Here is a 57,354-nt window from a genome sequence, read left to right on the forward strand (position 1 = left end):
GTGGACCACGGCCGGCGCCCGCGACAACGCCCTGGTCCGCGCCATGCTCACCGGCTGCTGGGGCGAACGCCTGCCCACGCCCGCCCTGCCGCCGGTGCCGTCCGGCTCCACCGCCCCCGCCCAGCGCCGCGCCGACGGGCCGCCGGCCGGCGGTGCGGTGCGGCCGTGGGCCAGGGGTCCACTTTCGTGAGGCGTGGCGTGCGGGCCGGAGCCGGCCGCGAGGGTGCGGCGTGGGGCCGGCGGCGGGTGTGACGTGCGACGACGGGCCCGGAACGGCGGGGTGTCGTCGTGCGTCACGGGTGACGGCCGGCCCAAGCCTTGGTGAAGGGTCGGCGAACGCGGTGGCGGGAACCCGGTCCCTTTTTGTACCGTGGGTGAACAAAGTGGCTCCCGCCCGTTCTCCCTGACCGGCGGGCGGGGCCGCCTTGGTCCCGCTTCGAGGACACCGCCCCAGGCGTTCCCCCTCCCTTTCTGGAGTTGCCGATGACGGCCACTGCCGTACTCACCGCCCGCGCCCTCCTTCTGGACATGGACGGCACCCTCGTCAACTCCGACGCCTCGGTGGAGCGCGTGTGGCGGCGCTGGGCCGACCGGCACGGGCTCGACGGCGACGAGGTCATGAAGGTCGTGCACGGCCGCCAGGGGTACGCCTCGATGGCACTGCTGCTGCCCGGCCGCCCCATGGAGCAGAACCACGCCGACAACGCCCGCATGCTCGCCGAGGAGACCGCCGACACCGAGGGTGTCGTCCAGGTACCCGGCGCCCGCGAGTTCCTGGCCTCCCTCGAGGGCCTGCCGCACGCCCTCGTGACGTCCGCCGATGTCGCCCTGTCGACGGCGAGGATGGCCGCCGCCGGGCTGCGGCAGCCCGATGTGCGGGTGACGGCGGAGTCCGTCGGCGCGAGCAAGCCCGACCCCGAGGGGTTCCTGAAGGGTGCGGCCGAACTGGGTGTCGCCCCGGCCGACTGTGTGGTCCTCGAGGACTCCGGCGCCGGCATCGCGGCAGGCCGCGCGGCCGGTATGCGCGTCGTGGGCATCGGCCCCCGCGCCGGCTTCCACGCCCCCGACGCGGTCGTGGAGGACCTGACCCGGGTACGGGTGGAATCCGCTCCGGACGGCACGATCCGCCTGCACATCACGAGGTAGGCGGGGAGAGGGGGACCTGTGGCCCCCGTTGTCCCGTGATCCCCGGCCCTCAGGTCTCCGCTTCCAGGCGGGCCCGGGTCAGGGGGCCGTAGACGCCCAGCTCGTCGCGGACACCACGGGACCACTGGTAGGTGCGCAGGGCCTCCTCCACGCGGTGACTGAACCGGCCGTCGATGTGGTCGTGGTACAGGTACACCTGACGCAGGCGCTGCTGGAGGTCGGCGACCTCCGGGCCGCGGTCGCCCCGGCGCAGCACCGGGGCGGTGTCGTCGTCGCCCTCGTCCGTGTCCCCGGGGGTGTCCGCGGCGGGGGAGGAGGCCTCCGGGGCCGGGGACGGCTCGGCCGGCGCCGACGGGCTCGGTGAGGTGCCGGCGGACGCCGACGCCGACGCCGGGGGCGAAGGCGAGGCCGGTGCGCTCGCGCTCGCGGACGGGGACTCCGACACGGGGGCGGACGACGTCGGCGGGGCGGAGGGCGACGCACCGTCCGCCGGCTCCGCGGACGGCGCGTAGGACGACGGGTCCGGGACGCTCGCCCGTACGTCCTCCGGCGCCGCGTCGTCGCGGGACGGAGTCTCGTAGGAGAACATCCCGCTCGCCCACCCGGCCGCCCCCACCACCGTGATGACGGCCCCCGCGACCGCGAGCAGCACCCCACGGCGGCGCCGGCGGGGCGGTGCCTCCTCGAAGCCGTCCGGACCACGACCGTCCGGACCACGACCGTCCGGACCACGACCGTCCGGACCGTGACCGTCCGGACCGTGACCGTCCGGGCCGTGCCCCTCGGGTCCGTGCCCCTCGGCTCCCTGGGCGCCAGGGACGCGCCCGATCGGCTGTGTCGCGTCGAACAGGTTCAGGTCCGTGGCGCTCGGCCGGGTCGCCGCGGCGCCCAGGGGCGCCGGCAGTACGGACGTCGCGTCCGCTGCGCCGGGTGCCGCCTCCGGCGGGAGGGTGCGCAACCGCATCGTCTCGCCGGGCGCTCCCGAGGCGTCCGGCGGGGTGTTGGGAGAGGTCCCTGACGGAGCGCCGGGCGGGGTGCCCGGCTTCTCCGCGGACGGGCCGGCGTCCGGGGGCGTGACCGTGCCCGGCCGCCCGGCCGCCCCATCCGGCGTACCGCGTGTGCTCTCCCCGTCGAGCTCGACATACGGCCGGATGCGCAGCGGGTCGAAGTCCTCCGCCGCCGCGGCCTGAGCCGTGCGGGCGTCGCGGAGGGCGTCGGACGCACGCAGCGTGCAGGCGCAGGAAGGGGTGTTGTCCCTGTGCCTGGGCGCACCGCACTCCGGGCACGGGTTTCCGTTCGGCTGTTCCACGTGTGGTCCCTCCCCTCACGAACTCCAGAGATTATGCAGATCTCCTTCACAGCCTGGTCCGCGCGCCCCCGGAATGCGAACTTCCGCGAGGACTCAACAGGCCATAACGGGTCACACAGATCACGATGGAGGTGGCAACGAGAACCTGTGGAGGTCTTCATGGCCGGCGACGCGCACGGTACGGCGCCGAAGGCGAGCGACGCGCAGCCCGCACCCCGCACCGGGCCGCCGACCCCCGGCGCACCGGAACAGGTGTCCGGCAACGTCCGTTTCTCGATCGGCGCCCTGCTGCTCGGTCTGCTGCTCGCCGCCCTCGACCAGACCATCGTGTCCACCGCCCTGCCCACCATCGTCAGCGACCTGGGCGGCCTGGAGCACCTCTCCTGGGTGGTCACCGCGTACCTGCTGGCCTCCACCGCCGCGACCCCCCTGTGGGGCAAACTCGGCGACCAGTACGGACGAAAGCGCCTCTTCCAGCTCGCTATCGTCATCTTCCTGGTGGGGTCCGCGCTGTGCGGCGCCGCCCAGGACATGCCGCAGCTGATCGGGTTCCGCGCCCTTCAGGGGCTGGGCGGCGGCGGGCTGATCGTGCTGTCGATGGCGATCGTCGGCGACCTCGTGCCGCCCCGTGAACGCGGCCGCTACCAGGGCCTGTTCGGGGCCGTGTTCGGCACGACCAGCGTGCTCGGGCCGCTGCTCGGCGGAGTGTTCACCCAGCACTGGAGCTGGCGCTGGGTGTTCTACATCAACGTGCCCGTCGGCATCGTCGCGCTCGCCGTGATCGCGGCCGTGCTGCACATCCCGCGCAGGTCGGCCAAGCACGTCATCGACTACCTCGGCACCTTCCTCATCGCCTCCGTCGCCACCTCCCTGGTGCTGGTCGCCTCCCTCGGCGGTACCACCTGGGCCTGGAGCTCGCCGCTGATCATCGGGCTCGTGGTGCTCGGCGCCGTCCTCATCGTCGCCTTCGTGGCCGTGGAACGCCGGGCCGCCGAGCCCGTACTGCCGCTGAAGCTGTTCGGGGTGCGCACCTTCTCGCTCGCCGCCGTGATCAGCTTCATCGTCGGCTTCGCCATGTTCGGCGCGCTGACGTACCTGCCGACCTTCCTCCAGGTGGTGCACGGCATCACCCCCACCATGTCCGGCGTGCACATGCTGCCGATGGTGGCCGGCATGCTGCTGGCCTCCACCGGCTCCGGACAGATCGTCAGCCGTACCGGCCGCTGGAAGGTCTTCCCGATCCTGGGCACCGGCATCACCGCCGTCGGGCTGCTGCTGCTCCATCAGCTCGACGCGCACAGCTCCACCGGGGTGATGAGCGCCTTCTTCTTCGTCTTCGGCCTCGGACTCGGTCTGGTGATGCAGGTCCTCGTGCTCATCGTGCAGAACGCCGTCTCCTACGAGGATCTCGGCGTCGCCACCTCCGGCGCGACCTTCTTCCGGTCCATCGGCGCGTCGTTCGGCGTCGCCATCTTCGGAGCGATCTTCGCGAGCCGCCTCGGCGGCGAACTCACGGCCGCCTTCCGGGAAGCGCCGCTCCCGCCCGGCGTCTCCACCGAGACACTGGAGGCCGACCCGCGCGGCATCGCCGCCCTGCCGCCCCCGCTGCGCCCTCCGGCCCTCGACGCCTACTCCACCGCCATCACCGACGTCTTCCTGTACGCCGTGCCCGTCGCCCTCGTCGGCTTCCTGCTGGCGTGGTTCCTCAAGGAGGACCGGCTGCGCGCCTCGGTCACCGCCCCCGACGTGACCGAGACCCTCGCCAGCAACCCTGTGGAGCGGTCCTCGTACGACGAGGTGTGCCGCGCGCTGTCGGTGCTCGGCACCCGCGAGGGGCGGCGCGAGATCTACCGGAAGATCACCGATCGCGCGGGCTACGACCTGCTGCCCGCGGCGAGCTGGCTGCTGCTGCGGATGAGGAGGCACGGCTCGGTGGAACCGGCCCGGCTCGCCGAGCGCAACCCGGTCCCGCTGAGCGTCGTCCTGGAGGCCACCCGCCAGGTCGAGATCAGGCACCTCGCCGTGCGCAGGGGCCTCGACATGGTGCTGACCGACGAGGGCCGCGAGGTGAGCGAACGCCTCGCGCGGGCCCGTGAGGAGTCCCTGGCCGAGCTGCTCGGCGACTGGTGGGGACCGGACCGCCCCACCGATCTGGTGCGACTGGTCCACGAACTGAACGACGAACTGTGCGGCTCACGCGGCGAACGCCCGCAGAGCGAACGGACGGTGACGCCGACGGGCTGAGGCGGGTGAGCGTGCTGGGGCGGTTCGGGGCGGGTGACCCGGCGTGTCAGCCGAGCCGCCGGGCGAACCAGTGCTCGGCGTACGGCTCCGCGTTGTGCGGCTCGGTCTCCGCGTACCCCAGCCGGGCGTACAGGGCGCGCGCCTCGACGAGGTCACCGCGGGTGTCGAGGACCATCCGGGCCGCGCCCGCCCGGCGGGCCGTGTCCTCCGCCTCCCGCACCAGCAGCCCCGCACCGCCCCTGCCCCGCATCCCCTCGTACAGGAACACCCGGGTCAGTTCGGCGGTCGTGCCGTCCAGCAGCCGGTAACCCGCGCTCCCGGCCGGCTCACCCGCGTACCGCGCGACCAGCAGCCCTCCGCGCGGCGCCGCCAGGCCGCCCTCCGCCCCGGCGGCGATCTCCCGCTCCAGCTCCTCCGGCGGGGTCCGGCGTCCCTCGTGCAGCAGGTACCAGCGGTCGCTGACTTCCGTGTAGTACGCCCGCCAGAGCGCGGCGGCGGCGGGCGAGTCGTACGGTTCGGGGGCAACAGTCCATGTCATGGCCGCATTCTGGAAGGCCCGTACGGCCGGCCGCACGCGCATTTCGGCGGCCGCGGAACCGGCGCGGGGGCCCCGGAGTCTGTGTCGCGCAGTTTGTGCGCCGGGCATCGGGCAACCCGGGAGGGACGAACCGGCTCGCGAGGAGTGCCGGTTGGGCCGAGACCCCGGAAGGCATCCATGTCCACTGGCCTGATCATTGCGTTGATCGTGATTGTCGCGGTCGTTGTCGCCGTCGCGGCCGTGCTGACCCTGCGTACCCGTGGCCCGAGGCACGGCACGGGCCTGAAGCGCCGCTTCGGGCCCGAGTACGACCGTGCTGTCGCCCGTCACGACGGCGACACCAAGGCCGCCGAGCGGGAACTCGCCGAGCGCGTGGAGCGCCACGGCGACCTGCGCTCACGGCCGTTGGAGTCCGCCGAGCGTGAGCACTTCGAGGCGCGCTGGACGGCCGCCCAGGAGCGGTTCGTCGAATCCCCGCGCGATGCCGTCGCCGAGGCGGACCGGCTGATCGCCGAACTCGCCGGCGCCCGCGGCTTCCCCGCCGGCGGACACTACGAGGACCAGCTCTCCGCGCTGTCCGTGCACCACGCCCACCACGTCGAGGGCTACCGGCGCGTGCACCGCGTGGCCCAGGCGCGCGCGAACGGCGCGCAGGACGGCGGCGCGGGCACCGAGGAGATGCGCGAGGCCATGGTCGAGGCCCGCGCCCTGTTCGAGGAGCTGATCCGTCCGTCCCGGCGCGACGGCGGACGCCACCGCCCCGACGCCGGTCACCACGGCGCCGACGCCGACCGTACGTCCCCGGCCGCCCGCCGCGGCCACCGCACGCCGTCCCTGCTGCACCGGCGCCAGGCCAAGGAGAGCTGAACGACATGACCGACGTGACCCGACGCCCCGGTGGCACCCCGCTGACCGGGGACACCCCCCGCCCCACCCCCGACACCGCCCGCGGTGCCGAGAGCCCGCCGGCCGCCGCGCACCCGCGGCCCGGCGACACCGCGTCCCGCACGGACGTGGAGAAGTCCGCCCCGACGGCGGGCGGTACGCCTCCCCACCACGGCGGCGCTCACCACCGTCTCCTCCCGCACGACGACACCGACCAGCTCGCCGCACAGTTGCAGCACGCCGTCGCCGGGTTCGTCGACGCCCCGCACGACGCCGTACGGGAGGCCGACGACGTACTGCGGGAGCTGACCGAGCGCTTCACGGACGCCATGACCGAGCGTCGCCGCACCCTGCGCCGGTCCTGGGGGACCGACACGGCGGGCACCGCGGGTCCCGGCGACGGTCAGGCCGCCGCGGCGACCGATACCGAGCAGCTGCGCCTCGCCCTGCGCGACTACCGCGAGCTGGCGGAACGGCTGCTACACGTCTGAGGGGTCCGCCCCGCCCGCCGCCGCCCGGCGCTCCCGCCACTGGCGTACGACGTCCTCGACGTCGTACGGCTTCCTACCCAGCGGGGGGCCGGGCGGCGGCTTGAGCATCATGTCGCTGATCCGGGCGTTGATCTCCGTGATGACCTTCCGGACGATCCGCTCCGAGGGAGCCGCGAGGGCCGCCTCCAGCGCGTCCTCGGCCTCCTTGCGCAGGGCCAGCGCAGGCGGCAGCACCGAGAAGCCCTCGCGGGCCATCTTCCGCTTCACCCATCACAGTTCGTCGTAGGTGCTCTCGACCTCGCTGGGGAGCGGCTTGCCCACCCCCGCCAGCTGCTGGAAGTCCCCGCGTGCTTCGGCATCGCGGATCTGCTTGTCGACCCAGCTTTCGAAGTCGACGCCGGGTGGCTTTCGCTCGGTCATGACTTCATTGTGCCGGACGCCACCCGGCCGGGCGTTTTATCATTCGGCGGCGGCAGGCCGTTCCGGCCGCCGTGCGAAGCCGTTCCGGCCACCGCCGGGCCCGGGCCCTCCTCGGCCCGCAGGACGTCTCAGGAGGACCACAGGTGCTCGAACTCACCATGGCCGCGGTGTCCGCGGCGGAAGCGGGTGCCACGGCGGGCATGCTCATGGCCGACGCGCCCAGCGAGCCGGGCGCCCTGCTGCGGGTGGGCCGGGACACGTCGCTGTGCCGGCTCTCGACGCCGGACGACTGGCTGTTCGTCTCGCGGGTCCACCTGGAGTTCGGCTGTACGCAGGACGGCACCTGGCAGCTGACCTGGCTGCGCGGCTCCCTGCCCGAGCCGTCCTCCGAGGTCCGGCTGACCGTCGGAGGCCACGCCCAGCCGGTCACCTACGGCGGCACCGTCGCGCTGACCCGGGGCGGCAGCGGCGAGGTCGTCATCCAGGACCGCACCGCCCCGCGCAGCGTCAACGTGGGGTTCTACCACGAGGTGTGAAGCGCGGGACTCACGCGCAAGGCGGTGACGGCCGGGGCGCGGGCGCCGTCCGAGGTCCCCGGATCACGCCAGGACGCGCGCCAGCGCGAAGCCGTCGTAGCCCTTGGTGCCGACGGTCTGGATCGCCGTACCCGTCAGCCTGGGGTGCGAGCCGATGATGTCGAGGGCGGCGCGGGTGCCCACCACGTCCGGATCGGTGTTGTCCGGATCGGCCACCCGCCCGCCCCGGACGACGTTGTCCAGCACGATCAGACTCCCCGCGCTGGTCAGCCGGAGAGCCCACTCCATGTACCGCGGGTTGTTCACCTTGTCGGCGTCGATGAAGACCAGGTCGAACGGGGACGGGTTCTCGTCGGCCAGTGCGGGCAGCGAGTCCAGCGCGGCGCCCACCCGCACCTCGACACGCTGGTCGAGACCCGCGCGGGCGATGTTGCGGACCGCGACCTCGGCGTGCCGGGGGTCGTACTCCAGGGTGACCAGCCGCCCGTCGGGCGGCAGGGCGCGGCCCAGCCAGATGGTGCTGTAGCCGCCCAGGGTGCCGATCTCCAGGATGCTGCGGGCGCCCTGCACCTGGGCGAGGAGCTGGAGCAGCTTGCCCGCCGGGGCGGAGACGGCGATCCGTGGCAGCCCGGCGGCATCGCTGTCGCGCAGGGCGGCCGCCAGAGCCTCGTCGGGGGTGTCGGTCAGGAGACGGCCGGCGAAGTAGTCGTCCACCGTGTGCCAGAGCTGCGGCTCGCCCATGCACCTGTACCTTCCGTGGGATCGGTCAGCGTCTCCGGCTGAGGTCGCCACCGAAGATACGCCGCCCCTCCGTCGCCGGCAGGCGTTTTCCGGACGTGTCCCGGAGGGTTCCGGCGCCGGCGGCGGAACCGGCAGCGGGCGGCCCTCCGCCCCGAGGCCCTCCGCCCCGAGGCACTCCGCCCCGAGTTGCCCTCCGCCCCGAGGTGCCCTCCGCCTCACCGCGAACCCGCCGCCCGCTCGTGGTGACCCCCTCCCGTGCCGTCCGCACGCGAGGTGATCACCCGCGGATTATCGTCATCGGGAAAAAGCGAGAGGGATGTCAGGTGAACCCGGGATGTCCCGCGTCCCTCTCCAGGGGCAGTGCGTACCGCATAGGGTGCGCAGGAGGAATCGGCACGCACAGGATGTGCGGGGCGGAACGGGGCGGGAGGCCGACGGGGCGTGGCGAACGCGGAGCACGGTGGGCGACCGGCGGAGGCACTCGGGACCACAGTCGCCGACGGCGGTCCCCGGGCACGGCTGCGCGTTGCGCGCCTGGGGCTGTGGCTGCTCGCGGCGGTCCTCGCCGCACGCCAGGTCGCCGCCGTCCTCACCACCCCCAGCGGGGAACGGCTGACCGCCCTGGGGACCTGGGTGGGCCCCGAGGGCGTCCTGCACGTGAGCGGCTCCCTCTACGATTCCACCCGGTTCACCGGCACCCCCTTCAGCGGACTCGTCCTCAAACCCCTCACCCGCCCCGCCGAAGAGGCCCTCGGCTGGGGGTGGACCTTCGGCACCCTGCTGCTGGTCGTCGCCCTCGGGGTGATCGCCGCCCGTGCGCTGCCGCAGCCGGTCGGCCGCCGCACCGCGCTGCTCGCCGCGCCGGTCGCCGTCAGCCTGCTCATGCTGTCCCTGCCGGTGCGCAGCACCCTCTGGCTCGGCCAGACCAGCGTCATCCCGGTGCTGCTCGTCCTGCTGGGCTGCTTCGCCGCCCACGGCCAGCGCGTCAGCGGCGCCCTCATCGGTGTCGCGGCGGCGCTCCAGCCCACCCTCCTCCTCTTCGCCCCGCTGCTGTGGTTCACCGGCCGCCGCCGCGCCGCCGCCGCCACCGGAGTCACCTTCGCCGCCACCACGGCGCTCGCCTGGGCCGCGATGCCGCGCGATTCCGCCACCTACTGGGTGCACCACCTGGCCGGCACCGGCCTCGGCGGACCCGCCGACGACCGCGCCAACCAGTCCCTGCACGGCGCCCTGCTCCGCCTCGGCCTCGAAGGCCCCCTGGAGATCGTCCTCTTCCTGCTGCTCGGCGCGGCCGTCGTGACCCTCGCCCTGCGCCGCGCCGTCCGCTACGCCCACGACGGCCAGTTGCTCCTCGCGGTCGCCGTCACCGGCTGCGCCGCCATCGTGGTCGCGCCGACCGCGTGGCAGCACCAGCTGCTGTGGGTGCTGCTCGCCGCCGTCGGCCGGGTGGGCAAGCGTGCCCGCGACCGCCTGGTGTGGCCCGTCGCCGTCGTGCTCGCGATGACGCTGCCGGCGAAGATGATGCTGCCGAACATGACGTTCCTGTACCCGGTACGGGACAACGTCGTCCTCCTCGCCGCCCTGGCCGCCGCCACCGCGGTCCCCTTCCTCTCCCGCGGCTCGCAGTACTTCCGCACCCCGATCCCCACCCGGTACGCGGACCCCGTCCCCGCCCGCTTCTCCTTCGTCCCGCTGCTGCCGTTCCTGCGCCGGGTGCTCATCCGCCCGAACCTCCTGCTCGAACTCCTCCTCATCCGCGTCACCTACGCCGCGTACGCCAAGGTCCGGCTCGCCGCGACCGGCGGCAGCAACTCGGCCGGCCGGGAGCGGGCCGAGGAGCACGGACAGCAGATCCTCGACCTGGAACGCCTGCTCCACATCGACATCGAGCACACCGTCAACCACGCGGTGGTCAAGATCGGCTGGCTGCGGAACTTCTTCGACTTCTACTACACGTCGTTCCACTTCATCGTCCCGCTGACCGTCCTCGGCCTGCTCCTGTGGCGCCGCCCCGTCGACTACCGCTGGGCCCGCTCGGCCCTCGGCTTCGCCACGATCCTCGCCCTGGTCGGCTTCTGGCTCTACCCGCTCGCCCCGCCCCGCCTCATGCCCGGTTTCGGGATCATCGACACGGTCCACGGCGTCCAGGACTTCTCCCAGCCCGACTACGGCACCCTGACCCACCTCACCAACCAGTACGCGGCGATGCCGTCCCTGCACTTCGGCTGGTCCCTGTGGTGCGGACTGGTCATCGCGATCATCGCGCCGAAGCTCTGGATGAAGGCCCTCGGCCTCCTCCATCCCCTCTTCACGGCCGCCGCGATCGTCGCCACCGGCAACCACTGGATCCTGGACGCGGCCGGCGGGGCACTCGTCGTCGGCGCCGGCTTCGGCCTCACGTACCTGCTCCAGGGACCCCGGGCCCGTACGGCGGTGGAGGCCGCCCCGGAACTCAGCAGCGCGCCGGCGGCGCCGGCCAGGGACCGTACTCCGAGCTGATCCGGTACTCACCCGCCGCCGTCACGGTCAGTCGCGTGAACTCGCCCTCCCGGCTCAGACATCCCCCGCCGTCGGTCCGCAGCCACGGCGAGTACGCGATCCGGACCGTGACCGCCCCCGGCCGTGCCATCCGCACCACCAGATCGGCGCTGGAGGCCCGCACGACCGACCCCGGCTCGTCGACCAGGGGCACGGCGTCCAGGACCCGGAACACCTGCCAGTGGGCGTCCTGCCACACGGGCAGCAGCCAGCCGGGCCGCTGGTGCCGTATCAGCCGTGCCTCCTCCTCGGCGAACCCGTCGGGCGTGCCGTCCGGCAGCACGACGAACCCGACCGCCCACCGGTCCAGCCACGCCCGGTAGGAGGCGGCGGAGAAGGACCCGTCGTAGAACAGCCGCGCCCGCTCCATGTCCAACTGCCGGTTCCAGCCGCGGGCGAGGTGCAGGTGGGGCGCGAGCGCCGTGGCCTCCCGGTGATTGCGCGCGGGCACGACCTCGACGCGGGTCCGCTCCGCCCCGAGCCCTTCGAGTGCCCGGACGACCCCCTCGGTCCGGACCGCCCAGGCCGGGACGTCCGTGGAGACACGGAGGTCGTCGACGGTCTTCTGGCCCGTCCACGCGAGCGAGCACACCAGGGCGGCGACCAGCAGTCCGCGCCGCAGCGCACGCAGCCGAGGCTGTGCGAGCAGCGCGGTGAGGAGCGCGACGGGCGCGGCGTACTCGGCGAACCGCTCGACGTTCGTGCCGATGGGGGAGGGGACGAGATACACGAGCACGGTCCCGACGGCGTAGACGATCGCGCTCCGGCGGACCACGTGCCAGGAGGGCGGGGAGAGCAGGGCGACGGCGACTCCGAGGAGGACGGGCGGCCATATCCGGCCGGCCGGCATCAACTGCTCCCCCTGGAACGGGAACAGCCGGCTGACCGCCCCGACGACGAGAGCGGGCGGCAGCAGCAGGGCGCAGGCATGCCGGGGCTGCCGGTGGAGCGCGTACCCGCCCCCGACCACGGCGAGGAACAACCCGGCGACCGGGGACGCCATGGTGGCGAGGGCGGCGTGGGCACCGGCGATGAGGAGACGTTTCTCCCGGCCCAGGAACAGACACGCGGCGAGTCCGAAGGCGACCCCGAGGGCGAAGGTGGTCCGCCCGGAGGCCACGTTGCACCAGAGCGCGAGGGCGGCGAGCAGGGCGGGCGCGAGGGGTCTTCGCCGCTGGGCCCGCCGGACGAGCACGGCCGCGATCCAGGTGGCGGCGAGCCCGGAGACGACGGTGAGACCCCTGACCCCCAGGACCGCCATCAAGTACGGCGAGACGACGCTGTAGTTGGCGGTGTGCATCCCGCCGTACCAGAACAGGTTGTACGCCGAACTCCCGTGCCGCACGGCGAAGTCGGCCCATGCCTCCTGAGCGGCGAGATCACCGCCGCCGGTGGCGAGGAGACGCCACCACAGGGCGTAGAGAGGAAGCACGGAGAGCGTCGCGAGCAGGGGTACGCGATGCTGCCGGAGAGCGGTGGACAGGGGCCGTGCAGGCTCAACGGCCGCGTGCGCGCGCGGAGTCAGGGTGAGATCGACAGGAGGCACGATCACGTAGACGTGGAACCGGGCGGGGACGTTCACTGGCGGGCCGTGCCCGGCGGCGGCATGGACCCGCGCAGGCGGATGCCCGATGATCGGGCGCATGGAGAACCGCGTATCGGCTTCCGGGACGGCTGCCCGTCCCGGACCACCTCATCTGGCCGGCCTGACCGAGCCCGCCGGGCGCCCCGGCAATGTGTCCGAGCCCTACTGGGCGGGGTTGCTGGAGGCCGGCTGGGCGGCGCGGCTGCGTGCCGAGGACGGCCGCACCCGGTTCCGGCTGCACTACTACGGGCAGCGGTGCGAAGGGCTGATCACCGGCGACGAGTTGCCCGCGCTGGTGTACGCGGTCACCGCGTCGGGGCGGCGGATCCTGCTCTTCGACGGCGCGGCACACGGCTACGACGCGATGTTCTGCGACACCTGGGACGAAGACCGGCTGCGCACGCGCCGCGCCGACCAGGTGTATGTCGACGCCGACGGGGAGGACACCTTCGAGGTGGTGATCTGGGCCGGCTACGGCATCGACTGGGAGGACGAACGGGACTCCTTCGTGGACGCCGACGACCCCGGACGGGTCACGCTCGCCGACGGTCGTCGCATCCCGTTCGACACCGCTCGCCGCGCCGCCTTCGACGCGCTGTCCATCACGGCCACCAATGCCCGCCGCCGTGCCACCGACGTGGTGTCGGAGGAACTGGCCTGAGCACGTGTTCCCCGGCGCCGTGGTGCCCGCGGGCCTGTTTCGGCTCCCTTCCCGGAACCGCCCGGCCCGTGCGGCCCAGGCTCGACGCTCCGGGGACGGCGAAGGCGGCGGCCCCGGGGATCGTGGGGCCGCCGCCTTCGGTACCGGGGTGTCCCGCGTGATCAGTACCAGTGGTTGGACTGCCAGAAGGACCAGGCGTCGCAGGCGCTGCCGTAGCGGTCGTTCATGTAGTCCAGACCCCACTTGATCTGCGTGGCGGGGTTGGTCTTCCAGTCGGAGCCTGCCGAGGCCATCTTCGAGGCGGGCAGGGCCTGGACCAGGCCGTAGGCGCCACTGGAGGCGTTGGTGGCGGTGGGGTTCCAGCCGCTCTCGTGCTGGACGATCTTCGAGAAGCACTGGAACTCGGCCGAGTTGCCGATCATCTTCTGCGCGGTCGCCCGGGCCGAGGAAGCGCTCGTGCTCGCGGCCTGGGCGGGCGCGGCGGCGATCAGGGTGCCGCAGGTGGCGGCGACCAGGGCGGCACCGGCGAGAGTCTTCTTCGGGGTGGCGACGGTGCGGAGGAAGGAAGCGGCGGACACAGGCGGCCTTTCGGTCGGAAGCAGGGGGGGCGCGCTACGCCGTACCGGATGCCGTGGTGTGCGGCGGGGGCATGCGTCGGCGCCGCGACCCCGGAAGGGGCGTTGGCGCCTGGCGACTGCTCCACAGAAGCAAATCCACGGATTGCCCGCAAAGGTCCCTTTTACTACGGGAGGTCGGAGGAGGGATGGCGCGCGGCCGATGCCTCCTGTGCGGGCCCGGGTGTGGCTACGGCTCCGGGTCGTATGTGAGGCGGGTCATGTGGGGTGCTTCACCCTCCCGGACACGGTGTGTGCGCGAGGGGCTACCCGGCGCTGTCCCCGAAGGTGACCGGGGTCTCGAAAGCCGCCCGGCGGGTGGCCCGGCGCAGGGCCTTGAGGAGGGAGGCGCCGGCGGTGAGGGTCAGGACGACGGTGATCAGGGCGCGGCCCAGGTCCCAGCCGAGGGACGTCGCCAGGCAGTAGGCCAGGAAGCGGGCCAGGTTGGCGGGGAGCGAGGCGTCGGGGTCGAAGGAGATGTTGGAAGCCAGGGCGGACATGAAGGGCCAGCCCGCCATGTTCATCACCGTGCCGTAGGCGAAGGCCGCCAGGAAGCCGTACACGGCGAGCATCCAGACCTCCGGGCGGCCGCGCAGACGGTCGGCGCCCGGGAGGAAGCCCGCGCCCATGGTGAACCAGCCCATCGCCAGCATCTGGAACGGCAGCCAGGGGCCCACGCCGCCGGTGAGCAGCGCGGACGCGAACATCGTCACCGAGCCGAGGACGAAGCCGAAGCCCGGACCGAGGACCCTGCCGCTCAGGACCATGAGGAAGAACATGGGTTCCAGACCGGCCGTACCCGCGCCGATGGGACGCAGGGCCGCGCCCGTCGCCGCCAGGACGCCGAGCATCGCCACCGCCTTCGGGCCGAGGCCCGACTCCGAGATGGTCGCCGCGACGACCGCGACCAGCAGCACCAGCAGGCCGGCGAAGAGCCACGGCGCGTCCTGCGCGTGGGCGTTCAGCGTGGAGTCGGGCGGGGCGAGGAAGGGCCAGCCGAAGCCGGCCACACCCACCGCGCTGACCAGCGCGAGGGCCAGCCAGGAGCGGGGGCCCAGGCGGATGGCCCGCGCCTGGCGGTCCGTGCGCGGCGCCGTGGCGGGTGTGGTGGGTGTGGCCGGCGAGGTGGGGAGCTTGGTCATGGGGTCAGCGCCTCTCGGACCTGGGAGACCGTGAGCCAGGGCCGCGGGGCCAGGATCTTCGCCACCTGGGGGGCGAAGGACGGGGACGCCACGACCACCTCCGCCGACGGGCCGTCCGCGATCACCTCGCCCTCGGCGAGCAGGACGACACGGTGGGCCAGCTCCGCCGCCAGTTCCACGTCGTGCGTGGCCATGACGATGGCGTGGCCTTCGGCGGCCAGCCCCCGCAGGATCGCCACCAGACGGGACTTCGCCGCGTAGTCCAGCCCCCGGGTCGGCTCGTCCAGGAGGAGGAGCGGCGGGCGGGCCGTCAGGACGACCGCGAGGGCGAGGGTCAGGCGCTGGCCCTCGGAGAGGTCACGGGGGTGCGTCCCGTCGGCCACGGACGGGAGGAGTTCGGTGAGAAGGGCGCGGCAGGTGCCGGGGGGTGCCTCCGCGTCCCGGTCGGCGGCCGCGCACTCGGCCGCGACGGTGTCCGCGTAGAGGAGGTCGCGGGGTTCCTGGGGGACGAGGCCGACCCGGCGGACCAGGTCGCGGGGGCGGGTGCGGTGCGGGACCGCGCCGCCGGTGCGGACCGAGCCGGAGGACGGGGTGACCAGGCCCACCAGCGCGCCGAGCAGCGTCGACTTCCCGGCGCCGTTGCGGCCCATCAGGGCGATCGTCTCGCCGGGGGTGACCGTCAGATCGACCCCTTGCAGGGCCTGGACACGGTCACGGCGCACCGCGAGCGAACGGACCTCGGCCACGGGCGCGGCGGTGTCGCTCGCCTTCGTGCGGCCGAACCGGCGCTTCCCGGCAGCGGAAGGCGCGGGCGCGGTGCCGGTGCCGGCAGGGGGCGGCTCGTGGCCGGCCAGGCGGTCACGCAGGCCACCCGCCCTGCGGCGGGCGTCGCGGACCGTCAGGGGAAGGGGGGACCAGCCCGCCAGGCGGCCCAGGGCGACCACCGGGGGGTGGACGGGGGAGACCGCCATCACCTCCGGCGGGGTGCCCAGCCACGGGCGTTCGCCGGGGCCCGGCAGCAGGGCCACCTGGTCGGCGTACTGGACGACGCGTTCCAGGCGGTGCTCGGCCATCAGGACCGTGGTGCCCAGGTCGTGGACCAGGCGCTGGAGGACGGCCAGGACCTCTTCGGCCGCCGCCGGATCCAGCGCGGACGTCGGCTCGTCGAGGACCAGGACCCGGGGGTGGGGGGTGAGGACCGAGCCGATGGCCACGCGCTGCTGCTGGCCGCCGGAGAGGGTGGCGATGGAGCGGTCGCGGAGGTCGGCGAGGCCGAGGAGGTCCAGGGTCTCCTCGACCCTGCGGCGCATCACGTCCGGGGGCAGGCCCAGCGACTCCATACCGTAGGCGAGTTCGTCCTCCACCGTGTCGGTCACGAAGTGGGAGAGCGGGTCCTGGCCCACCGTGCCGACGACATCGGCGAGTTCACGCGGCTTGTGGGTGCGGGTGTCACGGCCCGCGACCGTGACCCTGCCGTGCAGCGTGCCGCCGGTGAAGTGCGGGACCAGGCCGCTCACCGCGCCCAGGATCGTCGACTTGCCCACGCCGGACGGGCCGACGAGGAGCACCAGTTCGCCCTCGGGGACCTCGAAGTCGACGCCGTGGACCGCGGGTTGCGCCGTACCGTCGTAGGTCACCGACACGTTCTCGAAGCGGATCACGTCGTCGGCTCCTTGCGGGTGTCCGTGGCCGCCTCGGGGGCGGGGGTGATGAAGGCGGGGAGCAGGCCGAGGAGGACCGCCGCCGCCGGCCACAGGGGGAGGGTGGGCGCCACGAGCGGGACCACACCGGGGTTCAGGGCCGCCGGATCGCGGGAGGCGGCGAGGGTGAGCAGTGCCGCCACCGCGACTCCGGACGCGGTGACCAGCCAGGCCCGGGTGTCCCAGGCGTCCGGGCGGTAGCGGGTGCGCAGCGTGCGGCGGCCGCCGAGCCAGAGGCCGACGAGGGCGGCGGCCAGTCCGGCGAGGAGGACGGGGACGCCGTAGGTCCCGCCCTCGGCGGTGAGGAGTCCGTAGGTGCCCGCGCAGATGCCGAGCAGACCGCCGAGGGTGAGGGCGGAGGTGGTACGGCGGACGGCGGGTGGTACGTCGGCGGTACGTCCGTAGCCGCGCGCGTCCATCGCGGCGGCCAGGGCGACCGAGCGCTCCAGCGCGCCCTCCAGGACCGGGAGTCCCACGTGCAGGAGTCCGCGCACACCCTTGTCGGGACGGCCGCGCAGCCGGCGCGCGGCGCGCAGCCGCTGTACGTCGGCGATGAGGTTGGGGGCGAAGGTCAGTGCCACGACCACCGCCACGCCCATCTCGTACAGGGCGCCGGGAAGGGACTTGAGCAGCCGGGAGGGGTTGGCGAGGGCGTTCGCCGCGCCCACGCAGATGAGGAGGGTGGCCAGGCGGAGGGCGTCGTACAGCGCGAAGGTCAGGGCCTCCGCGGTGACCCTGCCGCCCAGGCGGATGCCCTGCGCCCAGTCGGGGAGGGGGACTTCGGGGAGGCTGAGGACGGTGTGGCTGCCCGGGATGGGGGAGCCGAGGACCACCGCGAAGACGAGTCGGATCACGATGACCAGGGCGGCGAGCTTGAGGAAGGCGCTGTAGGAGCGGGACCAGGGGGTGTGGGGTCGGCGGGTCGCCACGACGTAGGCGGAGGTCACGATGAGGAGAGTGAGGAGGAGGGGGTTGGTGGTACGGGTCGCGGCGGTGCCGAGGGCCAGCGCCCAGAGCCACCAGGCGCCGGGGTGGAGCTGTGCGCGCGGCGGGCGGGGCTGAGCGGGGGTGAGCTGTTCCGCCGGCGTTCGCCGCACGGGGGCACCCTCCTGGGCGGGGCTGCCCCCGTCGCTCCGGGAGCACCCCCGCCGCAGGCGGCGCGACCGTCCGTCCTCAGGCACGGCGGCGGACCTGCCAGATCGCTGCGGCTCCGAGGACGGCCACGACGGCGATTCCGGCCAGCAGGCCCACCGACGGACCGGAGTCGTCCGCCTTCGGCTCCTTCTCCGCGGGCGCCGGGTCCTTCTCCGCCGACACCTGTTCCCCGCAGCCCCGCTCCGGGTAGCCCGATATCGCGCACAGCAGGGCGTTGGCGTCATAGCGGAGAGGCTTGGCGACCGCCGCCAGGGCCTCGGCCGTGGTGGCCTTCTCCGGGACCTGGGCGCAGGCCGTGCGGCCCGCCGGCGGTGTCTCGCCGGAGGGGGCGTCGGCGGGGGTGCCGAAGTCGATGACCAGCGCCACGCGCTTCATGCCGTCCCGCGCCGGGGTCTTCGCGCAGATGGTGTCGAAACCGGCGGTGCCCCGGGGCTCGGCCGCGTCGCCGGAGTTCTCGCTGACGGAGAAGCGGAAGCCGTGGACGTCACCGTCGGCGGGGCGGGCGAGGGACGGGCCCTGCGTGGCGTACGTCCATGCCGTGCCGTCCTGCTCCCAGAAGGACCAGTAGCGGTAACCGGCGGCCTGGGCCTGGCCCGCCCCCGCCAGCAGGGGCAGGAGCGCGGCCAGGACCAGTACGGTGGCCCGGCGGATCACGGCTGCCGCTTCTTCGCGCGGCCGCGGAGCAGGAAGCCGAGACCGGTGCCGGCGATCAGGCAGACGCCGACGAGCCACCAGACGCCGGATCCCGGGCCGGAGTCGTCCTTCTTCTCCTCCTCGGACTCGGCCGCGCCGGTGGCCTTCTCGGGGGCCGGGCCCGTCGCCGCCAGCCGCTCGACCAGGTCGGTGCCTCCGAAGGCGCGCGGGTCGGTGCCGGTCGCGTGGGCCGCGAAGATCAGCTGGGCGTAGGCGGCGGGCCCGCTCTGGGCGGCCCAGCCGGTGGCGTTCTTCTCCAGCCAGGCCGCGGCCTTTCCGGCCTGCCCGGTGGAGCCCTGCGCGGCGAGGGCGACGACCGCGTCGGCGGTGTTGCCGTAGTCGGGCTGGTCCTCGGCGCCGGGGAGCGAGGAGACGAGGTGGCCGCTACCGGCGAGGGCGTCCGTGAGGTAGGCGGCGCCGTTGGCGGCGGCCTGCTCGGGGCTGTCCGCCTCCTCACAGGCGGTGCCGGCCGTCGCGGTCTCGCCGGGACCCGCGGCCAGGCCCGCGCCGAGCGAGCCGAGTATGCCCGCCGCCGTCGCGTCCGCGTTGGCGAGCAGCTCGCCCTTCTTGTCCGGCTGGAAGGCGAAGGCGCCCGCGCCGTCGGCCTCGCAGCCGAGCTCCAGTTCCAGCAGGGCGTCGTGGGCGGACTTGCCGTCCTTCGTCACCTCGGCCGGCTTCTCACCGGCGGCGGCCAGGGCGCCGACGACGACCGAGGTGGAGTTGGTGTCGCTCGCGCCGCCCGCGGTGTAGCCCCAGCCGCCGTCCTTGTTCTGTACGGACTTCAGCCAGGCGACGGCCTTGTCCGTCACGGCGTCGTGCCCGCCGAGCGCGGCGAGGGCCTGCACGGCGGCGGCGGTCTGGTTGGTGTCGACCGTCGTGGTGTCGTCGCACGCCTTCGAGGTGTCGGCGCGGTACGGGGCGAAGGAGCCGTCCGCGCACTGCTGGCCGGTCAGCCAGTCGACGGCGGCCTTCGGCGGTTCGGCGCCGGCCGTGTGCTGGGCGAGCAGGGCGAGCGACTGGCGCCAGACGCCGTCGTACTGGGGGTCGCTGTCACCGTAGAGAGCGGTGGGGAGCGCCGGCGGTGACGCGGACGGGGACGAGTCGGCTGCGGCCGGTGCGGCGGCGCCGATCACGGCGACGGCGGCCAGAACCGCTGCGCTGCGGCGGACGTTCATGATCGGCGGGTGCCTCTCCCTGAAGAGGGCCGGGCAGCGCGGGACACCCCGGGCGGCTCGGCTCCGTATACCTCGACGGTGCCCGTGCGCCGGCGGACTGCCGGGCACGTGAGCCGGTCACGATCCGTGCGGGGCAGTCCGGCTCACCGTCCCTGCGGACGGCTCACGGTTGCGGGTCAGCGCCGGAGTTGCACCGGCTTCCCCCCGTACGGGTGTGATGACGACGCCGCCACTCTACCCGCCTGCCGGGGCCGGGCCGGGGCCGGTTGCGGGAGACGGGAGCGGCGGCCGCCCCGGGGGTGACCGAGGTCACGGCGGTGGTGGGACCTGGCTCGCACCCGCACTCCCCGGGGAGGGGGTGTGCGGGCGCGGGCCGGCCCGGCCCGGCAGGGGCGGGTGAGGTCAGGACGGCGTGCGGGAGCCGGCCTGTGGTGCGGGTATGCCGATGCGCGTGCCCGTCCTCCGCCGAGGGCCCGTGATGTGCCCTCGGCGGGGACGTCGTGCTGTGCGGTCGTGCTGTGCGGTCGTGCTGTGCGGTCCTGCGGTGGCGAAACATTCGGACTCGGCTCCGAATTTCTGCGGTGACGATACGGTCGGGAGAGGTGTGGGTCAACCATGTGCGCACGGTGGATGGCGAGCTGACCGGCGGGTGGTCCGGGGTGGGGGAGCCGTCGGTGGCGCTCAAGGGAGAATCTCGAAACTTTCGGCGGGTGTCCGGCCGACTCAGGGGGCATCGCTCGGGGCCGTCAGGTCGACCAGCCGGCACGCCGTCTCGATGTCGGTTCCGACCTGTGCGACGGAGGCGCGCCCCGAGAGCCAGGTGATCAGCGCCGAGTGCCAGGTGTGCTCGATGACGCGGACGGCCGAGAGCTGGTCCGGCGTCGGATCGGTGAGCCCCATGGCGTCCAGGATGATCATCGTGGTCTGCCGGGAGACCTGGTCGACCTCCGCGCTCACACTGCGGTCCGCGAAGGTCAGGGCGCGCACCATCGCGTCGGCCAGCTGCGGCTCGCGCTGGAGTGCGCGGAAGGCCCCCATCAGGGTCTCCGCGACCCGCTCGGCGGCGGTCTCACCGGTCGGCGGCTTCTTCCGCAGCGTTCCGTGCAGGTGCTCCAGCTGGTCCTGCATCGTGGCGACCAGCAGATGGATCTTGGACGGGAAGTAGCGGTACAGCGTCCCCAGCGCCACCTGTGAGGACTCCGCGACCTCACGCATCTGCACCGCGTCGAAACCGCCCCGCCCGGCCAGTTGCGCGCACGCCTGGAGGATGCGGCGCCTGCGCGCCTCCTGGCGCTCGGTGAGGGGGGAGGCGGGGTCGGTGCGCGGGGCGCCGGCTTCCGTCCGCGCCGCCGGATCGGCCCGGTCGGCCCTCTCCGCGGTGGCTGCCCGCACGGCACCGGTCGCACCGGCCGTGCCGGCCTGATCAGCCGCGTGGGCCGCCTTGGTCGCCCTGTTCCTGTTGGCTTCCGCGGGCATGGGTCCCGTCCGTGACAGTCGGTGAGGAGGAATGATCGGACAGCATGGCACGCCGTCCGCCGTGGCGTGAATCACCTGATCCACTGCTCACAGCGTTCCTACCTGCCGGTAGATTCAGATCCTCCGGACGATCAACTCTGAAACTTGTTCTAGATTAGCGTCCCGGCGTAATGTCGCGGGACAGTGCAGGGAGAAGGGGGCCCAGAGTGACCGCTGAGGCCAGTCAGGCCGGGCCCTCGGCGGGCCCCGCATCCGACGGCTTGCGACCGCTCCGGATCGCACTCCTCACCTATAAGGGAAACCCGTTCTGCGGTGGCCAGGGCGTCTACGTGCGCCACCTCTCCCGGGAACTCGCCCGTCTCGGGCACCGCGTCGAGGTCATCGGCGCCCAGCCCTACGCCGTGCTCGACGAGGGCTACGACGGGCTGAGCCTCACCGAGCTGCCCAGCCTCGACCTCTACCGCCAGCCGGACCCCTTCCGCACGCCCGGGCGCGGCGAGTACCGCGACTGGATCGACGCGCTCGAGGTCGGCACGATGTGGACCGGCGGTTTCCCCGAGCCGCTGACGTTCTCCCTGCGCGCCCGCCGGCATCTGCGCGCCCGGCGCGGCGACTTCGACGTCGTCCACGACAACCAGACGCTCGGCTACGGCCTCCTCGGTGACGTCGGCGCCCCCCTGGTGACGACCATCCACCACCCCATCACCGTCGACCGGCGCCTGGAGCTGGCCGCCGCCGAGAACCGGAGGCGGCGGTTCTCCGTGCGCCGCTGGTACGCCTTCACGCGGATGCAGAAGCGGGTGGCGCGCCGGCTGCCGTCCGTGCTGACCGTCTCCGGTACCTCCCGCGGGGAGATCATCGAGGATCTCGGCGTACGGCGGGACCGTATCCACGTCGTCCACATCGGCGCCGACACCGACCTGTTCGCGCCCGATCCGTCGGTGGCGGTCGTGCCGGGGCGGATCGTGACCACCTCCAGCGCGGACGTGCCGCTGAAGGGGCTGGTCTTCCTCGTCGAGGCGCTGGCGAAGGTACGGGCCGAGCAGCCCGACGCCCATCTCGTCGTGGTCGGCAAGCGGCCCGCGGAGGGGCCCGTGGCGCAGGCCATGGAGCGGTACGGCGTCGAGGGCGCCGTCGAGTTCGTCAAGGGCATCTCGGACGCCGAACTCGTCGATCTGGTGCGGTCGGCGCAGGTCGCGTGCGTGCCGTCGCTGTACGAGGGCTTCTCCCTGCCCGCCGCCGAGGCCATGGCCACGGGCACCCCGCTGGTCGCCACGACCGGCGGGGCGATCCCCGAGGTCGCGGGGCGGGACGGGGAGACCTGTCTGGCCGTGCCGCCCGGTGACCCGGGGGCGCTGGCCGCCGCGCTGACCCGGCTGCTCGGGGACCCGGAGCTGCGGGCACGGCTCGGAGCGGCCGGGCGCGAGCGGGTGCTGCGCAACTTCACCTGGGCGCGCGCCGCCGAGGGCACGGTGGCCCGCTACCGCGAGGCGATGGCCCGCGCGGGCCGGGACACACGGGCCGCCGGCCCGGCGGCCCTCCACCCGGCCCCGGATGCCCCGGATGCCCCGGCCGCCCCGGCTGCCGTCCCCGGCGTCCTCGCGGACCCGGGCGCGGTCCGTGACGCCCTCGCCGACGCGGGTGCCGTACCCGTGACCGCAGCCGACACCTCCGACCGCTCCGACCGTGAAAGCAGGGCCACGTGCTGACCGTCGACTTCTCCCGGTTCCCGCTCGCCCCGGGCGACCGTGTCCTGGACCTCGGCTGCGGGGCCGGACGGCACGCCTTCGAGTGCTACCGGCGCGGTGCGCGGGTCGTGGCGCTGGACCGGAACGCCGAAGAGATCCGCGAGGTCGCCAAGTGGTTCGCGGCGATGAAGGAGGCCGGGGAGGCGCCCGCCGGTGCCACCGCGACGGCGATGGAGGGCGACGCCCTCGCCCTGCCGTTCCCCGACGAGTCCTTCGACGTCGTCATCATCTCCGAGGTGATGGAGCACATCCCCGACGACAAGGGCGTACTCGCCGAGATGGTGCGGGTGCTCAGGCCCGGCGGCCGGATCGCCGTCACCGTGCCGCGCTACGGCCCGGAGAAGGTGTGCTGGACGCTGTCCGACGCCTACCACGAGGTCGAGGGCGGTCACATCCGCATCTACCGGGCGGACGAGCTGCTGGCGAAGATCCGTGAGGCGGGCCTGCGGCCGTACGGCAGCCATCACGCGCACGCGCTGCACTCGCCGTACTGGTGGCTGAAGTGCGCGTTCGGCGTGGACAACGACAAGGCGCTGCCGGTGCGGGCCTACCACAAGCTGCTGGTCTGGGACATCATGAAGAAGCCGCTGGCCACCCGGGTCGCCGAGCGGGCGCTGAACCCGGTGATCGGCAAGAGTTTCGTGGCGTACGCGACCAAGCCGCACCTGCCGCGCGCCCACGCGGGAGCCGAGGCGGACGCCACGTGACAACCTCCAGGTCCCCCTGGTCCCCCCGGATCGAACACCTCGTCCTGCCCGGTGTCCTGACGGCGGACCAGGCCGCGGCGACCGTCGCCGGCATCCTCGCCGTGCAGCGGGAGGACGGCGCGATCCCGTGGTTCCGGGGGCACCACCTCGATCCCTGGGACCACGTCGAGGCGGCGATGGCGCTGGACACGGCGGGCGAGCACGAGGCCGCCGAGCGGGCCTACCTGTGGCTGGCCCGGCACCAGTTGGAGGACGGCTCCTGGTACGCGGCCTACGCCGACGGGGACCCGCTCGACATCACCGACCGGGGCCGGGAGACGAACTTCGTCGCCTACATCGCGGTCGGGCTGTGGCACCACTATCTCTCCACCGGTGACGACACGTTCCTCGACCGCGCGTGGCCGACCGTGTGCGCGGCGGTGGAGTTCGTCCTGCGGCTGCAGCAGCCCGGCGGGCAGATCGGCTGGCGGCGCGACGACGACGGCACCCCCACGGCGGACGCGCTGCTCACCGGCTCCTCCTCCGTCCACCACGCGCTGCGCTGCGCGCTGGCCATCGCCGAGCAGCGCGAAGAGCCGCAGCCCGACTGGGAGCTGGCGGCGGGTGCGCTGCGGCACGCCATCCGGCACCACCCGGAGCGGTTCCTGGACAAGGACCGCTACTCGATGGACTGGTACTACCCGGTCCTCGGCGGTGCGCTGACCGGTGCGGAGGCCAAGTCCCGTATCGAGGAGGGCTGGGAGCGGTTCGTCGTACCCGGCCTCGGCGTGCGGTGCGTGGTGCCCAACCCGTGGGTGACGGGCGGTGAGTCGGCCGAACTCGCCCTGGCGCTCTGGGCGATGGGCGAGTCCGACCGTGCGCTGGAGGTGCTCCAGTCGATCCGGCACCTGCGCGATCCGGAGACCGGCCTGTACTGGACGGGGTACGTCTTCGACGACGACGCCATATGGCCGCGCGAGCTGACGTCATGGACGGCGGGCTCACTGCTGCTGGCCGTCGCCGCGCTCGGCGGTCACGAGCCCACCTGCGCGGTCTTCGGCGGCGACCGCCTGCCCAGGGGCCTTGACCCGGACTGCTGCGCGCTCGCCTGAACCGGCGGTCCCGGACGGCGAGTCCGTACCCGGCGACCACCCGCGCCCACTTCTCGTCGACGGTGCTGGTCCGCCGGGGGGTGATGCCCCCGGACGCACCCCCGGGTCACGTGATCCGCGCTGTGGCGCGGGGGGCGTGGTACCGGTCAGTGCCGGCGGAGGCGGCCGGCGATGGCGTGGCCGATGAACAGGTAGACGACGGCCGCGAGTCCGTAGCCGGCGACCACCCGCGCCCACTCCTCGTCGAAGGTGAACAGGTCACGCGACCAGGCGGCGAGCCAGTTGGCCGCGTCATGGACGAACTGGACCAGGTCATTGGCCCGGTTGGCGTCCAGCAGGTACATCAGAATCCACAGTCCGAGGATGACGGCCATGATGTCCGCGATCACCGCGATGACCGTCCCCGCGGAGGTGGAACCAGAGCGATATCGAGGGGACATGCTTTCCGACTGGCCCCGAACGTCCGGTTGAAACCTGGGCGTCGACGCCGGTCGGGGAGACGCGGGGTGACGGCGCGACGCCGGTGCGGCTCAGCGGTGGGTCAGCAGCAGCCGCCACGCCTGCGGACCGCGCTGCCGGTACTCCGCCGCGAGGAGACCGGGGTGCCGGTCCTCGATCCGCCTTCAGCAGCGGCAGCGACGACAACGGCCCCCCGCCCGGGAGGACGGGGGGCCGTGACGAGGAGGGGCCCAGGGATCAGCCGCGCTGGATGCCCGAGGTGTCCTGGAGGACGCCGCGACGGCCGTCCTGCGTCTGCGCGACGAGCGCCTGACCGCGCTGCTCGACCGCCAGGTACCAGGTACCGGGGGCCAGTTCGGCGATCGGCGTGGGCGAGCCGTCCTCCGGGAACAGCGGCCTGGGCACCGGCACGGCGAACCAGAACGGCGAGAAGTCCCCGGCGGGCGCCGGAGCGGCGGCGGGCTGGGCCGGCTGCGGCTGGCCCGGGAAGGGCTGCTGCCCCGGCTGACCGGGCTGGCCCGGCTGCGGCTGACCGCCGAAGGAGGCCGGCTGCTGGCCGCCCGCGCCCGGGTAGCCGTAACCACCGGGCGGCTGACCGCCGTAGGGCTGCGGGGCGGAGGGGCCGGCGGCCGGGAGGAGGGACCCCTTGAGAGCGGGGACCAGGGGAGTGGCGACGGCCGCGGCGGCCATGATCAGCGTGGCGATGAGGGCGAGGATCAGACCGGTGCCGGCATCGGGGCCGTCACCCCCGCCGCCGAAGTTGTCGGCGCCGCCGGCCACGTCGAAGATGTTGCCGAGCGCGCTCCACGCGGCGAACACCGTGAAGGCCACACCGAACTGGGCGAGGTCGAGCCCCGCGACCTTCGGAGTCTGGGGCAGGCCACGGGAGACGACGACGAGCGCCGCGCCGATGATTCCCGCCAGCACGACGCCGAGCAGCACCGGCCCGCTCGACCACAGGCTGGGAAGGTCGAGGCTGTCGGGCGCGCCGTCGACGGAGTAGAGGTCGAGGAAGGACGCGATGAACAGCAATACCGCTGCACCGATCACCACGCCGTCGCCTCGAGTGAGGGAGCGGATATTCACTTCAGGTCCTTCGTAGGTCGTCTCGTCGTCGGAAGAGGCGTCGCTGTCACCATGTCGCCCGAAGGGATCCGGTGGGAAGCGCGGGGGTGGCCCCTCATCGTGCGGACGACACTATCGTCCGTACGATCAGGCTGTCCGCCTGGATCACTGCGGTGTGCCAGGCCCGCGCAGGAAACTCACGATTCCGTCGGAAATCCCTTGCGCCGCTTTCTGCCGCCAGGCACCGCTGGTCAGCAGTGCCGCGTCCTTGCTATCGCGCATGTTGCCGCACTCGATGAACACCTTGGGAACCGTTGACAGATTGAGACCGCCCAGGTCCTTACGCGTGACGAGTCCGCTGCCCGCGCCCGCGTAGTTGGAGGGCGCGCTGCCGGTGACGCGGACGAAGCTGCCCGCGATGCGCTCACCGAGGTCGCGCGAAGGGCCGACGATGGCGCGGGTGTCGGCGGCGCCCGCGTTCACGGCGCCGGGGAGGATCACATGGAAGCCGCGGTTCCCGGTGCCGGAGCCGTCCGCGTGGATCGAGACGACGGCGTCCGCCTTCGCCTCGTTGCCGATCCGGGCGCGCTCGTCCACACACGGTCCGAACGGCCGGTCGGCGTCCTGGGTCAACTCCACGGTGGCGCCCTGCTCCTCGAGGAGCGTACGCATCCGGTGGGCGACGTCGAGGGTGAACTTCGCTTCGGCGTAACCGTCGTTGGTGGTGGTGCCGGTGGTGTCGCACGCCTTGCTGTTGGTCCCGATGTCCACCTGGCGGTTGATCTCGGTGGTGTGCTGGAAGTTGGTCGGGTTGTGCCCCGGGTCGATGACGACGACCTTGCCCTCGAGCGGCCCGGAGGCGGCGGGGGCGGAGGCCGAGGGGGACCGCGTGGTCGCGGAGGCGCTGGGCTTGGTGTCGCCGCCACCGGGCGGCGGCGTCCGGGACGAGGCGGTCTCGGAGGCGGTCCCGGAAGCGGAGGCACTCGGTGAGGTCCCGCCGTCACCGGGGCCGCCCACGGCCGCGTACACCGCCCAGCCGAGCAGCCCGCCGGAGACGAGCGCGGCGAGTGCCACGGTCAGTGGACGACGCCGGGACCGCCGGGGCTGGGAAGGTTCGAAACCGGGACCTGTGTACGACACGCAGCCACCCTAACGGTGTCAGCGGCCTGCCCCGGTACGGCGCAGTACGCGCAGGGAGCCGGTGGCCGACACCTCGGTGAACGCGCCGGACGCGAGCGCCCGGAGGTAGACGCGGTAGGGGGCCTGGCCGGTGAACTCGTCGGCCGGGTCGGGGAAGACGTCGTGGATGACGAGGAGACCGCCCTCGGCGACGTGCGGCGCCCAGCCCTCGTAGTCCGCGGTGGCGTGTGCGTCGGTGTGGCCGCCGTCGATGAAGACCAGGCCGAGCGGGGACGCCCACAGGGCCGCGATCTGCGGCGAGCGGCCGACCAGGGCGACCACGTGGTCCTCCAGGCCCGCCCGGTGCAGGGTGCGGCGGAAGGCGGGGAGCGTGTCCATCAGACCCAGTTCGGGGTCGACGGTCTCCGGGTCGTGGTAGTCCCAGCCGGGCTGCTGCTCCTCACTGCCGCGGTGGTGGTCCACGGTGAGCGCGGTGACACCGGCCGCGCGGGCCGCGTCGGCGAGCAGGATCGTGGAGCGGCCGCAGTAGGTGCCCACCTCCAGCAGTGGCAGGCCCAGCCGCCCCGCGCCGGCCGCCGCCGCGTACAGGGCCAGGCCCTCGTCCACCGGCATGAAACCCTTCGCCGCCTCGAACGCGGCCAGGATCGCGGGCTCGGGTGCGACTGACATGAGGCGTGCCTCTCCCGAGGTCGTACGTGCGTCCACGGGGCCATGCTGCCGTACCGCCGGCCGGCGGAGTGAGCAGGGGTACCGGGTACCGGGTGCCGGGCGCGAGTGGTGCCCGCCCCCACCTCGCCGGGCCTCCCGGAGCCCGAGCCGGCGGCCGGGTCGGGGCAGGAAGCCGACAGGGCGCCGTCCGTGGGGCCGGTCGCGCCCGGCGAGCGGTCACGGCGGCCCTCCGGGACGCCCCGCACGCGGTCGCCCGCGCTCCGGTCTGCCGGCGGCGACGGTTCCGCCCGTCCCCTGAGTGGGGGCGGGCGGACCGCTGACACCGGAAGCGCCCGGTCCGATGGACCGAGGCCGCATGGGCCGAAATGCCGATGCAGGGGACACGGACCGGCTGAGAGCATGGCACTCATGCTCGAAACCACCGACACCACCCGCATGCCCGGACGCACCTCACCCCCCATGTGGCTGGTGGTGGCGCTGGCCTGCGCCGGACAGTTCCTCGTCGTGCTCGACATCTCGGTGGTGAACGTCGCGCTGCCGTCGATGCGTACGGCGCTGGCGCTGGACGAGCAGGGGCTCCAGTGGGTGGTCAACGCGTATTCCATCGCCTTCGCCGGCTTCATGCTGCTCGGCGGACGCGCCGGCGACCTCTACGGGCGCAAGCGCATGTTCCTCGTCGGCCTCGGCCTGTTCACGCTGGCCTCGCTGGCGGGCGGGCTGGCCCAGGAGGGCTGGCAACTGCTGCTGGCGCGGGCGGTGCAGGGGCTGGGGGCGGCCGTGCTGGCGCCCTCCACCCTGACCATCGTCACCTCCGCCGTACCGGAGGGCGCGGCCCGTGCCCGCGCCATCGCGACCTGGACGGCCGTCGGGGCGGGCGGTGGCGCGGCCGGCGGGTTCGTCGGCGGGCTGCTGGTGGACGCGCTGTCGTGGCGGTGGGTGCTGCTGATCAACGTGCCGGTCGGCGCGGTCGTCCTGGCCGGGGCCGCCCTGTGGCTGGCCGAGAGCCGGGCCGGGGACGGGCGGCGGCTCGACCTGCCGGGCGCGGTGCTGGTGACGGCCGGCCTCGCCACCCTGGCGTACGGGATCTCGCGAACCGAGGCGGAGGGCTGGATGGCGGGGGCCGCCCTGGTGCCGCTGTGCGCGGGGCTCGCCCTGATCGCGCTCTTTCTCCTCGTCGAGGCGCGGACCAGGGCTCCGCTGATGCCGCTCGGGCTGCTGCGGGTGCGGTCGGTGGCGTCGGCGAACGTGGGGATGTTCCTGAGCGGCTCCGCGATGTTCTGCATGTGGTTCTTCATGACCCTGTACGCCCAGAACGTGCTCGGCTACACCCCGCTGGAGGCGGGCCTCGCCCTGGTGCCGAGCTCGCTCGCCGTGATCCTCGGCTCCAAACTCGCGCCCCGGCTGATGCGCACGGCGGGACCGCGCGCGGTGGCGGTGCTCGGCACACTGATCGCGGTGGCCGGGTTCGGCTGGCAGTCGACGATGACCGCCGACGGGGCGTATCCGACCGCGATCATGATCCCCGGCATCCTGATGATGCTGGGCGCCGGCCTCGCCGGGACCCCGCTCGCCGCGGTGGCCACGTCCGGCGCGGCACCGGGGGAGGCCGGCCTGGTCTCCGGCCTGGTCAACACCTCCCGCACGATGGGCGGCTCCCTGGGCCTCGCCGTGATGGCGACCATCGCGGCGACCCGCACGGCGGGAGTCCGGACCCCGGAGGCGCTGACGGCGGGATACGCGCTGGTCTTCGGTACGGGGGCGGTCGTGCTGGCGGTCGGCGCCGCCCTGATGTGGATATGGCTGCCGAGACGGCCGGCGGCGGTGCGGTAGGCCCGGCCGGCCGGCGGGCGGCGGGCGGGGGTGCGCCGAGCCGGTCCGCTCTGTGGGGCCGCGGGTTCGTGATGACCGGTGCCGGTGCCGGTGTCGTGACGTCGGGCCCGGTGCCTTCGTCGGTCGGCGGCTCGGGTCCGTGACACCACCTCGTCCGGGCCAGGACGGAACCATGCGGGCGGACGGTGACGGAAGCACCACGTCACGGCGCCGGCCGGCTGCGCCGGGCAGAACCGGTGAACGGCGGACGGCCCCGCCCGTCGGTGTGCGACGGGCGGGGCCGATCCGGACGGACAGGGACAGACGGGCGGATGACCACCCGTGCCCGGCGAACCGTCAGGCAGCCGACTCCGCGTGCTCGTTCTCCGGTGCCGGCCTGCGGTGACGGCCGCGCGGGGACACGTCGGGCTCCTGCGTGGAGACCGGTCCCCGATGCCTGCCGTGCCCGGCAGTGCTCTGGCCGTCCTCGGTGGACTGCGCCTGGTGTGTCATGACGTCGCTCATCAGAAGGAATTCACCCCGTAAACACGATCTTTCCTACAGCCGGGCGAGTCTAACCGGCACACCGCGCACCGGATCCAGGCGGCCACGCCGACCGCCACTACTTCGTTACAAGCCGTCCCAGAGGCGCCTGTTGCAGGGGCACGGGGCGGGGTGCGGACAGGGATTCGCAGACTCCGTACGCCACCGGGGCGTCGGCGGACGGCAGTTCACCGGAGACCATCTCCGACCCTGTTCGCTCCGCGGGCAGTTCACCCGGCGGGGCTCCCCGGACGTCCGACGGCGGGCGGACCTCCAGCCCTTCCCGCCGCGGCTCCTGCCCCGGCACCCGCAGGACCGCCACACCGCACGGCACCGACCGGGTGGCATACGGCAGCCGCAGAACCCCGTCCGCCGTCCACAGCCCGGCCCCGGCCAGCCACCCCGCCGGGGCCGGCACATGGCGCACGGTCCGCTCGGCGGGCCGCCACACCCCGACCCAGCTGCGCGCCCCGCCGTCGATCCGCAGCGCCACCGCGCACCCCTCCGGGGCCAGCATCTGCCCCGGCTGGATCGCGAACGGCGTCACCGTGCAGTCCGGCAGCCGCAGACACTCCGGGAAGCGCACCGGCAGCGTGCTGCCCAGCACCCCCCAGCCGAGCCGGTCACGCCCCGGTGAGGCCGCGTCCGAGCGGATCAGCAGCAGACCGCTGTCCGGGTCGGCGAGCAGCACCCGGTCGTCGCTCCCGTCGGTGATCTGCAACAGCGGGGACATCTCGCCGCCGCGCCCCAGGTCGACCACGACCGCCTTGGTGCGCCCGCCGCTCTCCCGGTCCAGGGCGAGCATCCGTCCCTCCCGGTCCAGCCACACGCCGCCCGAGCAGCGGCCGGAGACCTCCGCGACCCGCTCCGGCCCGTGTGCTCCGCCCGCGACCAGCCACACCGTGGTCGACTCCCGGCCCACGGCGAGGGCGTACGCCCGCTCCCCGCCCGGCGCGGGCGGCAGCAGCCGCACCGGCGTGACCTCCTCGGGGGATCCGACCGTCCCGAGCGGCAGCTCCCCGGTGCCCGCGCCGGCCGGGTACAGCAGGGAGAAGGCGTGCCGTCCGTCCACCAGCCGGTGGATGAGGACCCGCCCGTCCCCGAGCGGCTGCACCTCCGTACCGGGCTCCTCGGGCTGGTTGCCGGGCAGGGGCACCGCGTACGGCTCGGGGCCGCCCAGGGTCCAGCGCTCCGGGAAGAAGGACTCGCCGGCGAGGGCGAGGCGTGCGGCGTAGCCCCCGTCCGCGGTGATGGCGCAGCCCGCCCGCCCGGCTCCGTTCTCGTGTCCCGTCGCAGGTTCGATGGCACAGACCGTCATCGTTCGGTCACCTCCGGTGACTAACGGTAGTTATCGCCCCTCCGGCGAGGGACCGCCGGACCCCCGCTTCACACATAAGGGTGCTCCAGGAACGATTCGCCTGAGGACGAGGAGGCGTTGTGCTCCACGAGCCGGCACGGGGAGCGCCGTCCGCTCCCGGCCAGAGCGGCGCCGGTTCGGGCGCGCAGGCCGGCCAGGTAGCCTTGGCGGCGTGCCCCGTCTGTCAGAAGTCATCGCCGCGCTGGAGAACCTGTGGCCCGCCGAGCGGGCCGAGTCCTGGGACGCGGTCGGCACCGTCGTGGGCGAGCCCGACCAGCGGGTGGGGCGGGTGCTGTTCGCCGTCGACCCGGTCCAGGAGACCGTCGACGAGGCGGTGGCACTGGGCGCCGATCTGCTCGTCACCCACCACCCGCTCTACCTGCGCGGCACGACCACGGTCGCGGCCTCCACCTTCAAGGGCCGCGTGGTGCACACCCTCATCAGGAACGACATCGCGCTGCACGTCGCCCACACCAACGCCGACACCGCCGACCCGGGTGTCTCCGACGCCCTCGCCGGCGCCCTGGGCCTCAGGGTGGTGCGGCCCCTCGTGCCGGACCCGTCCGATCCGGACGGCCGCCGGGGCCTGGGACGCGTCTGCGAACCGGACCACCCGCTGACCGTCCGCGAACTCGCCGTTCGCGCCGCCGAACGGCTCCCCGCCACCGCGCAGGGCATCCGCGCCGCCGGCGACCCCGACGCGCTCGTCCGCACGGTCGCCGTCAGCGGCGGATCCGGCGACAGTCTCTTCGACCACGTCCGGGCCGCCGGCGTGGACGCCTTCCTCACCGCGGACCTGCGCCACCACCCGGCCTCGGAGGCCATGGAGACGGCGGCCCGCGGCCACCGACCCCTCGCGCTGCTCGACGCGGCGCACTGGGCCACCGAGTGGCCCTGGTGCGAACTGGCCGCGGCGCAGCTCGACGAGATCTCCGACCGCCACGGGTGGGACCTCAGGGTCCATGTCTCGAAGGCGGTCACCGACCCCTGGACCGCCCACGCGGCGTCGTCCGCCGCCCGCCCGTCGCCCGCCACCGCCCTTCCGGGGAGCGCCGCGCGCGTCCCTTCCGATTCCGACACCTCTGGAGCCCCCAACTGAACGCCGAGCCCGCCGACCAGATCCGACTCCTCGACGTCCAGGACCTCGACGTCCGTCTCCAGCAGCTCGCCCACAAGCGCAGGTCGCTTCCCGAGCACGACGAGATCGAGTCGCTGAACCGGGACCTCGCGCAGCTGCGCGACCTGCTCGTCGCCGCGCAGACCGAGGAGAGCGACTGCGCCCGCGAGCAGACCAAGGCCGAGCAGGACGTCGACCAGGTGCGCCAGCGTGCCGTCCGCGACCAGAAGCGCCTCGACTCGGGGGCCGTCTCCTCGCCCAAGGACCTGGAGAACCTCCAGCGCGAGATCGCCTCCCTCGCCAAGCGGCAGGGCGACCTCGAGGACGTCGTCCTGGAGGTCATGGAGCGCCGGGAGTCCGCACAGGAGCGGGTCGCCGAACTGACCGAGCGGGTCGGCTCCGTACAGGGGAGGATCGACGACGCCACCGTGCGGCGCGACACGGCCGTGGAGGGGATCGACGGAGAGGTGGCCTCCGTGACGAAGGAGCGCGAGGTCATCTCGGGCTCCGTGCCCCCGGCGCTGCTGAGCCTGTACGACAAGCTGCGCGCGCAGCAGGGCGGTGTCGGCGCTGCCAAGCTGTACGCCCGCAGCTGCCAGGGCTGCCGCCAGGAGCTCGCCATCACCGAGCTGAACGAGATCCGCTCCGCCGCCCCCGACACGGTGGTGCGCTGCGAGAACTGCCGTCGCATCCTGGTGCGTACGTCCGAGTCGGGGCTGTAGGGGTTCCTGACCGTGCGGGAGTTCATCGTCGAGGCGGACGGCGGGTCGCGGGGCAACCCGGGGCCCGCGGGTTACGGGGCCGTGGTGAGCGACGCGGCGACGGGGGAGACCCTGGCGGAGGCGGCCGAGTACATCGGTGTCGCCACCAACAACGTCGCCGAGTACCGGGGCCTGCTGGCCGGCCTGAACGCCGCCCGCGCACTGGACCCCGGGGCACGGGTCCACGTCCGGATGGACTCCAAGCTCGTCGTCGAGCAGATGACGGGCCGCTGGAAGATCAAGCACCCCGCGATGAGGCCGCTGGCGGCGGAGGCGGCACGCGTCCTCCCGCCGGAGCGGGTGACGTACGAGTGGATCCCCCGCGAGCGGAACAAGCACGCCGACCGCCTGGCGAACGAGGCGATGGACGCGGGCAAGCGGGGCGAGACCTGGTCACCGGCGACCTCCCTCGCCGACCTGTCCGCACCGCCCGCCGACCCCGTGCCGTCGGCCTCGCCGGACCGCCCCGGCCCGCCCGCCGACGCGTCGGCGGGCGCCGCCCGCGTCCGCGCGGCCCTGGCCCCGGCGTCCCGGAACCCCTCCGCGGAGGCCGATCTGCGGGCCGCGCGGGCCGTCGCCGCCCCCGCCGCCGGGTGGGCGCCCGCCGACATGGGAGCGCCGGCCACCTTCGTGCTGCTGCGGCACGGGGAGACGCCGCTGACCCCGCAGAAGCGCTTCTCGGGCAGCGGCGGCAGCGACCCCTCCCTTTCCGGCACCGGGCGGGGGCAGGCCGAGAGGGTCGCCGAGGCGCTCGCCCGGCGTGGCACCGTCCAGGCCGTCGTCGCCTCACCGCTCGCCCGCACCCGCGAGACCGCCGGTATCGTCGCCGCCCGCCTCGGGCTCGACGTGAGCGTGGAGGACGGACTGCGCGAGACCGACTTCGGCGCCTGGGAGGGACTCACCTTCGGCGAGGTCCGCGAGCGTCACCCCGACGACCTGAACGCCTGGCTCTCCTCTCCGGACGCCGAGCCCACCGGCGGCGGCGAGAGCTTCGCGGCCACCGCGGCCCGGGTCTCCGCGGCCCGCGACCGGCTGGTTGCCGCGTACGCCGGCCGCACCGTCCTGCTCGTCACCCACGTGACACCGATCAAGACGCTCGTACGGCTGGCCCTGGGCGCCCCGCCCGAGGCGCTGTTCCGGATGGAACTGTCCGCCGCCTCACTCTCCGCCGTGGCGTACTACGCCGACGGCAACGCCAGCGTCCGCCTGTTCAACGACACCTCGCACCTGCGCTAGGCCCTCAGCTCCGACGCCTGCCGCGCCAGCGCCTCGATCCGTGCCCAGTCGCGCGCGGCCACCGCCTCCGCCGGAAGCATCCAGCTCCCGCCCACGCAGCCCACGTTGGGCAGGGCGAGATAGTCCGGCGCGGAGTCGGGACCGATGCCTCCGGTCGGACAGAACCGGGCCTGCGGAAGCGGCCCGGCGAGCGACTTCAGATACGCCGTCCCGCCCGCCGCCCGCGCCGGGAAGAACTTCATCTCCCGCACCCCCCGCTCAAGCAGCGCCACCACCTCGGAGGTGGTCGACACCCCCGGCAGGAACGGCACCCCGGACGCCCGCATCGCCTCCAGCAGCACGTCCGTCCACCCCGGGCTGACCAGGAACCGCGCCCCGGCCGACACCGCCTCGCCCGCCTGCCCCGGCGTGATGACGGTCCCGGCGCCCACCACGGCCTCCGGCACCGCGCCGGCGATCGCCCGGATCGCGTCGAGCGCGGCGGGTGTCCGCAGGGTCACCTCGATCGCGGGCAGCCCCCCGGCCACCAGCGCACGCGCCAGCGGTACGGCGTCGGCGGCGTCATCGATGACGACGACGGGCAGGACGGGCGCGAGATCCAGCACGGAGGGAGAAGAGGACGAGGGAGAGGGAGAGAAGGGCAGGGGTGAGCTCATGCCGTCATCCTGCCGCCCCGCCGCACCCTGTGCAAAGGATGTTGCGCAGGGTGCAACGCGTGGATGTACTGGATTCGGCGCCCTCAGTGCACCTCGTCCACCAGCACATCCAGCGCCCAGGCCGCCCCCGCCCTGGCCGGCGCCGCCACCTCCACCTCGTATCCGAGGTCCCGCAGCGCCTCCACCAGTCCGGCGGGGTCCTTCGGACCCGCCCCGGCCGTCAGCAGGCTCCGTACGATCCGCCCCTTGGTCGCCTTGTTGAAGTGGCTGACCACCTTCCGGGTCGGCGCGTGCAGCACGCGCACCGTCGCCGTCCGCCCGGCCACCTCGCCCTTCGGCCGCCAGGCCGCCGCGTACGCCGCCGACCGCAGGTCGAGGACCAGCCCGTCACCCGCCGCCTCGGGCAGCACCTCCGCCATCGGAGCGCGCCAGTGCCCGCTCAGCGCCCCGAGCGCGGGCAGCTTCACGCCCATCGAGCAGCGGTAGGAGGGGATCCGGTCGGTGACCCGGACGGCACCCCACAACCCGGAGAAGACCAGCAGCGACTTCGCCGCGCGCCGCTTCGCCGGCGCGTCCAGGGACGCCAGGTCCAGGGCGTCGTACAGCACGCCGGTGTAGATCTCCCCGGCGGGCCGGGCCCCGGCGGTGCGCAGTCCGGCGTTCTTCGCGACCTCGCCCCGCAGCCCCTCGCTCAGCCCGAGCACCTCGCGCGCCTTGTCCTCGTCACCCGCGCACAGGTCCACCAGCTCGGTGAGCACCGCCTCCCGCGCGGTGGCCAGACCGGGCAGCGACAGGGATTCCGGCTTCAGCGGGGCGCCGCGGCCGGAAGCGGCCTTGCCTTCGGACGGCGGCAGCAGGACAAGCACACGTACTCCTTCGGTCGAACCCGTCCGTCAGGGTACGTCCTGTGGCAGTTTCCCCAGCTCGGCGCCGTACAGCGGGGCCGGGTCGAAGCCCATGCCCGTGAAGTGGCCCCGCCGGCTCCAGCGAGAGGGCGCCGTGCGGACGGGACCGGGCCAGAAGGTCGGCGCGCGGCGCAGGGCGGCGCGGAAGGCGTCGGCGAGGCCGCGGCAGGCGTCCCGGATCAGTGCGGTGATCAGTTCGTCGCGACCGGAGCAGTCCCGGTGGAGCGGGACCGCTCAGGGCTCCGGTACCGCTCGCGGGGCGTCCGCCCGCCCCTCCTCGCCCGCCACGGGCGGTGCCCCTTCCGCCGCTGCCCGAGCTGTCCGGTCGGAGGACATCACGGGGGGAGAGGGGACCACAGCCGGGCGGGCCGTCAAGGCCCGTACGAGCCCGTCGGCGTCGTCCGCGTGCACACGCACCACGGAGACCTCGCGGCGGCCGCCGAGGAGGGTGACATGGGTGACCGGCCCGGTGAGCTCGACCGTGACGTTCGTCTGCGAGCCGACGGCCAGATCGAGCACGCCGTCCGCGGCCTCGTGCGTCATCCGCAGCTCACGCCGGGACGGAGCCGATCCGCTCCCGCGGTATCCGCAGATCCACGTGCACGGCCCGCCGGATCCGCACCCCGCCGGCTCGATCACACTGTTCAGCGACCCGGAAGGGGACGACTACCGGGAGAACTGCACCCGCCCCCTCGGTAAGCCGCTGACCCTCCCCGCCCCCTTCGCCTTCGACCTGGACACCGCCGACTTCCTCTGATCCTCACCGGACCGGCCCCGACGAGGCCACCGCGCCGGAGCCCCGCTTGCGCCCGGTACCATGGTCCACACGGCAGACGAGCCGGGCGGGCGGCCGCGTGGAGTCCCTCACGGGACTTCCCGAGGAACGTCCGGGCTCCACAGGGCAGGGTGATGGCTAACGGCCACCCGGGGTGACCCGCGGGACAGTGCCACAGAAAACAGACCGCCGGAGACCTCGGTCCCCGGTAAGGGTGAAACGGTGGTGTAAGAGACCACCAGCGCCTGAGGCGACTCAGGCGGCTAGGTAAACCCCACCCGGAGCAAGGTCAAAAGGAGCCGCTGTAAAAGGCGCTCTGCGCGGACGATCGAGGGCTGCCCGCCCGAGTCCGCGGGTAGACCGCACGAGGCCGGCGGCAACGCCGGCCCTAGATGGATGGCCGTCGCCCGGGGCTCCGCGAGGAACCCCGGGAACAGAACCCGGCGTACAGCCCGACTCGTCTGCCGCTTCCTGCGGCTTTGCCTTGGAAAGGGCCTGTGACCTGCGTCGGAGGCTCTTTTCGATCTTTCGAGGGCTGGCCGTGTCAGGGGCGAAACATCCCTCGGAAGTCCGTCGGACAGCGCTGGAATCCCTGAGGAATCCTGGCGTGCGGAGCTGTCCGGACAGCGCGGCGCGGACACCCAGCCGAGTCCGATCACGTCCCGCGCGGTCTTCTGCGGCCACGGTCGGCCCGAGGAAGCGACCTCGGGCACGGAAGGCTTACGGCGCACGGCTCCTGGGCATGTCCCCGGAGTCCGGCCGCGGTGGGTGCAGAGGCCCACGGGGATCGTCCGACGGTCAGGGGGCAGCATGGGTCCACGGACACCTTCGACGTCGCCGCGTAGGGTGCCGCGGCGGTCCCTGCGGACGGTCCCGCACCGGCCCTCTGACGACCCGGGGCGCGGGAGGCGCCGCTGGGCCCGGGGCCACGGGTCTCGTGACAGGACGTACGGCTGCGGCAGCCTGCCGTTCGGCTCCGGCGACCGGACGCCCGCACTGCACAGCCCCAGGCACGAACCTCCCTCCTCCGCTTGTGGAGTTGACGGCGCCGCGCACGGACTGCCGGAGCCGGTGGACGGACATGGCGGTAGCCGCGTGTCGGGGCCTGGCGGGGGCCGCGGGCGGGCTCGGCCGGGTGGCCCGTGCCACGACGGCCGGCCGGCATCGTGCCCGGGACACGCATGACCACTGGCACCCGTACCGAGGATCCGGCCGGCGACGATCTCGCCGGGCTGTTCGACACCGGCGTCGCCGCGGCCCTGCGCACGGCGTTCGACGGACGGCTGCGGCAGCCCTCCACGCGCTGGCAGCGCCAGGGCTACAGCGGCGCCGTGCTCGCGCGAGTCCTGCACACCCGGCAGGACGACGGCGACGACTACCTGATCGTCAAGGTACTGCCGGCCTCCGAGGAGGCCGCTGAAACCGACCGGCACGACCGGGCACGGGCGTCGGCGCCGGACTTCGCCGACCGGCACATGGTGCTGCAGCCCTTTCCACCGCTGGACCTGGCCGACGGGCGCCGGGTCATGTTCCAGTCGGTGGAGGAGGACCTGTCGAACACCGACACCCTGGAGAAGATCCGGACGGCCGACCTGCCGGCAGCCTGCGCGGCCCTGGTCCGGCTGCTGCTCGTGGACTGGAACGGGGCCGACCGCCGTCAGGTTCTGCGCAGACCCGCGCCGACGGTGGCCGAGTACCTGCGCGACGAGGTGCACAACGCGCTGTCCCCCGGCCGGACGGCGTACCGGTGGGCCGACTCCCGCCGGCTCCTGTCGCCCGGCGAGGACTGGGTCGCGATGCCCGACGAGCCGGAGCCGCGGTTGCTGCCGAACCCGGCGACGGCCCTGCGCCCGGAGTCTGTGCTCGGCTCCGCCATGGTCGACTGCCTGACCGGCCACGCCCATGGTGACCTGCATCAGGGCAATGTGCTCGTCCCGCTGCGCGGCCGACTCGCGCGGGCCGACGGAAGTCCGGCGATCCGTCTCATCGATCTCTCGCACTACGCACCCGACGCCCCGCTGAGCCGCGACGTCGTCGCGCTCGTGCTGTCGCTGTGTGGCGACCACCTGTCGTCCGTGGAGCACGGCACACGGCGTGGCGAGGCGGCGGAGAACCTGATCGATCTCGTCCTCGACCCGTGGAGGGAGGAGCCCTCCGGGCTGCTGCCGCAGAGCCTGGACGCGTCGGTCCGGGCCATTCACCGCACTTGCCACGACACTCTGCCGCCGAGCCATCGGGAGTCCTGGCACCGCCAGTACCTGTTGTCCGTACTCGCCTGTGCCATGGTCCACCTGTCCTATGTGAGGCACGGTGAGTGGGGCCGCTGGTGGTTCTTCCGCCTGGCGGCCCGGGCCGCACACGCGGCACTCACAGCACTGCGGCCGGACGCCAGTCTGCCGGCCGGTCCCCGGCGTTCACCCCTGATCTGCCGCTTCGATCCCCACCCGACCCGCCCGGGGGAGCCCGCCGCAGCGGCGCCCCGGCCGATCCACTGGATCGCGACGAACGGGTACGGGCTGCTGACGGCCCCCGGAGGGCTGGTCGGGCGGCAGCGCGAGACGGAGGTCGTCCGGACGTTCGTGGCCGGCTCCGGTCCGGACACGCCCCGGGCACTGGTGGTGCGGGCGGTGGGCGGCATGGGCAAGTCGGCCATGATGTGGAGCTTTCTGCAGACGGGTCTCACCGATGTGCAGCGGCGGGAGCACAGCGCCTTCGACGTGGGGGTGTGGTGGTCCTTCTCCGACCTCGGCGGCGAGGCCGGGGCTCTCGTCGGCTCCCTCGCCGCTCTCGCGGGTCCGTCATCACCCGCGGGGACCGAAACCGACCTGTCCCGTGCGCTGTCCGTACTGCGGACCCGTCGCTGTCTGCTGGTACTGGATGCCCTGGAACGGCAGTTGCCGGTCTATCAGCACGGTGACGGCCGCGGTCGGCCCAGCGGACCGCCGGCCGAAGCCGACGGAGAGGACACCGGCAGTGGAAGCGGACCCGGTGACGGCGGTATCGGCCTCGGGGTCGTCGACGAGCGGCTCGCAGCCCTGATCGAGGGGGTGCTCGCCGGGGGCGACTCCAGGCTCCTGGTCACCACCCGGCTCGTGCCGCCTCAGCTCGAAGAGTCCCGGCAGGTCGCCCACCTCGATCTCGGGCCCCTGGACACCGAGGAGAGCGACCTGCTCAGCAGACGGTTCGGGGTGTCCGGTGACCCGGTACTGGCCACCGAGATCAAACGCCTGACAGGCGGTCACCCGCTCCTGATGCAGATCGTCTGCCGGGCGCTCGGCTCCCGCCTCGTCGCTCCGGGTGAACTGGCCACGGCCGTCGCCCGCAGCGGCATCCCGGAACAGGTCACCGACGAGGTCGCCGTGGCCAGTGCCGCGGTCCTCGAAATGGTGGTGACCGCCCTGTCGGACCGCGAACGCCGAACAGCCCGTGTGGCCGCCTCCGCCGCCGACGCCTGGACGACCGCCGAGGTGCACGCCATGCTCCGGCGGCTCGGCGACCGGGCCGAGCGTGCCGACACGACGGAGCGCACGCTCTCCCGGCTCGCCGGCCTCGGTCTGATGGGCCGGCTCACCGATGGCGAGGGTGCCGTCCGCTGGTCCATGCACCCGGTCGTCAAGGCGGCGCTGGCGCGTGAGGGTGACGGAGGGGCGGTCGCCTTGGCCGTCCTTTCCGAGCTGCGGGCCAAGGGCGAGGACGTGGTGCCGTCGCGAGTGCGCGGACTGGGGGATCTGCGCGGTCCGCTCGAGGTCTTCCACGCCCTGTGCGACCGGGCGGACGCCGACCCCGCTCTCACCGCCGCCTATGACGAGGCCGCGTCGTACTACCTGCGTACCCTCCACTCACCGCTCACCTTCGCGATCCGCGAGCACCAGGAACGGATGACCCTGCTCAACCGCCTGTGGCCGCACGGCATGCGGGGGGACAGCCCGCTGCGTGTGCCCCAGATCCGGGCCGGCGTCCACAACGCCGCCGCGCTGACGTATCAGTGGCTCGGCCACAACACACGTGCCGCCGAATTGCTCCGGGAAGCTTTGCGCACCCCGGGCCGGGGCGCCGATCCCGGGGCGTGGAGCAACCTGGCCTCCGTCCTGCTCTACACCGACGCCCTGGAAGAAGCCTGCGAGGCAGCGGTGGCCGCGGTGCGCCACGCCCTGGCCAACTCGGCGGACACCTCGGTGCCACTGACCTACCTTGCGCTGGTCCTGGCGCAGAGCGGCCGGTCGGTGAAGGAGGTAGTACGGCTGCGGGAGCGCCTCGGCAGCGCCTACCCGACGCAGGAATGGCTCGCCCTGCGAGACGGAGAACTCGCTCTGTGGGCGGGTGAGCCCGAACGGGCGCTGCGCCTGGGGGAGCGGTCCCTCGCTCTCGCGGGTGCCCGCCGCAGCGGTTACGCCGCCCCGCTCATCGAGGCCACCCGCCTCACCGGCCAGTGCCTGGTCGAGATCGGACGGCCCGGTGACGCCCTGCCGCTGCTGGAACAGGCCCTGGGCCGGACCCGGCAGTTCGTCCTGGTCCAGGAGGAACTCCCGATCCGTATCGCCCTGGCCCGCGCGTGTGCGGTGAGCGAGCCGCAGCGGGCACTGCGGGTGCTGGCCGACGGCTTCGACCACCGCGGGGAGGGTGAGTACCGGTGGTTCGCCGCCGAGGCCCACGCGGCGCGCGGGGACATCTTGCGCGGCCTGGGCCGCACGGAGACGGGGGAGCGACACCGCGCCCGGGCCCTGGCGCTGGCGTCCCGGCCGGCGGGATGGGAGTACGTGCCGCTGCTGCGCCGTCTGAGCCCCTCCCTGACCCCGGGCGGTGAACCCCCCTTGCCGGAGCCGGTGTCGGCCCTGCTCGGCGAGTGGTCCTGACCCACCGAACAGCGCGCGGGCGTCCCTCTGTTCCGTGCACACCGGCGCCGTCCCCGAGGCGGGGCGGTTCGCCGGCACGTGCGGTGTGTGCCGGAGGGGGCGCGAGGTGCTGCGTTGCGCGCTCCTCGTGAGCGCCTTGTGCTCCCACTGATCCGTTAGGCCGTTCGAGTATCAGGGGTCGTAGTGCGTCCGTCCCCTTAAAGTGAGTCGCCTCGGCTCGCTGTAGCCGCAGGAACCCCAACGCGCGGCTGTAGGTGGCCCTTTGGGATTTCCTTGCGGCACCGGATTGCGAGCGGTTGCATGACGGGGGGACTCATGGGACTGACCAAGGAGAAGCCGGGCAGGTCACGCTGGCAGATCGGACCGAGGTGGGCCGAGCTGTGTGTCGTGAGCGTGGTCACCATCGCGACGGGATTCTTCACCGGTCGGGTGAGTGAGAACCGTAGTCAGGCCGATGGCCCGCAGCCGGCCGAGACCGTCACGGTCCAGGCCACGGAGACCGTGACGGCGGCACCGGAACCGACGGGGAGCTCCGGGACGCCCGGCTCCACGCCGACCACGGAGGATCCACGACCGGAGGACTCCTCGTCGGAACGTCCCGCGCGGGTGTATCTCGCCGATCTCGACGCCGTGGAATACCGGGGGTCGTACGACAGGGACCCGGTGGTGATGCTGGGCGATTCCTATCCCAGGAGCATCAAGCTCGGTTGCGACACCTCCGGCGACGACAGCGTCACGTACAGCACGAGCGGGTACAAGCGGCTGGAGGCGACCCTTGGTCTTCCCACCGACGTCGACAACGCGATCGGCTCCGTCGCCGAGCTCAAGGTGCTGGGTGCTTCCGGGGAGCAGATAGGCAAGGCGGTCGAGTTCCGGTCCAGCGACACGGCCGATCTGTCCGTCGACATCTCGGGTCAGGACCAGATCATGATCGTCTGCGCACTGCTGAAGTCGGGCGACCCGGACCGCGTCTCGACCAGAGGCGGACTCGGTGACGCCGTGCTGACGTCCTGACCCTTCGACACCCGGACCACGCACGAGCCCGGGCAGACACCGGCTCGTTGCCCGCCGAAAGGCTGTGCAGTGCTGCGCATTCCGCAGGAAGACGCCGAGTCGATCCGATCCCTTTGCGGGTCCGCCGTCATCGAGGAGCTCCACCGCCGAGCCGGCGGGCTCGGGTGGACCGAGCTGTCACTGCGACGGCCGTTGTGGACCGTCCGGGGCAGAAGCTACACCGGGGCCGTCCTGCTCGCCGCCGACGTCGCGCCCCCGCCCTGGCAGATCATCGTCAAGGTCGTTCCCGACGGTGCGCCGGGGAGGGAAGCCGGCGCCCTCACGGAGGCCCTGGACGCTGTTCCGGAGTTCGCGCGGCGGCACCTGGCGGGCCATGCCTTCCCGCCCCTGCGTCTGGAGGACGGCAGGACCGTGATGTTCCAGGAGATCGCCGGGGACAGCCTGCGCGACACGATTCCCGCCGGTTCGCTCGACAGTGAGGAGACCGCCCGGGTCGCCGAGCAGGTGGTACGGGGCATCCTCACGGAGTGGAACGGCCCCGGTCTGGAGCATGCCGTGCCCGAAGAGGTGACGGTGTCCGCGTTTCTCCGCCGTGAACTGGACGACGTCTGGACGGGAGGTGGTTCCCTGCACGCGTTCGGCCGAAGCCTGGAGGTTCTCGAACCGTCGCCGCCGTGGCTGTACACCGACGGCGGCCGGCTGCCCAATCCGTATCTCATGGTCGAACGCGATCAGTCCGCCCTGCCCGACCCCACCGTGCGCGTCCTGCGTGGGATGGGACACGGCGACCTTCATCTCGACAACATCCTCGTGCCGATGAAGGAGAAGGTGACGCAGGCCCATGACTACCGTTTCATCGACCTGTGCACCTTCAGCAAGAAGGCGGACCTCGGCCGTGACGCCGCCACCCTGCTGCTCTCCGCGCTCGTCCCCCACGTGCTTCACGAGCAGCCGCCGGACCAGCGGAAGGCGCTTCTGCGCTTCATCGTGGACCCCGACGCCAGGCACCGGGCCCGCATCGTCCCGGAGGCCGCGCAGCGGGTGGAGGCCGTGTGTGCCACCGCGCGTGCGGCCATGAGCCGGACGAGAGATGCCTGGGACGTGCAGTTCCTGCTCTCGCTCACGGCCGGAGCCCTGCGGTTCACGACGTACACCGACATCGGCGCCGCGGGCCGCAGGTGGTTCGCGCGCCTCGCCGCCCATGCGATGGGCCAGGTGCTGGTTCTGACGGGTGAGGCCGGCACCGGCGTGTCCCCGGCGCCGGACCCCGGGCGGGATTCCTTCGCACTGGCCGGTTTCGGGGAGGCCGGCACGGCGGCGCCCGGAGGAGCCACCGGGTTCGTGCCGGACCAGGGACCCCGGCGGCGACGGTGGGAGACGCGATCAGGGCCGCGGGACGACCGGGCCGTGATCGGCTTCGGTCCCGAGCACACGGTTGTGGTGGTCGACGGGACGGGCGGCGTCCACCGCTGGACCGTCGACGGGGGCCCACTGCCCGGTGCCGGAGGACGCTCCCCGCGCCTGCGCCTCGGTCACCAGGCCCTGGTGGCCTCGCTGACGCACAGCGTCGTCGTGGCCCGGCCGAGGGAACTGGAGATCGTGCACTTCCCCCAGCGGGGCGGTGCGCTCCGCTCCGCCCCGGTCGTACTGCCCGATGCCGAGCACTTCCTGGTCACCAGCGGTGGCGATGTTTTCGCCACGCACGACAGGGACCTTCTCACCGTCCGCGATTTCGAGAGCGGGACGGTGATCGAGAGCATCTCCTGCCCTCCCTCCCTGGCGTCCAGTGCGCTCAGCATCGACGCCTCGGTCGTCGCCATGGCCCGCTCACGGGACGTGTATATCCACCGCAGGGGGGCGCCGCTGGTGCGGACGACGGCCAACAGCCTGCCTCGTCTGAGGTCCGGCTGGCTGAAGGCGCTGATCCCCGATCCGGGCTGCCAACTGGCGGTCTCGCCCTTGGGCAGTCATGTCGGGTGCGTGACGTTCGAGGAGGTCGTCGTGTGGGCTACCGACGACGGGCGGGAGGTCTACCGCCGCACCCTCACCGACCGGGAGAGCCGCGAGGCGATGGGTGCGAAACGGATGCGTCTGGTGTGCACGGAGACGGGCACGCTGTTCTGGCTGAGGCGGGGACGGCTCTCCACCCCCACGGTCGACGGAGGAACCCAGCTCCGGCAGTCCGGCATGTACAACGACATCGCCATCTCCCGCGACGGCCTGCTGATGGCGATGCTCGGCAGCGAGGGACGGATCGAAGTCTGGGACCTGTGACCCGTTGTATCGCACTGCTCCCCTCCGAGTGACGCATGCCCCCACTCGGTACCGGGCATGTTCTCAGCCGTAGCCGGCCCACCGTCGGAGTCGGCCGCTCACACACCCGCCGGGGGGACACCGTGGGGGCAGCAGCAGACACCTCGATCCTGGCTCGTCAGAACGACCCGGAGCTGTTGCAGCTCCTCAAAGCCGCCTCCGTGTCGCACCGCCGGGCCAAGAGGCTCGCGTCGTCACACATCGCGCTCTCGACCCTGCTGGCCGGCCTGGGGGTGGCCGGTGTGTTCGCGCCCGTACTGAAGACACCGGGCACGCTCCTCGGTCTGCTGTGGGCGCTCGCCTACGCCGCGGGTGCACGGTTGTGGGCGGTCAGGCAGATGCGTCGTGCCGCCCTCTTCCAGGAGATGTTCGACGTCAGCCTCCTCCGACTGCCCTGGAACACCGTCCTCGCGGGCGGCACGGTACTGCCCTTGCACGAGGTGAGCCGGGTCGCCCAGCGGTACAAGGCTCCCGAGTCGTTGCTGCACGACTACTTCTTCGAAGCCACCGTACTCAGCCGGCCGCTGGATGTTCTCGCGTGCCAGATGCAGTGCCTCGGCTGGGGCGCCAGGGTCCGCCGTCGCTATGCCACCGCCGTGTCCTGCGGACTGTTGTTCTGGGCCGCGGCGGGCGTCGGGCTGGGCCTGGCCCGGTCCATGACCGTCTCCGATCTGCTGCTGCACTGGTTCGTCCCCTCTCTGGGACTCCTGCTTCTGGGGATGGACACCGCGGCGTCCCAGCGGGAGGTCGCCGCGGCCCGTGAGCACGCCCACACGGTGCTCATGGACGAGATGCGCGGACACGTCGCCCGGGGCAGGCCGACCGAGGAGGTTTCCGCACTCCTGCAGCTCGCCCGGCAGATTCAGGACGTCCTGTTGCAGACCCGCCTCCGGCAGGTCCGGGTGCCCGACTGGTTCTTCAAGCGGTTCCAGACGTCGGACCGGAGCGATTTCGTCCGTGCCATGGGTGAACTGGACCGTATGGCGGTCAACCCGACGCCTTCGCCGTAGCCGGGTGACGCCGTGCTCGGTTCTGCGCGTGCGCCGAGGAGGACGAGGTCTACCCGGCGCTGCGTCGGTTCAACGAAGCCAGTGAAGAGCTGCTCGCGCTGCTGGAGGTGGATGACACCGCTTCCGAGGGAATCGAATCAGGCGTCCAGCCCGACTCGTCCGCCGTCCACCTCGTCGGTCGGCAGGCCCCGCCGGCCGGGCAACGGCTCTGCCTCATCGGGCAGTTCGCCCTGTCCCCCCGGCTGGTGACCTCGCGTCACGGAGTCGCTAGCGTCGGGGCGTGAGCCGAAACATCCCGTCGACAGCACGCCCCGCCGTGGCGCCCTCATGGAGCCGGCCCGGCACGTGACCAAGGACAGGGACGGCACGGCGTACCCCCTCGCGGCGGGGACGACCGGGAGCGAAGCCACGCACGACGGGCACGGACCCGGGGCCGACGGCACGCCACCCCCGGAACCGCGCATACCCGGCACGGCGCCGGCGCCCGAAGGGCCTGCCGCCGAGGGGGCGAGCCCCGCGAAGTCGCGCCGTCGCCGCGGGCCCGGCCCCTTCGTCCTGATCGTGCTGCCCAGCCTGGTGACACTCGCCGGTGTCTTCGCCTTCCTCTCCCTGACCGGGAGCCTCGACACGTCCCCGGCGCCCGGCCCGGCGCCGGGCCAGTCGGCCGTCAGCAACGTGGACGGCTCGTACGTCCCCTGGCTGCGCAGGGCGACCGCGGACTGTCCGGGCGTCACGCCGGCGCTCCTCGCCGCGCACATCGACCAGCTGTCCGGGTGGCAGGACGACACCGCGAGCCTCGCCGAACAGGGCGTCGCCCGTTTCACGGAGGCCGGCTGGAAGACCTGGGGCCGGGACGACGACGGCAACGGCACGTCCTCACCGCGCGACGTGGCGGACGCGATCATGGCGCTGGGGCGGCAGGACTGCTCCCTGGCGGAGAAGATGACCGCGCTGCGCACCAAGGGCACCGTCAACGGTGACGTCGCCGACCTCACGCTCGCCGCGTACGTGGCCGGGGCGGATCAGGTCAGGGAGGCCGGGAAGATCCCGGCCCCGGCCCGCGCGTTCGTCGCCGGGGTCAAGAAGCGGCTGCCGCAGTACGACGCCCTGGTCCGGCAGAACCCCGAGCAGGACAACGGCCGGGCCGCCGGCGCGCTGCTGACACCGCCCGTCACGGCGCTCACCGTCACCTCGCCCTTCGGCTCGCGCGCCCACCCGCTGACGGGAGTCACCAAACTGCACACGGGTGTCGACTTCGGCGCGCCGCAGGGGGCCCAGGTGTCCGCGGCCTGGGAGGGACGGGTCCAGTTCGCCGGCCTGACCACGGCCTACGGCTACCGCGTGGTGATCGACCACGGCACGGTCGACGGAAAGCGGCTGGAGTCCACCTACAGCCACCTGTCCGCTCTCCAGGTGACCACCGGCCAGAGCGTGACCACCGGCCATCCCGTCGGGTTCGTCGGCTCCACGGGCCTGTCCACCGGCCCGCACCTCCACTTCGAGGTGCTCCTCGACGGCCAGTACACGGACCCGACCGCGTGGCTCACCGGTGGCGGGCAGTGACCCGGTGACCGTCCGCCGCGGTCCGGGGTGATCGCGGTCGCACCGTACCGGCGATGGCCGTACTGAACGATGATGAAAACTCATATCCTCTGTCGGTGCCCGCTGTGATGAAGCGGGCGCCCGGCAGACGGAGTTGGTGTTGCGGAGAACGGAAGAACGGCCCGAGGACGCCGAAGGCGCCGTACGGGACGACGAGGGCGCCGTACGGGACGACGAGGGCTACGACCTGCCCCTGCCCTGGCCGCTCCTGCTGCTCGGGGCGGCCACCGTCCCTGGCGCGGTGCTCTACTTCGGGAGCCGGTGGATGGAGACGCCGGCGATGGAGGCGTGGCGGACCGTCTGTCTCGCCGTGACCGTGCAGGCGCTCCCCTTCCTCCTGCTGGGCACCGCCCTGTCCGGCGCGATCAACGCCTTCGTCCCGGCGCGGGTGTTCAGCCGGGTGCTGCCGCGCCGGCCGGCGCTCGCCGTACCGGTGGCGGGGGCGGCGGGAGTCGTGCTCCCGGGGTGTGAGTGCGCGTCCGTGCCGGTGGCGAACAGCCTGATCGGCCGCGGTGTGACTCCGGCGGCCGCGTTCGCGTTCCTGCTGTCGGCGCCCGCGATCAACCCGGTCGTGCTGACCGCCACCGCGGTCGCGTTCCCCGGGCAGCCGGCGATGGTCGCGGCCCGGCTGCTGGCCTCCCTGGCCGCCGCGTCGGTGATGGGCTGGCTCTGGCTCTGGCTGGGGCGGGCCGAGTGGCTGCGCGACGGCGTGCGGCACGGCGGGCACCAGCCGGGCGGCAGCAGGTGGCGGGAGTTCCGGACCGGCTTCCAGCACGACTTCCTGCACGCGGGCGGGTTCCTGGTGCTGGGTGCGATGGCGGCGGCCACGTTCAATGTGGCGGTGCCCCGTTCCGTGCTGGAGACGTTCTCCGGCTCGCCCTGGCTGTCGGTGCTGTTCCTGGCAGGGCTGGCGATCGTGCTGTCGGTGTGTTCGGAGGCGGACGCGTTCGTGGCGGCCTCGCTGAGCGGGTTCTCGCCGGTCGCGCGGCTGACGTTCATGGTGGTCGGTCCGATGGTCGACCTGAAGCTGATGGCGCTCCAGGCGGGCACGTTCGGGCGGGCCTTCGCCGTCCGGTTCTCCGCCGCCACGGCGGTCGTTGCGGTCCTGTCCAGTGTGCTGATCGGAGGAGCCCTGCTGTGAGACGCCCGCTGCCGACCGTCCTGCTCCTGCTCAGCGGCGTCGGCCTGCTGCGCATCACCCTCTTCGGTGATCTGTATCTGCGCTACGTCAAGGAGGGGATGCGCCCGCTGCTCATCGGCTCCGGGGTCCTGCTGATCCTGTGCGCCGTGGCGGACGCGGTGTCCTACGGGCGGCGGCGCGAGGACGACGGGCACACGGACCACGGCGACAGCGGCCACGGGCACCACCACTCCTCCGTGCCCCGCGCGGCGTGGCTGTTGTTCCTCCCGGCGCTGAGCCTGCTCTTCTACGCCCCGCCCTCCCTCGGCGCGTACACCGCCTCGCGCGAGCCGGCCCAGGCCGTCACCCGCGCCGACGACTTCGATCCGCTGCCCGCGACCTCGCCGCTTCCGATCACCCTGTCCGACTTCACCCGGCGCGTGCAGCAGGACCGTACGGGGGCCATCGAGGGGCGTCCGGTCCGGATGACGGGCTTCGTCACGGCCGCCGAGCGGGGCGACGGCTGGTTCCTGACCCGCATCATGATCTCCTGCTGCGCGGCGGACGCCCAGTCCGTGAAGATACGGGTGCACGGTGCCCCGGCCCTCTCCGCCAACACCTGGGTGGTGGTCACGGGCGCCTGGCACCCCGGCGGAACCCTCGGTACGAGCTCCGCTCCCGCCGCGCTCGACGCCCGGTCCGTGGAGGAGGTCGCCCCACCGGTGAACGCGTACACCGATGCCCTTCCGCCGACTCCCGGCAGGTGAACCCCCGGGCCGGAGTGGGCCGGCGGGCCGGAGTGGGCCGGCGGGCCTCTATCACGGAACATTCACGATCGGCGGCATTCCCACACCTCTACACTCCGGTAGCCACAGTGATCGGTGTTCGAAAAGGGTTGCGTACGTGCGTAGTTGGCTGAATCTCGGTCGCCCGCAAGGGCGAGCGGGACAGTAAATAGCCCTGGGTGCACTGAATGTGACGGGACGTCAGTAGGCGGCGCCGGAACCTTCCGGCGTTTCAGCCGGTCCCGCCCGGCGTAACACCGCGTATCACAGCCGTACATACGAGCGATGGGTTCACGACGAAACCCGGATTGCCGTCGGAGTATGCCTTCAGCGGCGTCTGTGCGTACGGCGGCGTGGCTAGCATGAGCCGTACGTGGTCGGAGGATCACCCTCCCTTTGGCTGATCCCCTTTTCCGGCCCGCGGCCATCCTGCGCCGCCGCCCCGACTCCCCTGCACTCACGGACCGAGGGACCGCTCCATGTCAGTGCCTGCTTCGCCCAGCCAGCACCAACCGGTGGGGGCGCCGCGCACCTCGTTCGCCGTGCCATCCGTCGTGCTGGTGACGAGTGCCGCCGCCGGCGGCGCGGCGCTCGCCCTGGCTCCGTCCGGCACCTTCACCTGGGCCCTGACCGTGGTGGTGGCCGCCTGGGTGTTCCTGGCCGTCACCGTCCTCGCCGGTCACCGGCTGGTCCACCGGGCGCGGGTGGTGGCCGCCCGGCACGAGGCGGAGAAGGCCCGTCTCGGGGCGGAGTCCGCCCGGCGCTCGGCCGAGATCTCGCAACTGGCCGGTGCGACGCTGCCCGTCGTGGCCGAACGCCTGCGGGAGGGCGCCGGCGCCTCCGAGGTACTGGCCGGCATGCCGCCGCAGTCGGACCCGCAGCTGCGCAGGCTCGCGCACGCCTTCGCCACCGCCGTCGAGGAGGACGTCCGCAGGGCGGCCGCGCTGGACGGCGATTACCGCACGACCCGGCACGAACTGGAGCGGACACTGGCGGAGCTGCACCGGCTCACCCAGGAGACGATGCCCGTCGCCGTGGCCCGGCTGCGCGACGGGCGGTCCGCCGACACCGTACTCGCCGAGGTCGAGCTGCCCGGACTGCCGGCGCTGCGCACCCCGGCCGAGGCGTTCGTCCGTGAACTCGCCCACAGCGAGCGGCGTGCCGCGGCGGCCCAGGCCGCGTCTGCCAAGGCGCTCAGCCGGGTCCAGGCCAAGGCCGTGCGGATGCTCGCCGACCTGCGGGACATGCAGGAGCGACACGGCGAGGAGGTCTTCGGAGACCTGCTGAAGCTGGACCACAGCACCTCGCAGCTGGGCCTGATGACCGACCGGCTGGCCCTGCTGATGGGCGGCAGGTCCAGCCGCGCCTGGAACAAGCCGATCGTGATGGAGAGCATCCTGCGCGGCGCCGTCGGCCGTATCGCCGCGTACCAGCGGGTGCGCCTGCACTGCTCCACCCGCGCCGCGGTCTCCGGCTTCGCCGCGGAAGGCGTGATGCATCTGCTCGCCGAGCTGATGGACAACGCCGCGAACTTCTCCCCGCCCATCGACGAGGTGCACGTCTACGTCGAGGACCGCAGCGCGGGCATCGTTGTCACCATCGAGGACAGCGGGCTGAAGATGGCCGACGCGGCGATGCGCCGCGCCGAGGAGTCGGTGGCCGGCCGTGTCACCGACCTCGCCTCGCTGCAGGGCACCCGTCTCGGGCTGGCCGTCGTCGGGCGGCTCGCCGCGAAGTACGGCATCAGCGTCAACTACCGTCCCTCGTCCCGCGGCGGCACCGGTGTCGTCGTCCTGCTGCCGCTGGACCTGCTGGCCCAGCAGCGCGACATGGTCCCGCACGAGACGGTCCTCCGGCCGGCGGCACCGGCCGCGCGGGCCCCCGCCGCACCCGCACCGGTCCCGGCACCCGCACCGGACGCGCTGCCCGGGGCCCCCGCCCGCACCGCGGCCGCGGAACCGCCCGCCACGACGCGGTGGACGGCCGGGGCGCAGCCGCCGTCCGGGGCCACGGAGTGGTCCGGAGCCACCCACCGCGCCGACACCATGAACGGTGCCGCGGCCATGGACCGCCCCGCGGTCGGCGAACGCCCCGCCGTGGAGCCAGGGCCGCCCGACCAGGGACGGCACCGGCGGCCCGACGGCACCACACCGAACGGTCTGCCGGTCCGGGCCCCCGGCCGCACCATGGCCGAGGCGGAACGCGAACGCGAGCAGCGGCAGCAGGCGCCCGGCCGGACCGGTGACGTACCGGCGGCGCGCCGCCCCGCACGCGACGCGGGCTCTCGGTTCGGTGCCTTCCACCGCGCACGGCGGTCCGGAAACGGAGACGGCACCGCGTCCGGGCCCGGCGCGCGCCCCGCGGCGGAGCCCGGTACGCCTCCCGAGGCCGGATCGGGTACGCCTCCCGAGGCCGGATCGGGTGCGAGCGCCGAGGCCGGCTCGGGTGCGCGTCCCGAGGCCGGATCGGGTGCGCGTCCCCGAACCGCGCCGGACGCGTACCCCGGAACCGCGCCGGACGCGCGCGCCGAGGCCCAGCCGCCGACGGCTCCGTAGTCCAGTCCTGCCCGTACGGAGTCCGGGGCGACGGCGCCCCCTCCCGCCCGAGTTCGTGAGATAGGAGGAACGGGCCGGTGACCGGTCAGCCGGACACCACCGTCCCGACACCCACCATGCAGACCACCGACAACAGCCTCAACTGGCTCCTGCAGAACCTTCTGGAGCAGACCCCCGGCGCACGGCACGCGCTGGTCCTCTCCCGTGACGGCCTGAAGCTCTGCTGGAGCGAGCACCTGACGCTCGACCGGGCCGACCAGCTGGCGGCCATCTGCTCCGGCATCCAGGCCCTCGCCCAGGGCGCCTCCGTGGAGTTCGGCGACGGCACCGGCGGAGTCCGGCAGTCGATGACCGAGTTCCACGGCGGCCTGCTGTTCATCGTGGAGGCCGGCGCGGGCGCACACCTCGCCGTCATCGCCGGGGAGGACGCCGACCCCGGGGTGGTCGGCCACCAGATGACGGAGCTGGTCGAGCAGATCGGCGAGCACCTGCGGGCCGAGCCGCGGGGCGAGGCAGCGGTGAGCGGTACGCCGTGACGCGCAAACCCGTCGACACCGGGGATCCCGACCGGCTCTACACCGTCACCGGTGGACGCAGCCGCGCCGACGAACCCTTCGATCTGGTCACCCTCGTCGTCAGCGAGTCCGGCCCGGTGCCGGGGATGCAGTCGGAGCACGCCCGGATCCTCGAGCTGTGCCGGCATCCCACCGCCCTCGTCGAGATCGCCGCGGAACTCGGGCTGCCGGTCACGGTGGTGCGGATCCTGCTCGGCGACCTGCTGGACATGGGCCGCATCACCGCCCGCCACCCGCGCGCGGCGCAGTCCGTCGCCGCCATGCCCGATTCCGCTCTACTCCAAGAGGTTCTCCATGGGCTCCGCAACCTCTGAGCTGCCCTCCCACCGCACACCGCTGAACGACACCGCGGAGACCGGTCTGAAGATCGTCGTCGTCGGGGGGTTCGGCGTCGGCAAGACCACCCTGGTCCGCTCCGTGAGCGAGATACGTCCGCTCAACACCGAGGAGGTGATGACCCAGGCGGGCGTGGGCGTCGACGAGACCAGCGCGGTGACGGGGAAGACCACCACCACGGTCGCCTTCGACTTCGGGCGGATCAGCCTCAACGACCGCATGGTCCTGTACCTGTTCGGGGCGCCCGGACAGGAGCGCTTCTGGTTCCTGTGGGACCGGCTGTTCTCCGGCACCCTGGGCGCCGTCGTCCTTGTCGACACCCGCCGGATGGACGACTCCTGGTACGCGATAGACAGACTGGAGCACCACCGCACGCCCTTCGTGGTGGCCGTGAACCGGTTCGACGAGGACACCGACCGCTACTCCCTGGACGAGATCCGCCAGGCGCTCGCCCTGCCCGCACACGTGCCGATGGTCGACTGCGACGCGCGGGTCCGCCGGTCCGGCAAGGACGTGCTGATCACCCTCGTCAACCACCTGCACGCCATGGCCATCGCCCAGGAGGCGACACTGTGACCGACCCCGGCTACCCCTCCGCGCCCACGGCGCCCCCGGGCTGCCCCGCGCACGCCGGCGCGGTACGCCTGGGAGGGCTCGAGTACCAGCAGGCGCCGTCGCAGCTCTACCGCACGCTGCGCCGGGATCACGGCCCGGTCGCACCGGTGCTGCTCGACGGCGACATACCCGCCTGGCTGGTCCTCGGCTACTCCGAGCTGACGTATGTGACCAGCCACGACGAGCTGTTCGCGCGCGACTCGCGCCGCTGGAACCAGTGGGAGAACATCCCGCCGGACTGGCCGCTGATGCCCTTCGTCGGCTACCAGCCGTCGGTGCTGTTCACCGAGGGCGAGGACCACCGGCGGCGGGCCGGAGTGATCACCCAGGCGCTGGAGGGCGTGGACCAGTTCGAGCTGTCCCACGACTGCCGGCTGATCGCCGACGACCTCATCGGCAGGTTCGCCGGCAGCGGCCAGGCGGAACTGATGGCGGACTTCGTGCACGCCCTGCCCATGCGGGCCGTGGTGCAGATGTGCGGGATGCCGACCTCGGGCGAGGACACCCGCCGGCTCGTCGACGACCTGCGGGTCTCCCTGGACGCGGGGGAGGGCGACGACCCGGTGGCGGCGTACGGCAGGGTGGGCGAGCGGCTGCGGCAGCTGGTCAAGGACAAGCGTGCCGCCCCCGGCCCCGATGTCACCTCGCGCATGCTGAAGGACCCGGCCGGTCTGACGGACGAGGAGATCGTCCAGGACCTGATCTCCGTGATCGCGGCGGCGCAGCAGCCGACCGCCAACTGGATCTGCAACACGCTGCGTCTGCTGCTGACGGACGAGCGGTTCGCCGTGAACGTGTCGGGCGGCAGGCTGAGCGTCGGTGAGGCGCTCAACGAGGTGCTGTGGCTGGACACACCGACGCAGAACTTCATCGGACGCTGGGCCGCGCGGGACGTCCGGCTGGGAGGCCGGCAGATCCGGGCCGGTGACTGCCTGGTGCTGGGGCTCGCCGCGGCCAACACCGACCCGCAGATCTGGCCCGAGGGACACGTGGGCGCGGAGAACGCCGCCCACCTGTCCTTCAGCAACGGCGAGCACCGCTGCCCGTACCCGGCCCCGCTGCTGGCGGACGTGATGGCGCGCACCGCGGTCGAGACCCTGCTGGAACGCCTGCCCGACCTGGTCCTGGCGGCGGATCCGGAGGAGCTGAGCTGGCGCCCGTCGATCTGGATGCGCGGCCTCGACGCCCTGCCGGTGCGGTTCACACCGGTGATGCAGTAGCGCGCCCTTCCGGCCCTCCGGCGTGGTCCGGCGGGCGCAGGGGGCCCGGCCGGCCGGTACACGGTCGGCCGGGAGGAAGCGGCCGGTACGGATCCGGACCACCGTACGGGCCGAAGGCGCGCGCCCGTCGGACCGCCGGCCGGGTCTCAGCCGCTCACGGGCGTGAACCGCACCGGCAGACGCTGCGGGCCGCGCGTGAACACGCCCTGCTCGGACGGCTGGAACCCGTCGGCGAGACGCATGTCCGGCATGGCGTCGAGGAGCTGGCCGACACCCACCTCCACCTCCGCCTTCGCCAGCAGCGCGCCGACGCAGAAGTGCCGGCCGAGCGCGAAGGCGAGATGGTCGGCGGCGGCGGAGAAGGCGGTCGTGGTGGTGAGGTCGTCGCGCAGGATGTCGAAGCGGTCGGGGTCGCGGTAGCGGCTCTCGTCGCGGTTGGCGGCGCCTATCAGGCAGGTGACGGTGGCGCCCGCCGGTATGGAGCCGCCGCTGAGCTTCACCTCCGTCGCCGACTGCCGCATGATCATGTGGACGGGCGGGGTGAACCGCAGGGTCTCGGCGAAGGCCCGCGGTATCAGGGAGCGGTCGGCGCGGACGGCGGCGAGCTGGTCGGGGTGGAGCAGCAGGTTGGCGAAGATCCCGGCGATGGCCTTGTCCGTGGTCTCCCCGCCGGCGGCCAGCAGCAGGCTGCAGAACGCCTTGACGTCCTCGTCGCTCATCCGCACCCCGTCGACCTCGGCGGAGCACAGCGCGGACAGCAGGTCGTCGCCCGGGTTGTCCCGCCGGTCCCGGATGATCGGCAGCATGTACTCGGCGAACTCCACCCGGGTCCGCTCGCCCGCCGCCGTCACCCCGGGGTCGCCGGACAGGTTCCCGAGGAACGCGATGACGGCGGTGTACCAGCGGTGGAAGCGGTCGTGATCGCCCTTGTCCAGGCCCAGCATGTCGGCGATGACGTTGACCGGGAAGCGGGTGGCGTAGTCGCCGACCAGGTCGGCGGAGCCGGTGTGCCGGAAGGCGTCGATCAGCTCGCGGGAGTTGCGCTCGATGACGGGCAGGAACTTCTGCTCCAGCTCGCTGCCGCGGAAGGCGGGTGCGACGAGCGCCCGGCGCACGGCGTGCTCCCGCCCGCTGAGCTGGAGGATCGTCTTGCCGTGCACGGGCTCGATCTGCCAGGCGTAGTTGTCGGTGGTGAACTCGCCGGCCTTGTCCTTGAAGACGCGCTCGACGTCCTCGTACCGCGAGACGACGTAGCTCTTGGTGGCCTCGTGCCAGATGAGGGGCGCGCTGTCCCGCATCACGCGGTAGGCGGGATAGGGGTCGGCCGCGAACTCGGGCGAGAGGATGTCGGGCACCTGCTGGGCGGTGGACATGGGGCTCCCTGTGCTCGTCATTTCGTGTACCGCACAAGGTTATTGATCGACTGTCAGTTACGACAGGGTGCTCCGGAGGCCGACCGGCCGGGGAGCGGGCATCGGCCGAAAGTTGCCCCTTGACGGATGTGCCGGGGTCAGGCGCCGCCGTCGGCTCGCTTCCCGGCCGGCGCTCCTGCCGCCAAGTCCTCTTGGGCGTCCGGCGCACACGAGAGCCCTGCCGCCCGAAAAGGTTCGGCAGGGCTCTCGCGACCGTACGAGTGTCAGACGCTCCGCTCCGAGGAGGCCAGCCCGACGAACCCCGCCCACGCGTCAAGCGACACCGTGACGACGGGCCCGGCGGCGGCCTTGGAGTCCCGGATGTGCATACCTGCCGTACCGTTCGCCACCTCTACGCATTCGCCGCCCTCGGTTCCGCTGTAGCTGCTCTTGAACCAGGCGAGGCCGGAGGCGACGGTCGAGGACTCAGCGCTCTTCATAGCGATCCCAGCAACCTTTCGATGAACTCCGTTGACTCTCGCGGACTGAGAGCCCGTGATCGGATAATCCCATAGAGAGCGGCGGCCAGAACCCCTTGTTCCGGGTCGGTCTCCAGGGAGCCGATGCCTCGTGACTCCGCGTACACGAACTTCTTGCCGTCCTTGCGCGTGACGACGGTGAACGGCCCGTTCACACCCGCGTTGTCCTCACGGTCGAGCGGCATGACCTGGATCTCGACATTGCGCCTCTGCCCGATCAGTAGCAGGTGCTCCAGCTGTCCCCGTAGCGCGGTCCTACCCCCGTAGGGGCGTCGTAGGAGCGACTCGTCGAGTACGAAGCTCAGGAAGGGTGCCGGTTGCCGGTCAAAGATGTCCTGGCGGGCCAGTCGTGCTGCCACACGTTGCTCTGTGGTCTCC

The 57,354-nt window shown here is 73.2% G+C and carries 48 protein-coding genes, 1 other RNA gene, 5 pseudogenes and 1 riboswitch (1 of these 55 only partly in view); of the genes and pseudogenes, 29 read left to right on the forward strand and 25 right to left on the reverse strand.

Annotated elements, in window-relative coordinates:
- Positions 1-190, forward strand: a pseudogene (locus HTV45_RS07740) (TetR/AcrR family transcriptional regulator); the annotation flags it as partial.
- Between the two features lie 293 nt (positions 191-483).
- Positions 484-1,146, forward strand: coding sequence for an HAD-IA family hydrolase (locus HTV45_RS07745; protein WP_215204898.1), 663 nt, complete (start codon positions 484-486; stop codon positions 1,144-1,146).
- Between the two features lie 49 nt (positions 1,147-1,195).
- Here HTV45_RS07745 and HTV45_RS35000 read toward each other — a convergent pair whose 3' ends face one another.
- Positions 1,196-2,455, reverse strand: coding sequence for a peptidoglycan-binding protein (locus tag HTV45_RS35000; RefSeq protein WP_215204899.1), 1,260 nt, complete (start codon positions 2,453-2,455; stop codon positions 1,196-1,198).
- Positions 2,456-2,614: 159 nt separating this feature from the next.
- Here HTV45_RS35000 and HTV45_RS07755 point away from each other — a divergent pair, with 159 nt between their 5' ends.
- On the forward strand, positions 2,615-4,699 hold the full coding sequence (locus tag HTV45_RS07755) for an MFS transporter (RefSeq protein ID WP_215204900.1): 2,085 nt from the start codon (positions 2,615-2,617) through the stop codon (positions 4,697-4,699).
- 46 nt (positions 4,700-4,745) lie between these two features.
- Here the strand turns inward: HTV45_RS07755 and HTV45_RS07760 are convergent, their stop codons facing one another.
- Complete coding sequence (locus HTV45_RS07760) at positions 4,746-5,237, reverse strand: GNAT family N-acetyltransferase (protein ID WP_215204901.1); 492 nt, start codon at positions 5,235-5,237, stop codon at positions 4,746-4,748.
- Positions 5,238-5,414: 177 nt separating this feature from the next.
- Between HTV45_RS07760 and HTV45_RS07765 the strand changes: the two genes are divergently transcribed.
- Complete coding sequence (locus HTV45_RS07765; RefSeq protein ID WP_215204902.1) at positions 5,415-6,104, forward strand: hypothetical protein; 690 nt, start codon at positions 5,415-5,417, stop codon at positions 6,102-6,104.
- A gap of 5 nt (positions 6,105-6,109) precedes the next feature.
- Positions 6,110-6,613, forward strand: coding sequence for a hypothetical protein (locus HTV45_RS07770; RefSeq protein WP_251691662.1), 504 nt, complete (start codon positions 6,110-6,112; stop codon positions 6,611-6,613).
- Here HTV45_RS07770 and HTV45_RS07775 read toward each other — a convergent pair.
- Positions 6,602-7,033: pseudogene (locus tag HTV45_RS07775) on the reverse strand (DUF1992 domain-containing protein). The gene HTV45_RS07770 and the pseudogene HTV45_RS07775 sit on opposite strands and share 12 nt — an antisense overlap.
- Before the next feature lie 143 nt (positions 7,034-7,176).
- Between HTV45_RS07775 and HTV45_RS07780 the strand changes: the two are divergent.
- Positions 7,177-7,569: a hypothetical protein gene (locus tag HTV45_RS07780; protein WP_215204903.1), complete on the forward strand. Its 393-nt coding sequence runs from the start codon at positions 7,177-7,179 to the stop codon at positions 7,567-7,569.
- A 63-nt stretch (positions 7,570-7,632) separates the two neighbouring features.
- Here HTV45_RS07780 and HTV45_RS07785 read toward each other — a convergent pair whose 3' ends face one another.
- On the reverse strand, positions 7,633-8,310 hold the full coding sequence (locus HTV45_RS07785) for an O-methyltransferase (protein ID WP_215204904.1): 678 nt from the start codon (positions 8,308-8,310) through the stop codon (positions 7,633-7,635).
- A 441-nt stretch (positions 8,311-8,751) separates the two neighbouring features.
- On the opposite strand from HTV45_RS07785, the gene HTV45_RS07790 reads away from it, so the two are divergent.
- Positions 8,752-10,809 (forward strand): bifunctional glycosyltransferase 87/phosphatase PAP2 family protein, encoded by a 2,058-nt coding sequence (locus tag HTV45_RS07790; RefSeq protein WP_215204905.1) that lies wholly within the window; start codon positions 8,752-8,754, stop codon positions 10,807-10,809.
- On the opposite strand, the gene HTV45_RS07795 is transcribed toward HTV45_RS07790, so the two are convergent.
- Positions 10,763-12,493, reverse strand: a complete 1,731-nt coding sequence (locus tag HTV45_RS07795; RefSeq protein WP_251691664.1) for a hypothetical protein — start codon at positions 12,491-12,493, stop codon at positions 10,763-10,765. The two genes, HTV45_RS07790 and HTV45_RS07795, sit on opposite strands and share 47 nt — an antisense overlap.
- On the opposite strand from HTV45_RS07795, the gene HTV45_RS07800 reads away from it, so the two are divergent.
- Complete coding sequence (locus tag HTV45_RS07800; RefSeq protein ID WP_215204906.1) at positions 12,492-13,094, forward strand: hypothetical protein; 603 nt, start codon at positions 12,492-12,494, stop codon at positions 13,092-13,094. The genes HTV45_RS07795 and HTV45_RS07800 overlap by 2 nt on opposite strands.
- A 161-nt stretch (positions 13,095-13,255) precedes the next feature.
- Here the strand turns inward: HTV45_RS07800 and HTV45_RS07805 are convergent, their stop codons facing one another.
- The 7 genes from HTV45_RS07805 to HTV45_RS07835 all read right to left on the reverse strand — a co-directional run bounded on the left by HTV45_RS07805 (position 13,256) and on the right by HTV45_RS07835 (position 21,049).
- Positions 13,256-13,672 (reverse strand): transglycosylase SLT domain-containing protein, encoded by a 417-nt coding sequence (locus HTV45_RS07805; RefSeq protein WP_215204907.1) that lies wholly within the window; start codon positions 13,670-13,672, stop codon positions 13,256-13,258.
- A gap of 302 nt (positions 13,673-13,974) precedes the next feature.
- Complete coding sequence (locus HTV45_RS07810) at positions 13,975-14,850, reverse strand: ECF transporter S component (protein ID WP_215204908.1); 876 nt, start codon at positions 14,848-14,850, stop codon at positions 13,975-13,977.
- Complete coding sequence (locus tag HTV45_RS07815; protein ID WP_215204909.1) at positions 14,847-16,511, reverse strand: ABC transporter ATP-binding protein; 1,665 nt, start codon at positions 16,509-16,511, stop codon at positions 14,847-14,849. Before HTV45_RS07815 ends, HTV45_RS07810 begins: the two co-directional genes overlap by 4 nt.
- Positions 16,508-17,647: an energy-coupling factor transporter transmembrane component T gene (locus tag HTV45_RS07820; protein WP_308309286.1), complete on the reverse strand. Its 1,140-nt coding sequence runs from the start codon at positions 17,645-17,647 to the stop codon at positions 16,508-16,510. The genes HTV45_RS07815 and HTV45_RS07820 overlap by 4 nt, the downstream gene beginning before the upstream one ends.
- 76 nt (positions 17,648-17,723) lie before the next feature.
- On the reverse strand, positions 17,724-18,359 hold the full coding sequence (locus HTV45_RS07825; RefSeq protein WP_215204910.1) for an SCO2322 family protein: 636 nt from the start codon (positions 18,357-18,359) through the stop codon (positions 17,724-17,726).
- Positions 18,356-19,573 (reverse strand): prenyltransferase/squalene oxidase repeat-containing protein, encoded by a 1,218-nt coding sequence (locus HTV45_RS07830; protein WP_215204911.1) that lies wholly within the window; start codon positions 19,571-19,573, stop codon positions 18,356-18,358. The genes HTV45_RS07825 and HTV45_RS07830 overlap by 4 nt, the downstream gene beginning before the upstream one ends.
- Positions 19,574-19,704: 131 nt before the next feature.
- Positions 19,705-19,777, reverse strand: a riboswitch (cobalamin riboswitch).
- Positions 19,778-20,296: 519 nt separating this feature from the next.
- Entirely contained in the window at positions 20,297-21,049 is a 753-nt protein-coding gene (locus tag HTV45_RS07835; protein ID WP_215204912.1) for a TetR family transcriptional regulator, read from the reverse strand.
- Positions 21,050-21,255: 206 nt separating this feature from the next.
- Here HTV45_RS07835 and HTV45_RS07840 point away from each other — a divergent pair, with 206 nt between their 5' ends.
- From HTV45_RS07840 to HTV45_RS07850, 3 genes are read left to right on the forward strand one after another with little or no spacing between them, the layout of a single operon-like run.
- Positions 21,256-22,758, forward strand: a complete 1,503-nt coding sequence (locus HTV45_RS07840) for a glycosyltransferase family 4 protein (protein ID WP_215204913.1) — start codon at positions 21,256-21,258, stop codon at positions 22,756-22,758.
- Entirely contained in the window at positions 22,752-23,504 is a 753-nt protein-coding gene (locus HTV45_RS07845; protein ID WP_215204914.1) for a class I SAM-dependent methyltransferase, read from the forward strand. Before HTV45_RS07840 ends, HTV45_RS07845 begins: the two co-directional genes overlap by 7 nt.
- The gene (locus HTV45_RS07850; protein ID WP_215204915.1) at positions 23,501-24,595 is read left to right on the forward strand and encodes a prenyltransferase; all 1,095 of its coding nucleotides are present in this window, start codon (positions 23,501-23,503) and stop codon (positions 24,593-24,595) included. Before HTV45_RS07845 ends, HTV45_RS07850 begins: the two co-directional genes overlap by 4 nt.
- Before the next feature lie 146 nt (positions 24,596-24,741).
- Here HTV45_RS07850 and HTV45_RS07855 read toward each other — a convergent pair whose 3' ends face one another.
- The 4 genes from HTV45_RS07855 to HTV45_RS07870 all read right to left on the reverse strand — a co-directional run bounded on the left by HTV45_RS07855 (position 24,742) and on the right by HTV45_RS07870 (position 27,928).
- Positions 24,742-25,035: a hypothetical protein gene (locus tag HTV45_RS07855; RefSeq protein ID WP_215204916.1), complete on the reverse strand. Its 294-nt coding sequence runs from the start codon at positions 25,033-25,035 to the stop codon at positions 24,742-24,744.
- A 256-nt stretch (positions 25,036-25,291) separates the two neighbouring features.
- On the reverse strand, positions 25,292-26,140 hold the full coding sequence (locus HTV45_RS07860) for a DUF5336 domain-containing protein (protein ID WP_215204917.1): 849 nt from the start codon (positions 26,138-26,140) through the stop codon (positions 25,292-25,294).
- Between the two features lie 144 nt (positions 26,141-26,284).
- Positions 26,285-27,259 (reverse strand): N-acetylmuramoyl-L-alanine amidase, encoded by a 975-nt coding sequence (locus HTV45_RS07865; RefSeq protein ID WP_215204918.1) that lies wholly within the window; start codon positions 27,257-27,259, stop codon positions 26,285-26,287.
- An 18-nt stretch (positions 27,260-27,277) separates the two neighbouring features.
- Positions 27,278-27,928 (reverse strand): class I SAM-dependent methyltransferase, encoded by a 651-nt coding sequence (locus tag HTV45_RS07870; RefSeq protein ID WP_215204919.1) that lies wholly within the window; start codon positions 27,926-27,928, stop codon positions 27,278-27,280.
- Between the two features lie 399 nt (positions 27,929-28,327).
- On the opposite strand from HTV45_RS07870, the gene HTV45_RS07875 reads away from it, so the two are divergent.
- Entirely contained in the window at positions 28,328-29,758 is a 1,431-nt protein-coding gene (locus HTV45_RS07875; RefSeq protein ID WP_215204920.1) for a DHA2 family efflux MFS transporter permease subunit, read from the forward strand.
- Between the two features lie 336 nt (positions 29,759-30,094).
- Here HTV45_RS07875 and HTV45_RS07880 read toward each other — a convergent pair whose 3' ends face one another.
- Both HTV45_RS07880 and HTV45_RS07885 read right to left on the reverse strand, forming a co-directional pair.
- Positions 30,095-30,262 (reverse strand): hypothetical protein, encoded by a 168-nt coding sequence (locus HTV45_RS07880; RefSeq protein ID WP_215204921.1) that lies wholly within the window; start codon positions 30,260-30,262, stop codon positions 30,095-30,097.
- Between the two features lie 97 nt (positions 30,263-30,359).
- A complete protein-coding gene (locus tag HTV45_RS07885; protein ID WP_215204922.1) occupies positions 30,360-31,598 on the reverse strand; it encodes a hypothetical protein in 1,239 nt (412 codons plus the stop codon).
- 211 nt (positions 31,599-31,809) lie between these two features.
- Between HTV45_RS07885 and HTV45_RS07890 the strand changes: the two genes are divergently transcribed.
- The 3 genes from HTV45_RS07890 to HTV45_RS07900 are packed head-to-tail and all read left to right on the forward strand — an operon-like array spanning position 31,810 to position 34,751.
- A complete protein-coding gene (locus tag HTV45_RS07890; protein ID WP_215204923.1) occupies positions 31,810-32,736 on the forward strand; it encodes a Nif3-like dinuclear metal center hexameric protein in 927 nt (308 codons plus the stop codon).
- Entirely contained in the window at positions 32,733-33,476 is a 744-nt protein-coding gene (locus HTV45_RS07895; RefSeq protein ID WP_215205092.1) for a zinc ribbon domain-containing protein, read from the forward strand. Before HTV45_RS07890 ends, HTV45_RS07895 begins: the two co-directional genes overlap by 4 nt.
- 12 nt (positions 33,477-33,488) lie before the next feature.
- Entirely contained in the window at positions 33,489-34,751 is a 1,263-nt protein-coding gene (locus HTV45_RS07900) for a bifunctional RNase H/acid phosphatase (RefSeq protein ID WP_215204924.1), read from the forward strand.
- Here the strand turns inward: HTV45_RS07900 and HTV45_RS07905 are convergent.
- The 4 genes and pseudogenes from HTV45_RS07905 to HTV45_RS07915 form a co-directional block, all read right to left on the reverse strand.
- Positions 34,748-35,407 (reverse strand): bifunctional 4-hydroxy-2-oxoglutarate aldolase/2-dehydro-3-deoxy-phosphogluconate aldolase, encoded by a 660-nt coding sequence (locus HTV45_RS07905; protein WP_215204925.1) that lies wholly within the window; start codon positions 35,405-35,407, stop codon positions 34,748-34,750. The genes HTV45_RS07900 and HTV45_RS07905 overlap by 4 nt on opposite strands.
- 83 nt (positions 35,408-35,490) lie before the next feature.
- The gene (gene yaaA, locus HTV45_RS07910; RefSeq protein ID WP_215204926.1) at positions 35,491-36,273 is read right to left on the reverse strand and encodes a peroxide stress protein YaaA; all 783 of its coding nucleotides are present in this window, start codon (positions 36,271-36,273) and stop codon (positions 35,491-35,493) included.
- A 27-nt stretch (positions 36,274-36,300) separates the two neighbouring features.
- Positions 36,301-36,537: pseudogene (locus HTV45_RS35005) on the reverse strand (hypothetical protein); the annotation flags it as partial.
- Positions 36,538-36,684: 147 nt separating this feature from the next.
- Positions 36,685-36,943, reverse strand: a pseudogene (locus tag HTV45_RS07915) (hypothetical protein); the annotation flags it as partial.
- Between HTV45_RS07915 and HTV45_RS07920 the strand changes: the two are divergent.
- The 14 genes and pseudogenes from HTV45_RS07920 to HTV45_RS07985 all read left to right on the forward strand — a co-directional run.
- Positions 36,944-37,069 (forward strand): annotated as a pseudogene (locus HTV45_RS07920) (Uma2 family endonuclease); the annotation flags it as partial. It lies immediately after the preceding pseudogene.
- Between the two features lie 77 nt (positions 37,070-37,146).
- Positions 37,147-37,551: RNase P RNA component class A (rnpB, locus tag HTV45_RS07925), an RNA gene on the forward strand.
- Between the two features lie 717 nt (positions 37,552-38,268).
- Positions 38,269-41,940: a tetratricopeptide repeat protein gene (locus HTV45_RS07930; protein ID WP_215204927.1), complete on the forward strand. Its 3,672-nt coding sequence runs from the start codon at positions 38,269-38,271 to the stop codon at positions 41,938-41,940.
- 315 nt (positions 41,941-42,255) lie between these two features.
- Positions 42,256-42,954: a hypothetical protein gene (locus HTV45_RS07935; RefSeq protein WP_215204928.1), complete on the forward strand. Its 699-nt coding sequence runs from the start codon at positions 42,256-42,258 to the stop codon at positions 42,952-42,954.
- A 69-nt stretch (positions 42,955-43,023) separates the two neighbouring features.
- Entirely contained in the window at positions 43,024-45,228 is a 2,205-nt protein-coding gene (locus tag HTV45_RS07940; protein WP_215204929.1) for a hypothetical protein, read from the forward strand.
- A gap of 122 nt (positions 45,229-45,350) precedes the next feature.
- The gene (locus tag HTV45_RS07945; RefSeq protein WP_215204930.1) at positions 45,351-46,277 is read left to right on the forward strand and encodes an S-4TM family putative pore-forming effector; all 927 of its coding nucleotides are present in this window, start codon (positions 45,351-45,353) and stop codon (positions 46,275-46,277) included.
- A gap of 462 nt (positions 46,278-46,739) precedes the next feature.
- On the forward strand, positions 46,740-47,840 hold the full coding sequence (locus HTV45_RS07950; RefSeq protein ID WP_308309322.1) for a M23 family metallopeptidase: 1,101 nt from the start codon (positions 46,740-46,742) through the stop codon (positions 47,838-47,840).
- 139 nt (positions 47,841-47,979) lie between these two features.
- Positions 47,980-49,020 (forward strand): permease, encoded by a 1,041-nt coding sequence (locus HTV45_RS07955; RefSeq protein ID WP_215204931.1) that lies wholly within the window; start codon positions 47,980-47,982, stop codon positions 49,018-49,020.
- The gene (locus tag HTV45_RS07960) at positions 49,017-49,766 is read left to right on the forward strand and encodes a TIGR03943 family protein (protein WP_215204932.1); all 750 of its coding nucleotides are present in this window, start codon (positions 49,017-49,019) and stop codon (positions 49,764-49,766) included. The genes HTV45_RS07955 and HTV45_RS07960 overlap by 4 nt, the downstream gene beginning before the upstream one ends.
- Positions 49,767-50,263: 497 nt before the next feature.
- The gene (locus HTV45_RS07965; protein ID WP_215204933.1) at positions 50,264-52,339 is read left to right on the forward strand and encodes an ATP-binding protein; all 2,076 of its coding nucleotides are present in this window, start codon (positions 50,264-50,266) and stop codon (positions 52,337-52,339) included.
- Positions 52,340-52,416: 77 nt separating this feature from the next.
- Positions 52,417-52,875 carry a roadblock/LC7 domain-containing protein gene (locus HTV45_RS07970; RefSeq protein ID WP_308309291.1) on the forward strand — a complete coding sequence of 153 codons (459 nt, stop codon included), beginning with the start codon at positions 52,417-52,419 and terminating at the stop codon, positions 52,873-52,875.
- Entirely contained in the window at positions 52,872-53,228 is a 357-nt protein-coding gene (locus HTV45_RS07975) for a DUF742 domain-containing protein (protein ID WP_215204934.1), read from the forward strand. The genes HTV45_RS07970 and HTV45_RS07975 overlap by 4 nt, the downstream gene beginning before the upstream one ends.
- A complete protein-coding gene (locus HTV45_RS07980) occupies positions 53,209-53,826 on the forward strand; it encodes an ATP/GTP-binding protein (RefSeq protein ID WP_215204935.1) in 618 nt (205 codons plus the stop codon). The genes HTV45_RS07975 and HTV45_RS07980 overlap by 20 nt, the downstream gene beginning before the upstream one ends.
- Positions 53,823-55,085 carry a cytochrome P450 gene (locus HTV45_RS07985; protein WP_215204936.1) on the forward strand — a complete coding sequence of 421 codons (1,263 nt, stop codon included), beginning with the start codon at positions 53,823-53,825 and terminating at the stop codon, positions 55,083-55,085. Before HTV45_RS07980 ends, HTV45_RS07985 begins: the two co-directional genes overlap by 4 nt.
- Positions 55,086-55,231: 146 nt before the next feature.
- Here HTV45_RS07985 and HTV45_RS07990 read toward each other — a convergent pair whose 3' ends face one another.
- The 3 genes from HTV45_RS07990 to HTV45_RS08000 all read right to left on the reverse strand — a co-directional run.
- Positions 55,232-56,458: a cytochrome P450 gene (locus HTV45_RS07990; RefSeq protein WP_215204937.1), complete on the reverse strand. Its 1,227-nt coding sequence runs from the start codon at positions 56,456-56,458 to the stop codon at positions 55,232-55,234.
- 263 nt (positions 56,459-56,721) lie between these two features.
- Positions 56,722-56,937 carry a DUF397 domain-containing protein gene (locus HTV45_RS07995; protein ID WP_215204938.1) on the reverse strand — a complete coding sequence of 72 codons (216 nt, stop codon included), beginning with the start codon at positions 56,935-56,937 and terminating at the stop codon, positions 56,722-56,724.
- On the reverse strand, positions 56,934-57,354 hold the 3' portion of the coding sequence (locus HTV45_RS08000; RefSeq protein ID WP_215204939.1) for a helix-turn-helix transcriptional regulator. 515 nt of this gene lie beyond the right edge of the window; 421 of the gene's 936 nt are visible here — the last part of the coding sequence; the start codon falls outside the window, past its right edge; the stop codon is at positions 56,934-56,936. Before HTV45_RS08000 ends, HTV45_RS07995 begins: the two co-directional genes overlap by 4 nt.

Source organism: Streptomyces sp. CHD11 (genome assembly GCF_018638295.1).
GTDB lineage: Bacteria > Actinomycetota > Actinomycetes > Streptomycetales > Streptomycetaceae > Streptomyces.

What these genes read in the sequence shown, in the direction of transcription:
- HTV45_RS07745 (WP_215204898.1), top strand. Translation starts at nt 484, where the DNA reads ATGACGGCCACTGCCGTACTCACCGCCCGCGCCCTCCTTCTGGACATG.
- HTV45_RS07755 (WP_215204900.1), top strand. Translation starts at nt 2,615, where the DNA reads ATGGCCGGCGACGCGCACGGTACGGCGCCGAAGGCGAGCGACGCGCAG.
- HTV45_RS07760 (WP_215204901.1), bottom strand. Translation starts at nt 5,237, where the DNA reads ATGACATGGACTGTTGCCCCCGAACCGTACGACTCGCCCGCCGCCGCC.
- HTV45_RS07765 (WP_215204902.1), top strand. Translation starts at nt 5,415, where the DNA reads ATGTCCACTGGCCTGATCATTGCGTTGATCGTGATTGTCGCGGTCGTT.
- HTV45_RS07770 (WP_251691662.1), top strand. Translation starts at nt 6,110, where the DNA reads ATGACCGACGTGACCCGACGCCCCGGTGGCACCCCGCTGACCGGGGAC.
- HTV45_RS07785 (WP_215204904.1), bottom strand. Translation starts at nt 8,310, where the DNA reads ATGGGCGAGCCGCAGCTCTGGCACACGGTGGACGACTACTTCGCCGGC.
- HTV45_RS07800 (WP_215204906.1), top strand. Translation starts at nt 12,492, where the DNA reads ATGGAGAACCGCGTATCGGCTTCCGGGACGGCTGCCCGTCCCGGACCA.
- HTV45_RS07795 (WP_251691664.1), bottom strand. Translation starts at nt 12,493, where the DNA reads ATGCGCCCGATCATCGGGCATCCGCCTGCGCGGGTCCATGCCGCCGCC.
- HTV45_RS07810 (WP_215204908.1), bottom strand. Translation starts at nt 14,850, where the DNA reads ATGACCAAGCTCCCCACCTCGCCGGCCACACCCACCACACCCGCCACG.
- HTV45_RS07830 (WP_215204911.1), bottom strand. Translation starts at nt 19,573, where the DNA reads ATGAACGTCCGCCGCAGCGCAGCGGTTCTGGCCGCCGTCGCCGTGATC.
- HTV45_RS07835 (WP_215204912.1), bottom strand. Translation starts at nt 21,049, where the DNA reads ATGCCCGCGGAAGCCAACAGGAACAGGGCGACCAAGGCGGCCCACGCG.
- HTV45_RS07855 (WP_215204916.1), bottom strand. Translation starts at nt 25,035, where the DNA reads ATGTCCCCTCGATATCGCTCTGGTTCCACCTCCGCGGGGACGGTCATC.
- HTV45_RS07870 (WP_215204919.1), bottom strand. Translation starts at nt 27,928, where the DNA reads ATGTCAGTCGCACCCGAGCCCGCGATCCTGGCCGCGTTCGAGGCGGCG.
- HTV45_RS07875 (WP_215204920.1), top strand. Translation starts at nt 28,328, where the DNA reads ATGGCACTCATGCTCGAAACCACCGACACCACCCGCATGCCCGGACGC.
- HTV45_RS07880 (WP_215204921.1), bottom strand. Translation starts at nt 30,262, where the DNA reads ATGAGCGACGTCATGACACACCAGGCGCAGTCCACCGAGGACGGCCAG.
- HTV45_RS07885 (WP_215204922.1), bottom strand. Translation starts at nt 31,598, where the DNA reads ATGACGGTCTGTGCCATCGAACCTGCGACGGGACACGAGAACGGAGCC.
- HTV45_RS07905 (WP_215204925.1), bottom strand. Translation starts at nt 35,407, where the DNA reads ATGAGCTCACCCCTGCCCTTCTCTCCCTCTCCCTCGTCCTCTTCTCCC.
- HTV45_RS07930 (WP_215204927.1), top strand. Translation starts at nt 38,269, where the DNA reads ATGACCACTGGCACCCGTACCGAGGATCCGGCCGGCGACGATCTCGCC.
- HTV45_RS07935 (WP_215204928.1), top strand. Translation starts at nt 42,256, where the DNA reads ATGGGACTGACCAAGGAGAAGCCGGGCAGGTCACGCTGGCAGATCGGA.
- HTV45_RS07965 (WP_215204933.1), top strand. Translation starts at nt 50,264, where the DNA reads ATGTCAGTGCCTGCTTCGCCCAGCCAGCACCAACCGGTGGGGGCGCCG.
- HTV45_RS07980 (WP_215204935.1), top strand. Translation starts at nt 53,209, where the DNA reads ATGGGCTCCGCAACCTCTGAGCTGCCCTCCCACCGCACACCGCTGAAC.
- HTV45_RS07990 (WP_215204937.1), bottom strand. Translation starts at nt 56,458, where the DNA reads ATGTCCACCGCCCAGCAGGTGCCCGACATCCTCTCGCCCGAGTTCGCG.
- HTV45_RS07995 (WP_215204938.1), bottom strand. Translation starts at nt 56,937, where the DNA reads ATGAAGAGCGCTGAGTCCTCGACCGTCGCCTCCGGCCTCGCCTGGTTC.